Here is a 44767-nt window from a genome sequence, read left to right on the forward strand (position 1 = left end):
TCTTGGTGGCCAGCTCCGGCTTCAGGTCGTGGGCGAGCGCGAAGCCGCTGGTGGGGAAGGGCTCGCTTTCCCAGATGACGCGGAAGTTCTCGCGCTTCACCTGGCCGCGCGCCACCATGCGGGTCCAGACGTCGGAGGCGACGGGCGCGGCATCGTAGTCGCCGGCATTGACGCCCATGACGCTGCGGTCATGCCCGCCGGAATAGACCACCTGGTAGTCCTCGTCCGGCTTCAGGCCGAGGCCGGGGAAGAAGGCGCGCGGCGCCAGGTTGCCGGAGTTGGAGGTGGCGGAGGTGTGCGCCACGCGCTTGCCCTTCAGGTCCGCCAGCGTCTTGTAGGGGCTGTCGGCCCGCACCAGCATGGCGACCTTGTAGCTCTCATAGCCTTCCGCGTTGCCCTTCACGGCGAAAGGCACGGCGCCGGCAAGGTTCACCGCGAAGGCGGTGGGGCCGGTGGAGAAGCCCGCCACATGCAGCCGGCCGGAGCGCATCGCCTCCACCTGCGCCGCGTTCGACGTCACCTGGAAGTACACGGCGCGCTTGCCGGTGCACTTGCCGAGATACTCCAGAAACGGCCGGAACTGGCTGGAATAGAGCGCGGGATCTTCCACCGGCGTGTAGGTGAAGACGATGGTGGAAGGGTCGCGCAGCTTGGACGGGTCGGTCGGCGCGTCGGCCACCATGTCGCGGTTGGCGTCGCAATAGGCCTCGTCGAGCGAGCCGCGGAAGGCGCAGCCTTCCTGCGCGGCGGCGGGCGCCGCGCCGGGGATGGCCCACAGGGTAAGGGCGAGCGCGGTGCTCGCCAGGATCGCGTTCTTCATGCGGCCGTTTCCTCTTGCATCGCGCCGCGCGCCTTGAGCAGCGCATCGGCGAACTCGGCAAAGCCCGCGCCGCCCTCGGCGCGGGTGATGAAGGCCGGCGGCGTCGCCATGCCGGCCAGGAAGGGGGCGACATTGGCCACCCCCACGGAACAGGGTACCGCGCCGAACAGCGGCGCGTCATTGCCGCTGTCGCCCACGAAGGCCACGCTGTCGCGCAGCGCGGCGAAGGGGGCGAAGCGGGCGGCGAACAGCGCCTCGATCCCGGCGCGCTTGTCCCAGCCGCCGATCCAGGCATTGACGTGGATGGAGGAGACCTTCGCCTCGGCGCCGCCGGCATGGAAGATCCCGGCGATGCGCCACGCCGCGTCAAGATCGAGCGGGCCGGCATCCTCGCAGAAATCCACCGCCACATCGAACAGGCGGAAGGGCTGGTCGGCGGCGATGGCGGCGCCCGGCACGGCGGCCAGGGCGGCATCGGCAAGCGCCATCAGCCGCGCGCGGTTGGCCAGGCGCTCGGCCTCGGGCTGGGCCTGCCAGCGCAGCATGCGGCGCGCCCGCCGGTCCAGCGCGAACCACAGCGCGCCGTTCTCGCCGACCACGCCGGCCACCGGCCAGTGGCGGGCGATGGCGTCGCACCATCCCGCCGGGCGGCCGGTGACGGGGATCACCGCGATGCCCGCGGCGTCCAGCGCCTGCAGCGCCGAATAGGCCTCGGCCGGCAGGCGGCCATCGGTGGTCAGGGTGTCGTCGATATCGGTCAGCACATAGCGCAGCCCCGCCAGCTGGGCGGCGGAGGCGGCGGCGAGCGGCCGGGGTGGGACGGATTCTTGTGTCATATACATGTTGCACTTGCCACGTCCCAATGTGGCAGGTCAAACAGCTTTTCAGCCCTCCGGAGCAATTGTGAGACGGATTCCACATCGCCCCAGCGCCGCTTCCAGCGGTGCGGGGGGCGCGGCCTCCGTCACCACCTCGGTGAGGCCGCCCAGGGGGCAGAGCACCTCCAGAAAGGGGCGGCCGAACTTGGAAGAGTCCACAAGAAGCAGGCGCCGCTCCGCGCGCTCCAACATGGCGCGCTTCACCCAGGCGGCGCGGCTTTCCGCCTCGCCAGGGCCTTCCTCGGTCAGGCCCGAGGCGCCGATCACCGCCATGTCCACGTTGAAGCGGCGCAGGAAGGCGCTCGTCTCCGGGCCGTAGAGGCCGCGCTCCACCACGCTGAGCTCGCCCGGTGCCACCAGCACGCGAAGCGCCTCGGAGCTGCCGGCGGCGAGGGCTGCGTCCAGGCTGTTGGTCAGCAGCGTGGCGCGCACGCCGCGCGCCGCCAGGGCGCGGGCGAAATGCGTGGTGGTGCTGCCCGCGTCCAGCATCACCACCGCCCCCTCCTCGACCAGCCCCGCCGCTTCCCGCCCGATGCGCGAGCGCTCGGCCACCAGGACGCGCTCGCGCTCGCCAAGGCCCGGCTGCACGGCAGGGTGGGAGGCGGAGGCGCCGCCATAGGTGCGCCGCACCATGCCGCGGGCGGAAAGCTCCTCCACGTCGCGCCGCACCGTCTCGCCGGAAACGTTGAAGTGCTCCGCGAGCGTGCTGATACGCACCGTCGGATCGGTCGCGAGCGCTTCGAGGATCGCCGCGTGGCGGGCGGCTTTCCCGAGCGCGTTCTTGCTGCGTCTGGCCATGCCGCCAGCCTGCCACAGCGCCGCCCGCCCGCAAGGGCGCCCCGGCCCGGGCGCCAGCTTTGCGCGCCACGGCTTCTCGGCTAAAGGAAGCCCACCGTTACGGAGGAACCACCGGAATGCCGCTCGATCACACCGCCAAAGGCGTCTACCCGATCGCGCCCACCCCGTTTCACGCCGATGGCCAGGTGGACTACGCCTCGATCGACCGGATGACGGATTTCTACCGCGAGGTCGGCAGCACCGGCATGACGGTGCTCGGCGTGATGGGCGAGGCGCCCAAGCTCGAGGCCGCCGAGGCGCTGGAGATCGCCAGCCGCTTCATCCGCCGCGCCGAGGGGCTGCCGGTGATCGTGGGCGTCTCCGCCCCCGGCTTCGCCGCCATGCGCAGCCTGGCGCGCAACGCCATGGACCGTGGCGCGGCCGGCGTGATGATCGCGCCGCCCAACACGCTGCGCACGGACGACCAGATCACCACCTATTACCGCCAGGCCTCCGAGGCGATCGGCGAGGACGTCCCCTTCGTCATCCAGGACTTCCCGCAGACCTTCTCCGTGGTCATGACGAACGCGGTGATCCGCCGCATCGTGCAGGAGAACAAGGCCTGCGTGATGCTGAAGCACGAGGACTGGCCCGGCCTCGAGAAGATCTCCGCGCTGCGCGGCTTCCAGGCGGATGGCTCGATGCGGCCGATCTCGATCCTGTGCGGCAATGGCGGCCTGTTCCTCGACTTCGAGGTGGAGCGCGGCGCCGATGGCGCGATGACCGGCTACGCCTTCCCCGACATGCTGTGCGACGTGGTCCGCCTCCAGGCCGAGGGCCAGCGCGACGCGGCGCACGACCTGTTCGACGCGCACCTGCCGCTGCTCCGCTACGAGCAGCAGCAGGGCCCGACGGGCCTCGCCGTGCGCAAATACGTCATGGCGCGCCGCGGCATCATCGCCTCCGACGCGCAGCGCAAGCCGGGCGCCAGCCTGACCGCCACGGCCAAGGCCGAGGTGGAGTACCTGCTCTCCCGCGTGGCCCGGCACGACCCGCGCGCCGGCACGCTGGGCTGAGGGAAACGGAGGCCGTCCGTTGAAAGTCTTCCTGACCCACACCGAGACGGCCTTCGCCAACTACTATGGCGAGCGCCCGCTGGCGGCGCTGCGCCAGCACGCCGAGGTGGTGCGCAACCCCACCGGCCGCGTGCTGCAGGGCGCTGCCCTGGCCGAGGCGGCGGCGGGGTGCGACGCCATCATCGCCGACCGCGCGACCCCGGGCCTGGCCGAGACCTTCGCCGCCGCGCCCGACCTTGCGGCCTTCCTGCGCTGCGCCGTGGACATCGGCACCATCGACGTGCCGGCCGCCTCGGCGGCGGGCGTGTTGGTGACGCGCGCCACGCCGGGCTTCACCGATTCCGTGGCCGAGCTTGGCATGGGGCTGGTGATCGACCTGGCGCGCGGCGTTTCCGCCGGCGTGCAGGCGGCGCGCGCGGGGCGGGCCATGGTGCCGGCCATGGGCACGCAGCTGCGCGGCGCCACGCTGGGGCTGGTCGGCTATGGGCGCATCGCGCAGCGCATGGCCGCGCTGGCGCGTGCCTTCGGCATGGAGGTGCTGGCCAACGATCCCAGCCCGCCGGCGGCGGCGGAGGGCGTGGCCTTCCTGCCCCTGCGGGATGTGCTGGCCGGAGCCGATTTCGTCGTCTGCCTCGCCCCCGCCACGCCGGACACGCGCGACCTGATGGATGCCGGCGCCTTCGCGGCGATGCGGCGCGGTGCCTTCTTCGTCAATCTCGCGCGCGGCGAGCTGGTGGACGAGGCAGCCCTGGCGGCGGCGCTGGACAGCGGGCATCTCGGCGGCGCCGCGCTCGATGTCGGCCGCGCGCCGGACCAGATGCCGAGCCCCGCTCTCGCCCACCGGCCCGATGTGGTGGCGACCCCTCATATCGGCGGCCTGACCCGCATGGCGACCGAGCACCAGGCGATGGACACGGTGCGGCAGGTGGCCGCCCTGGCCGCCGGCACCCTGCCGGAAGGCGCGGTGAACGCCGAAGCCGCCCACCGCCTGTCCCGCCTCGGCCGCTAGAGCAGATCCCAATCAGATGGAAGCATCTGATCGGGTGAAGATGCTCGCAAGAACAGAAAGCTAGAGTAGCAGACGTGGGCCAAGGCGAACGGAAACTGCTCTAGCCGCCCCCCACCCTCCTCAGTGGCCGGTTTCGGAACGGCCCGTGGCGATGGCGGCGCGCATCCGCGACACCGCGCCCGGCAGCCCCTCGAACACCGAGGCCCCGATCAGGAAGTGGCCGATGCTCACCTCCTCCACCTGCGGAATGGCGGCGATGCCGACGACGCTCCCGTAATCCAGCCCGTGCCCGGCATGGCAGGCGAGACCAAGGCGGGAGGCGTGCTCGGCGGCGGCCCGCAGCCGGGCCAGCAGGGGCGCGCGTGCCTCGGGGGCGGCGTCCGCATAGGTGCCGGTGTGCAGCTCAATCGCCTGGGCGCCCAGCGCCGCCACGGCATCGATCTGCGCCGGGTCCGGCTCCACGAAGAGCGAGACCTCGATGCCGGCGCCGGCGAGCTGGCGCACCGCCTCGGCGAGGTAGGGGCCGGCGCCCTTCACGTCGAGCCCCCCCTCGGTGGTCAGCTCGGCGCGCTTCTCGGGCACCAGGCAGCAGGCGGCGGGGGCGAGGGAGAGCGCGATGCGCACCATCTCCTCGGTGGCCGCCATCTCGAAGTTCAGGCGCAGCCCGGGCTCGGCCGCCATGCGGCGGGCATCCTCGTCGCGGATGTGGCGGCGGTCCTCGCGCAGATGGATGGTGATGCCGTCGGCCCCGGCGGCGAGACAGGCGCGCGCCGCCTCCACCGGGCAGGGGAAGCGGCCGCCGCGGGCGTTCCGCAGCGTCGCGACATGATCGACATTGACCGACAGGCGCAGCGGCGTCACGGACTCTCTCTCCTGCGATGAGCGGCAAGCTCGGCGGCCAGCCGCAGGGCGGCGACCAGGCTGCCCGGATCGGCCCGGCCCTGGCCGGCGATGTCGAGCGCGGTGCCATGATCGGGGCTGGTGCGCACGACGGCGAGGCCCAGGGTGACGTTCACCCCGCCATGCATGTCGAGCGTCTTCACCGGGATCAGCGCCTGGTCGTGATACATGCCAAGCGCCGCGTCATAGCCGGCGCGGGCCTGGGGGGTGAACAGCGTGTCGGCCGGGTAGGGGCCGCGCGCGTCGATCCCCTCCGCGCGCAGCGCGGCGATGGCGGGGGCTATGATGTCCCGCTCCTCGGTGCCCATGGTGCCGTCCTCGCCGGCATGCGGGTTCAGCCCGGCCAGCGCCAGCCGCGGCGCGGCGATGCCGAAATCCCGCCGCAGCCCCTCCGCCGTGGCGCGGCCCGTGGTCACGATCCGCTCCACCGTCAGGCTCTCGATGGCGCTGCGCAGCGACTGGTGGATGGTGACCGGCACGGCGCGCAGCCCGGCGGCCGTCAGCATCATCACCGGAGGCCCCCCGCCGGGCGCCAGGGCGGCGAGGAACTCGGTGTGGCCGGGATGCGGGAAGCCCGTGGCGGTGAGCACCGATTTCTGGATCGGGTTGGTGACCACCGCGCCCACCTCCCCCGCGCGCGCCAGCGCCACGGCGCGCTCGATGGCGGCGATGACGGGGGGCGCGTTGCGCGGGTCCGGCCGGCCGGGCCGCACGGGCGCCGCCAGCGGCAGCGGCAGCACCGGCAGGGCTGCGGGGAAGATGGCCGTGGCCGCGGCCGGGCTTTCCACCACCTGGTGGGGCACGCCGCCCAGAAGGGAGGGATCGCCGAGAAAGAGAAAGGCCGGGCCGGTCTCGCGCAGGGCGGCCCAGGCGCGCGCCGCGATCTCGCCGCCGATCCCGGCGGGTTCGCCCATGGTCAGCGCCAGCGGAGGAGCCGGGGGAAGGGCCGGAAGCGGCGATGCGGTCATGCGGGAGTCGGTGTCCGGCAGGTGGCGTGAGCATGGGCCACCACCTGCCGGCGGGCGTCAAGGCCGCGCGTGTTCAGCGCAGCCCGGCGAAGGTGTCGCAGGCGGCCAGCTCGCCGCGCTCCAGCCCGGTGCGGAACCAGCGCACCCGGTCCTGCGACGAGCCATGGGTGAAGCTTTCCGGCTGCACGCGGCCTTGCGCGCGCCGTTGCAGGCGGTCGTCGCCCACGGCGGCGGCGGCGTTCAGCCCTTCCTCCACGTCGCCCCGCTCCAGGATGGCGCGGGCCTGGTCGGCCTGCTTCGCCCAGAGGCCGGCGAAGCAGTCCGCCTGCAATTCGACCCGCACCTGGATGGCATTGGCCTCGGCCGGATTGCCGGTCTGCCGCTGCAGGGAGCGCGTCAGCTCCAGGACGCCGAGCTGCTGCTGCACATGGTGCCCCACCTCGTGCGCGATGATGTAGGCGGCGGCGAAGTCGCCATTGGCGCCGAGCTGCCGCTGCAGCTGCGCCATGAAGTCGAGGTCGATGTAGATGCGCTGGTCGTTCGGGCAGTAGAACGGGCCGACCTGGGACTGCGCCGCGCCGCAGCCGGACTGCACGGCGCCGTTGAACAGCACCAGCACCGGGTCCTGGTAGGGCCGGCCCAACTGGCGGAACTGCGCCTTCCACACCAGCTCCGTGTCGCCCAGCACCTGCGCGACGAAGCGGCGCTCCGCGTCGCCGCCCGTGATCTCGCTGCCGCCCGAGCCAACGCCGGGGCGGGCCTGCTCCGTCCGCTGCGCCGGCATGCCGCCATCCTCGGTGAGCAGCACGGACGGGTCGATGCCGAGCGCCAGGAGGATCACCACCAGCACCACGCCGCCCAGGCCACCGCCCACCGCGATGCCACGGCCCCCGCCGCGACCACCGCCGCGGCCCCGCCGGTCCTCGACATTCCTGCTTTCCGGGCCATCGAGCCGCATTGTCGTTCATCCTTGTTGCGCCGGCGGCATACTGGCCCTGGCAACGCGCGGCCATGGCCCCGGTTGCTGGGCAGGTCAAGGGCGGCGGTCAGCCGCCCCGCGCGGCCTGCTCCCCGCCGCCCTTTGCGCCGCCCGTTGCGCCGCCCGTCGCGCCGGCCAGCGGGGCGCCCCGCGCGCAGGCCTCGCCCAGCAGCAGCAGGGCCGGCCCATCCTCCACCCAGCCACCCGCCCGGCGCGCCACCTCGGCGAAGCTGCCGCGCAGCACGCGCTGCCGGGGCGTGCCGCCGCGCTCGATGAAGGCGGCCGGCTGCGCGGGGTCGCCGCCCGCCGCGACGATGCCCTCGAACAGCAGGGGCAGGGTGGTGACGCCCATATAGACCGCCACGGTCTGGCCGGGCTGGGCCAGGCTGGCAAAGTTCACATCCAGCCGGCCATCCCGCGTGTGGCCGGTGACGAGGGTCAGGCTGCGGGCCGCGTCGCGGTGCGTCAGGGGGATGCCGGCCTGCGCCGCGCAGGCCAGGGCCGCGGTGATGCCGGGCACCACCTCGCAGGCGATGCCGGCGGCCTCCACCGCCTCCTTCTCCTCGCCGCCCCGGCCGAAGATGAAGGGATCGCCGCCCTTGAGCCGCACCACCTTCAGCCCCTCCCGCGCCAGGCGGACCAGCAGCGCGTTGATCTCGCCCTGCGGCACGCAGTGATGCGCGCGCACCTTGCCGACATAGATGCGCCGCGCGTCGCGCCGCGCCAGCGCCAGCACCTCATCCGGCACCAGCCGGTCATGCACGACGACATCCGCCTCGCCCAGCAGCCGCAGCGCCCGCAGGGTGAGCAGGTCGGCCGCGCCGGGGCCGGCGCCCACCAGATGCACGCTGCCCGCGGGCGCCGCCTCGGCCCGTTCCAGCGCGGCCGCGAAGGCGGCGTGCGCCTCCGCCTCGCGCCCCTCCTCGGCGAGGCGGGCGGCGGGGCCGGAAAGGGCGGCGTCGAGGAAGCGGCGGCGGGCGGCGAGGCCGGGCAGGCGCGCGCGCACGGCCTGCCGGAAGTGCCGCGCCATCGCCGCCACCCGGCCGAGCCCCGGTGCCAGCACGGTTTCGACGCGCTGCCGCGCCATGCGCGCCAGCACCGGCGCCGCGCCCCCCGTGCCGATGGCGATGGTGATGGGGTCGCGGTCGACGATGGCGGGGGTGACGAAGCCGCACAGCTCCGGCCGGTCCACCACGTTCACCGGAATGCCGCGGGCGCGGCAGGCGTCGTGAAGGGCGCGGAGATCCTCCTCCGGCGCGCCGGCGGCGCAGGCCAGCGCGATGCCTTCCAGCAGGTCCGGCGCGAAGCGCGCGGCGCGGCGCGGGCGCGCGCCGGCCTCCTCCAGCAGCGCGGCCTTGGCCTCCAGCGCCTCGCCGCCGCCCAGCAGCAGCACGTCGCGGCCCTGAAGGTCCAGGAAGATGGGGAAGTGGCGCATCGCGTCTGTCCATACGCGCGCTGGACGAGGCGGGGCAACAGGGCGCCGGCCAGCCGGCGGCGGAGACCGGCCTTCGCCGCCCGGCGCTTCCCGCCGCCGCCATTCGGCCGGGCACCAGGCCGGATGCCCGGCCGGGGCCCTGGCTCAGCGCGGGGAGGAGAGCGTTCGCCGCACCGCGTCGCGCCACCCGGCATAGGCCGCCTCCCGGGCCTTGGGCGGCATGCCGGGCTCGAAGCGCCGCTCCAGCTGCCAGCCCGCCGCGAAGCCCTCCGGCTCCGGGCACAGGCCCGATTGCAGCCCCGCCAGATAGGCCGCGCCGAGCGCCGTGGTTTCCCGCACCGCCGGCCGGTCCACCGGCGCGTCGAGCAGGTCCGCCAGGAACCGCATGGCCCAGTCCGAGGCGGCGAGGCCGCCATCGACGCGCAGCACCGGGATCTCGCCGGCCATCGCCCAGTCGGCGTGCATCGCCTCGAGGAGGTCACGCGTCTGGTAGCCGACGCTTTCCAGCGCCGCGCGGGCGAAGTCGGCCGGTCCGGAATCGCGGGTCAGGCCGAAGATGGCGCCGCGCGCCTCGGCATCCCAGTGCGGCGCGCCGAGGCCCACGAAGGCGGGCACCATGTAGAGCCGGCGCGCCGGGTCGGCGCGGGCCGCGAGCGTGCCGCTCTCCTCCGCCGCGCGGATCAGGCCCAGCCCGTCGCGCAGCCACTGCACCGCCGCCCCGGCGACGAAGATGGCCCCCTCCAGCGCATAGGTCCGCCGGCCGCCGAGCTGGTAGGCGATGGTGGTGAGCAGCCGGTTGCGGGAGCGCACGGGCTGGGCGCCCGTGTTGAGCAGGGTGAAGCAGCCGGTGCCGTAGGTGGCCTTCACCATGCCGGGCGCGAAGCAGGCCTGGCCGATGGTGGCCGCCTGCTGGTCGCCGGCGATGCCGCGGATGGGAATGGCGCCGCCGAGCAGGGAAGGCTCGGTGTGGCCGAACTCGGCGGCGCAGTCGCGCACCTCCGGCAGCAGGGCGGCGGGCACGCGGAACAGCGCCAGCATCGCCGGGTCCCAGCGCCCGGCGCGGATGTCGTAGAGCAGGGTGCGGGCGGCGTTGGTCGCGTCCGTCGCATGGACGCGGCCGCCGGTGAGCCGCCAGAGCAGGAAGCTGTCCACCGTGCCGAAGGCGAGGTGGCCCGCCTCGGCGGCGGCGCGCGCCCCTTCCACCTCGTCCAGCAGCCAGGCGATCTTGGTGGCGGAGAAATAGGGGTCGATCAGCAGGCCCGTGCTGGCGGAGACCGCCTCCCCATGGCCCTCGTGGCGGAGATCGGCGCAGCGCCGCGCCGTGCGCCGGTCCTGCCAGACGATGGCGTTGTGGATGGGGCGGCCCGTGGCGCGGTCCCAGATCACCACCGTCTCGCGCTGGTTGGCGATGCCGAGGGCGGCGACGTCGCTCGCCGCCAGCCCCGCCTTCGCCAGCGCGCCGCGCAGGGTCGAGAGGGCGGTGCGCCAGAGATCCTCGGCATCGTGCTCCACCCAGCCGGGGGCGGGATAGTGCTGCGGGAACTCCTCCTGCGCCACGGCCAGCGGCCGCAGCCCGGGCGGCCGGAACAGGATGGCGCGGGTCGAGGTTGTGCCCTGGTCCAGCGCCAGGATCGCGCCCTGCATGGTCATGCGGTGTGGTGTCCTCGCGGAAGCATGGGCGGCCACCATGTCGGCTTCCGGCCGGTTCGTCGAGGCGGGGAGGGCGGGGTCAGCCCGGCAGGCGCCAGCGGCCCAGCACGCTGCTGTCGGCCCGCAGCACCGCCACCTCGCCCGGGGCGGGGAAGATGCCCGTCAGCGCCGTGACGTTCACCTGGTGCGTCACCAGGACGGCGGCGCCGCGCGGCGCCTGGTCCGCGATCCAGCGGCGCAGCGCGGCGGTGGCCGCTTCCCGCTCGCCGCCATTCCCGAAGAAGGAGTTGAGCGCCGGCAGCGGCGCCACCGGGCCGAGGCCGAGCAGGCGGGCCGTTTCCAGGCAGCGGCACCACTGGCTGGAGAACACCGGCAGCGCCGCCAGCCCCGCCGCGCGGAACGCCCCGCCGATGCGCGCCGCCTCCGCCCGCCCGGCATCGGGCAGGTTGCGCTGCGTCCCGCAGGCATCTAGGCGGAAGCCGGGCGGGTCGCCCCCGCCCGGAGCGGTGGCATGGCGCATCAGCGCCACATGACCGCCGCCGCGCAGCGCGCCCCACGGATCGGGCGCCTGGGCCGCCGCCGGTGGGGATGAGGGCAGCGCCACGGCCGGAAGGACCAGAGCTGGGAGGACCAAGCCAGGCAGCAGGGCGCGGCGGCTCACCATCCGCGCGTTTCCGGCGCGCCCTTGAAGGGGCCGACGACACGATCCGTCACCCAGCCGCCATAGAAATCGCCGGGCTGCGGGCGGACCCGCTCCTCGCCCACCCAGCAGGCATCGACGCGCCCGGCATAGAAGGCGAGGCAGCCGGCGATGGCGCGGAAGGCCGGCACGGGATCGGGGTAGCTCCAGGCGGCGTTGGGCGCGATGCGGCCGTCCAGCTCCAGCGTCCAGTAGGCGGCGCGGCCCTTCCATTCGCACCAGGAGCCGCCGGGGGCGGGGCGCAGTGCATCCAGCCGGATATCCTGCGGCGGGATGTAGTAGGCGGGCGGGTGGCTGGTTTCCAGCACGCGCCATCCGGCGCGGCTGTCGGCGATCAGCTGCCCGGCGAAGGCCACGCGCAGGCGCTCGGCCACCGGCTCCAGCCGGGGCGGGCGGGGGTAGTCCCACACGGATTCCTGCCCCGGTCCCGGCTCGGCACGTTGCGGATGGGCCATGATCCCGCTCCCTGGCTGCTCCCATGCGGCATCTGGGGGCGAGGCGCGGCCTGAACAGGGGCGGCGCGCCGCCCTTCAGGGTGCCCGCGGCAGCGCCACGCCGTCGCGCGCCACCACTTGGCCGCGCTTGACCACCAGCCGGCGCGGTGGATGCGCCACCACCGCCTCGGCCAGCGTTTCCGCCTGCACCAGCACCACATCGGCGCAATCGCCGACGCGCAGCCCGTAATGCGGCAGCCGCATCACCGCGGCGCCCCCCTCGGTGCAGACGGAGAGCGCCATCTCCAGCTCGTCGTCGCGGCGGAAGTTGTTGCGCAGGCCGAGCAGCATGGCGCGCTCCAGCATGTCCGCGTCGCCATAGGGGCCCCAGGTGTCGCGGATGCCGTCCGAGCCGGAGCAGACGCGGATGCCGCGGGCGCGCAGCTTCGCCACGGGCGGCACGGGGCGGCTGGCGGAGCCCGTGGTCATGATGCCGATGTCGAGCGCCGCGATCTGGTCGAGCAGCCCGTCCACCATGGCGGTGTCGGCGTCGCCCAGGCAGAAGGCGTGGCTGATCACGACCTGGCCCTGCATGCCGAGCGCCAGGGTGCGCTCGAAGATCAGCTCCATGCTGAAGGCGCCGAGCAGGCCGGGCTCGTGCAGGTGGATGTCCACCGGCCTGCCGAAGCGCTGGGCGAGGCCGAACACGGCATCGAGCTGCCCGGCCGGGTCGCGGTCGATGGCGCAGGGGTCGAGGCCGCCCACCACGTCGGCACCCAGGCGCAACCCCGCCTCCAGCAGCGCCAGCGTGCCCGGCCGCGCCAGCAGGCCGGACTGGGGGAAGGCCACGATCTCGATGTCGATCACGTCGCGGTAGGCGTCGCGCGTGGCCATCACCCCTTCCAGCCCGGACAGGCCGAGCTCGGTGTCGATGTCCACATGGGTGCGGATATGCGTGGTGCCGTGGCCGATCGACTGCACCACCTGCCGGGCCGACTGCCGGCGGGGGTCGATGCCCCATTCCCGCTTCAGCCGCCGCTCGGTGTCGATCTTGTCGATCAGCCGGGGCCCTGCCTGGTGCGGCCGCCAGCCCATGCCGAGCAGGGACTTGTCGAGATGGGTGTGGGCTTCCACGAGGCCCGGGATCAGCAGCGCGCCGCCGCCGGGCTCCACCGGCACGCCGGGCGGCGCCTCGACCTCGGGGCCAAGGCCCGCGATGCGGCCGCGCCGGATCAGCAGGGCGGAGGGCGCGCCGCCCATCGGGCGGATGTCGGTGATCAGCAGGTCCTGGGTCATGGCTGTCTCCCGCGCCGCCGGCGGCCCTGGCGCCCACCCTCGGCGGGATCGGCACGAGACGGTATACAAATCCGCCGGAAGCTGCCAAGCCCAGGCAAGGTGCCCGCGGCCCCTGGCCCGGCTCCTGCCCCGGCCCTTGTCCCGGCCCCTGCGAGGAGGACTTCATGCCCTGGCCTGCCCGATGAGCGGGACGCGCGTGACCGCCCGGCCCGGCGCGAGCGCGGGAGGCGCCGCCGCGCCCGGGCCCCGGCGTCCTCCTGGCCGCCCCCTCCGAGACAGAGTTGCCGAATGACCGAGACGCGAGAGTTCGACTTCGCCACGCTGACGCCGCGCGAGCGCTACAAGCTGCTGATCGGCACGGTGGTGCCGCGCCCCATCGCCTGGGTGGTGACGGTGGATGCCGCCGGCCGCCCGAACGCCGCGCCCTACAGCTTCTTCAACTGCCTCTCGGCGGACCCGGCGATCGTGGCGCTGGGCATCGAGTTCCGCGCCGGCGGCGCGCCCAAGGACACGGGACGCAACATCCGCGAGACCGGCTGCTTCACCGTCAACATCGTCTCCGACGCGCTGGTGGAAGCGATGAATGTCTGCGCCGTGCCCTTCGCGCCGGAGGTGGACGAGCTGGAGCGCGCCGGGCTGGAGCTGCTGCCGGGCACGGCCGTGGCCAGCCCGCGCATCGCCCGCTCGCCGGCGGCGCTGGAATGCCGGCTGCACTCCTTCCTGGAGATCGGCGCCTCCCGGGAGATCGTGCTGGGCGAGGTGGTGCACGCGCATCTGCACGCCGGGCTGGTCAACGACAGCCTGCATGTGGACCCCGTGGCGCTGGACGCAGTGGGCCGCATGGGGGGCCATGGCTATGCCCGGACGCGCGACCGCTTCGACCTGCCGACCATGGACGCGGCGCGCTTCGATTCCGGCGACTGGCCGCGCAGGAGCTGAAACCCGGTCAAAGAAGGAGGACGCGATGGATTTCACCCAGGAACTGAAGGGACGGCGCGTGGTCGTGACCGGCGCCTGCGGCGTGGTCGGCGGCTGGATCGTGGACACCTTCGCGCGGGCCGGCGCCACGCTCTGCCTGACCGATGGGAACGCGCAGGCCCTGGAGGCGCTCGCCGCCACGGTGCCGCTCGGGGCGGAGGGCTTCGCCCGCGCCGTGGACCTGACCAACGCCGCCGCCATCGAGGCGCTGGCCGGCGAGGTGGGCGCGCGCTGGGGAGCGGCCGAGGTGCTGGTGAACAATGCCGGCGTCTATCCGAGCGGCTTCCTGCTCGACATCGACGCGGCGGAATGGGACCGCGTCATGGGCGTCAACCTGCGCGCGCCCTTCCTGCTGACGCGCGCCCTGGCGCGGCAGATGGTGGCGAAGGGCGTGAAGGGCAGCATCATCAACATCTCCTCCGGCGCTTCCCGCCGGATGCGCCGCACCGTGGTGCCCTACTGCGTCTCCAAGACGGCGCTGGACCGGCTGACCAAGGGCTTCGCCATCGAGCTGGCGGAATACGGCATCCGGGTGAACGCGCTGGAGCCTGGCTTCGCTCCCGGCAGCACCGCGAGCCCGCTGCCCGAGGCGCATGTGCGGGCCACGGTCGCGGGCATCCCGCTCGGCCGCGCCAGCTCGCCGCAGGATGTCGGCAACGCGCTGGTCTACCTGGCCAGCAGCGCCTCGGCCTACATGACGGGCGGCACCATGACGGTGGATGGCGGCAACTCCATCGGCTCCCTCGCCGTGCACCAGGACAAGAAGTCGGCGCTGTGAGCGCGCGGGCCCGGCGGGCAGGCGCCGGCCCGGCCCTCGCTGGCGGCAGGGCGGAGGAAGCTGCTATCCTTCGGGGAGCGCCAAGTCCCGGCCGGGCCGGGCCTTCATCCCGAAAGCCATGCCGCATGCGCCTGCCCCGTGCCCTGACCTCCCCCTGGCTGGCCGCCCTGCCGGCGCTGGCGCTGCTGCTTGGCGCTCCCGCCACGCCGCGCGCGGCGGGGCTGGTCTATGTGCTGAACTCGGGCGACGCCACCATCCAGGTGCTGGATGGCGAGACGCGGGCGGAGCTGCGCCGCATTCCCGTGCTGCGGGAGGTCCACCACCTGGCGCTGACGCCCGATGGCCGCACCCTGATGGTGGGCGATTCCGGCGCCAACGAGATGCTGATGATCAATCCCGCCACGGGCGAGCTGATCCGGCGGGAGGCGCTCTCCAACCCCTACCATCTCGGCTTCAGCCCCGATGGGCGCTTCCTGGTCATCACCAGCCTGCGGCGGGACCAGGTGGACCTCTACCGCTGGGACGGCGCCTCGCTCTCCCTCGCCCGGCGGCTGGGCATGCCGGACATGCCGAGCCACCTCGCCTACAGCCCCGATGGCCGCGTGGTCTATGTCACCCTCCAGGGCAGCGGCACGGTCTCCGCCATCAGCCTGGAGACGATGGAGCCGCTCTGGAGCGCGGCGGTGGGGCCGGAGCCGGCGGGCATCATCTGGCATAATGGCAAGCTGCTGGTCGGCATCATGGGCGCCGACCACGTGGCGGTGCTGGACCCCGCCACCCAGGCGGTGGAGCGCACCATCGCGGTCGGGCGCGGCGCGCACGCCCTGTTCCCGAGCCCCGACGGCAAGGCGATCTATGTCACCAGCCGCGTCGACAGCCGCATCACCCTGCTCGATCCCGCCAGCCTGGAGGTGGTGCGGACGCTGAAGGTGCCCGGCGGGCCGGATTGCGTTTCCATCGACCCGCAGGGCCGGCTCTGGGTGACGCTGCGCTGGCAGGGGCGCATCGGCGTGCTGGATGTGGAGACGGGCAAGCTGGAAACCCAGCGCGTCGGCCGCTCGCCGCATGGCATCCTCTACGCGGCGGCCCCGGCGGAAGCCGCCCCCGCATCCGCCTCCGCGCCTGTGCCCGCATCCGCTCCGGCTCCGTCCGCCGGGGCGGCCCCGGCCAGCACCCCGGCCAGCACCCCGGCCAGCGCCCCGGCCAGCGCCCCGGCCAGCGCCCCGGCCAGCGCCCCGAGCGGCACCCCGAGCGGCACCCCGGCCGCGCCTGTCGCCGTTCCCGCCGCCCCGGACCGGGAGGGCGCGGCGCCGCCCGCCCGGCCGGCGCGCTGAGCGCCATGCCGGTGCCGCCGCCCCGGCGTGCCCTGCTGCGCGCGGCGCTGGGCGGGGCCGCCGCCCTGCCGCTCCTGCCGCGGCTGGCGGGGGCCGCGCCTTCTCCGGCTCCCTCCACCCCTCCGCCCGCCATTCCCGTGCCTGCGGCGCAGGCATCTTCCGCGGCGCGCCCTGCCCTGGCGCAATGCCGCGCCGGCACGCTCTACCTCACCATCGACACGGGATGGGGGCGGGAAGCGGAGAGCATCGCCGGGGCGATGCGCGCGCGCGGCGTGCGCGCCACCCTCTTCGTGGCCGACGAGCCGGATTTCCGGGGCGGCCGCACCCTGGGGGAGAGCTGGGCGCCGTTCTGGCGCGCCCGTGCGGCGGAGGGCCACGCCTTCGCCAGCCACACCTTCCGCCACTGGTACTTCGGCGCCGATCCGGGGCCGGGGCGGGTGCGCTACGCCTCGCGCCGGGGCGAGGGGGCGGAGGTGCTGGACGGCGCCGGGCTCTGCGCCGAGCTGGCACGGCCGGTCGAGGCGCTGCGCCGCATGGCGCCGGAAGCCCGGGTGCTGCCGCTGTGGCGCGCCCCGGGCGACCGCACCACGCCCAACGCGCTGCGCCTGGCCGCCGCCTGCGGCCTGCGCCACCAGGGCTGGACCGCCCGCGGCTTCCTGGGGGACGAGCTGGACAGCGCGGCCCATCCCAACGCCACGCTGCTCCGGCGCGCCCTGGGCGGCATCCGGGATGGCGAGGTGCTGGTGATGCACTGGGGTGTGCGCAGCCGGCGCGAGCCGTTCGGGCTGGTCTTCGCGGATCTGCTGGACGGCCTGCTGGCCAGGGGCTTCTGCTTCGCCACCCTGCCGGAGCAGGGCGCATGACCGAAAGGGAGGGCGCGCATGATCGCCGCGCTTGAGGATCTCTGGTTCGCCGGCCAGGGCTGGCTGTTCGAGACGCTGGTGCAGCCCGTGCTCTACGCCCTCGGCCTCATGGAATGGGCCGAGGACGCCTTCGAGTGGATGGACTTCGCGCTATTCGGCGTGCTGCAGGTGGCGGTGATCTACCTGGTGTGCCGGCCGCTGGAAGCCTGGAAGCCGGTGGAGCCGCGCACCGATGCGCGCAGCATCCGCACCGACATCCTCTACACCCTCCTCACCCGCCTCGGCCTGCTGCCGCTGGTGGCCTTCATCGCCTTCGCCTCGATGGAGGCGCGGCTGGCCGGGCTGGTGGCCGATAGCGGCTGGGTGCCGCCGACGCTCGAGACCCTCTTTCCCGTGCTGCGGCAATGGCCGCTGCTGGCGCTGGCCGTCTACATCGTGGTGCTGGATTTCGGCGAATATTGGCGGCACCGCTTCCAGCACACATTCGGCTGGTGGTGGGCGCTGCACTCCATCCACCACACGCAGCGGCAGATGACCTTCTGGACGGATGACCGCAACCACATCCTCGACGATGTCATCGGCGCTGTCTGGTTCGGCGCCATCGCGCTGCTGATCGGCGTGCCGCCGGGGCAGTTCCCCATCGTGGTGCTGGTGCTGCGGCTGGCCGAGGCGCTGAGCCATGCCAATCTGCGCCTTTCCTTCGGCCGGGTGGGGGAGCGGCTGCTGGTCTCGCCGCGCTTCCACCGCCTGCACCACAGCGAGCTGGCGCCGGGCGAGGAGGGCCGCAACTACGGCGTGCTGCTGCCAGTGTGGGACTGGATGTTCGGCACCGCCGATTTCCGCCGCGACCGCTTTCCGCCCACCGGCGAATCCTCGCTGCCGGAGGCGCTGGCCACGGGCGGCTGGTGGCGCCAGCAGGCGCTCGGCCTGCGCCGCATGGGCGCGGCGCTGCTCGGCCGCGGCTGAGGCGCGCCGCTTGACGGCGCCGCGCCGGCGGGGAAGGGGAGGGGGATGAGCGACAATCCCCGCATCTCCTCCCCCGCCGCGCTGCGCAACCGCGAGCCCATCCTGGCCGTGCTGCGCCGGCACCTGCCGCCCACCGGCCTGCTGCTGGAGATCGCCAGCGGCGGCGGCGAGCACGCGGTGCACTTCGCCGCCGGCCTGCCGGGCTGGACGGTGCAGCCCACCGACCCCACCCCCGAGGCGCGCGCCAGCATCGCCGCCTGGGCCGCCGAGGCCGCGCTGCCCAATCTCCGCCCGCCCCTGGCGCTCGACGTGCGCGCGGCGCCCTGGCCGGTCGCGCGGGCCGATGCGGTGCTTTGCGTCAACATGGTCCACATCGCTCCCTGGTCCGCCACGCCGGCCCTGATGGCGGGCGCCGCGCTCTGCCTGCCGCCCGGCGCGCCGCTGCTGCTCTACGGCCCCTTCCGGCGTGGCGGCGCCCACACGGCGCCGGGCAATGCCGCCTTCGACGAGAGCCTGCGCCAGCGGGACCCGCGCTGGGGCGTGCGCGACCTGGAGGCCGTGACGGACGAGGCCGTCGCCGCCGGGTTCCACCCCGGCGCGGTGGAGGAGATGCCGGCCAACAACCTGGTGGTGCTGTTCCGCCGCGCCGGCTGAGCCTCCTGGCTTCACCGCCCCGCAAGCATTCCCGGGCCAGGCTCCGCGGGACGGCAGGAGGTCGAGGAGGAGGATGGGATGCGCGCCGGGCGGATGATGGCGCCGATGTTGGCGTCGATGATGGCATCGATGATGGTGCTGGGGCTGCCGGCCTCCTGGCCCGTGCCGGCCCGGGCCGAGGCGCCCCTGGCGCGCTTCGCGGCGGCGGATCCGGCGGCGCTGGCGGCGGTGGAGCAGGTGCGGGGCCCGCTGCTGCGGCGCGTGCGCGCCAATGGCCTGCCGGTGGAGGTGGCGGCGCTGCGCCTCGACCTCGACGGCGATGGCGAGCCCGAGATCCTGGCCCGGCTGTCCACCCCGCGTGGCTGCGCGCCGCTCGGCCGCCCGGATTGCCCGCTGGTGGTCCTGCAACGCCTGCCGCGGGGCCGGCACATCGAGATCGGCACCTTCCTGGCCGACAGGGTGCGGCTGGGCGGCGGGAGCCACCATGGCTGGCGGGACATCGAGACGCGGCTCGACAACGGCCCATGGCGCCGCGCCGCCTGGAGCGGCACGCTCTACCGCCCGATGCGCCGCTGAGGCCGGGCCACCGCTTCCCCGTCACAACGCGTTGATGGGGGCAGGCCGGCCGGAGCCGGCGCTGGCCATCCTCCCGGCGCATCCGCAGGCTGGGGCGCGGCCCGCGAGAGGCCGCCCATGAAGCGAAGATTGTGGAGGAATGCCATGAAATCCCTGTCCCGCCGGTTCCTGCTCGGCGCGGCCTGCCTCGGCTGCGGCGGCGCGCATCTCGGGCTGCGCGCCACGCCCGCCCAGGCCCAGTCGGCCACGCCCCCGCGGTGGAGCCCGCCACCCGCCGCCGAGCGCTGCCCGTCCCGCTGGGGTCCGCAGGACCGGCGCGGCAGCATGAACCTGATGACGCCCGAGCGCGCCAAGCGCGCCGCCGGGCTGGTGCGCAACGGCACCATGGTGGAGCTGGGCCACACCCTGGCCCAGACCATGCCCTTCTTCGGCACCCGCCGCTTCGACGTGCATCTGAAGCGCACCTTCATGAACCCGCAGGCCAACCGGCGCGGCAGCAACGAGGAGGTGGTGGTGGCCGAGATCGGGCAGGTCGGCACGCAGCTCGATGCCTTCCCCCACCAGACCATCGGCGACGAGGTCTATAACTGCGTCAAATACGAGGACATCGCCGGCCGCGACGGCTTCAGGGAGATGGGGGTGGACCGGATCGGCACCATCTTCACCCGTGGCGTGATGATCGACGTGGCGGGGCTGAAGGGCGTGCCCACCCTGCCGGACGATTACGAGATCACCGTGGCCGACCTGGAGCAGGCCTTGCAGCGGCAGGGCGTGGCGCTGGAGGAGGGCGACGCCGTCATCATCCACACCGGCTGGGGCCTGCTCTGGGGCAAGGAGAATGCCCGTTACGTGGCGGGCTGCCCCGGCATCGGCGTGGCGGCCGCGCAGTGGATCCTGCAACGGAACCCGATGCTGATGGGCTCCGACAACTGGCCGGTGGAATGCGCGCCCTCCAAGACCATGCCGGATGCCAGCCTGCCGGTGCACCAGCTCGCCCTGGTGGTGCATGGCGTGCACCTGCTGGAGAACATGCGGCTGGAGGAGCTGGCGCGGCGCAGCCAGTCGGAGTTCGCCTTCATGTTGCAGCCGCTGAAGGTCGCGGGCGGCACCGGCTCCACCGTGGCGCCCACCGCGATGTTCTGAGTGCCGCCCGTGCCCGTGCCCGTGCCCGTGCCCGTGCCCCGTGCGGTGGGCGCTGGGCCGGGCGGGCGGGCGTCAGGCGGCGGCCTCCCCGGCCGCCTCCACCAGCTTCAGCTCGGCGCGGAGCAGCGCCAGCGCGGCGGCGGCCCGGCTGTGCCCGGCCACGGCCTGCGCCACCCGCTCCGGCATGGTGGCATAGTGCTCGTAGCTGCGGGCGATGAAGGCGGGCAGGTCCATCACGCCGAGCGCGCGGTCGCCCTTGGCGGGGATCGGGCCGCGGAAGTGCAGATGGCCGCGCAGGCCGAGCCGGCGGCCGATCTCGGGGTAGAGCGGCCAGACCGGGTGGTTCAGCAGGCGGTCGCCCAGCGCGCCGCCGAGCTCGCTGTCTCCCTCCGCCAGGCCGAGCCGCCGCAGCACGGCGTGGCAGACATCGGAGATGACATAGGGCTTGGGGTGGATCACGGTGTGCATGAAGAGGCGGCCGCGCCAGCCTTCCAGCAGCGCCGCGCCATCGAGGCCGAAGCCCTCCATGTGCGCGATGAAGGCCCGGCTGGCCAGGGCGAACTCCTGGAAGTAGCCGAGCCGCGCATAGACGAAGCTGTTGAACAGGCGCGCCGCGCGCGCGGGCGGCAGGCCGGCGGCGAAGGCGGCCGCGACCAGGGCGGAACTGGCCGTGCCCATCGGACCCTGGAGGTTGCCCTCGGCATCGCCGAGCGAGATGCAGTCCGGATGGAAGCCGCCAAAGGTGATGCCGGGGATGAAATGCAGGTTGGCGTGCCCCGCCTGCGCCAGAACGGGGCGCCGCAGGGGGCCGAAGCGGGCGGCGCCGATGGGCTGGATGAAGGCGTGGTCGTAACCCGGGATGGCGGCGGCGATGTCCTCGGCCCGGCGCGCCGTGTCCGGGCGGGTTGCGGGAAGGAAGTCGATCTCGGCCTCCGGCAGCCAGATCTGGAGCGCGTCCCGAAAGCTGCCTGCCTGGCAATTGCCGATGAGCAGTATCTTCATCATGTCCTCCGGGCCTCAGCGCAGGCTGCGCTCGATCTCTTCCTCGTCGCAGATGATGTCGAGGTTCCTGGCGTATTCGGCGGCGTAGTCCACCGCGCTGGTCTGCGCCGGCGGGCCGGCCAGGGGAGCCGCCGCCTCCACCGGAGCCTCGGGGGGCGGCGTGAAGAAGGGCCCGGCCGGCGGAGCGGCCTCGCCATCCGCTGGCGCCTGGCGCAGCAGGTGGCGGCTGAACACCTCCATCACCGCCCGCACCCCCTCCGGCGTCACGGAGCGGAGATCCTCCCCGTAATACCGGCCGCGCGACTGCGGCCCGGTGATGATCTCGAAGGAGGGGAAGTAGAGGATGCCTGGCATGGCATCGGCCACTTCCTGCGCCGCCACCCGCAGTACGGACTTGCTGTAGATGGTGGCGGGCAGCACATGCCGCGCCGAATAGGTGGCGATCAGCGGCACGGGCGACACCGTCAGGATCACCCGCACGGCGGGGTTCACCGCGCGCAACCGGTCGATGAACTCCGCGAGGTCCGCGCAGACCTCGGCGGCGGTGAAGTTGTGGAAGGCGTAGTCCCCGGCGGGACGTCCGGCGCCGGCCACGCCGGGCGCCAGCGGATAGGCCGCGCCGTCCAGCCGGCTGGCCCAGCCTTCCGTCAGGCCCAGGGTGAAGACGAAGACGTCGCATTCCTCGAAGGCGCGGCGGATGGCCCGCAGATGCGGCTCGCGCGCTTCCCGCACCGCGGCGGCGCTTTCATGCCCCGCCTCCAGGATGCGGGGGCGGAAGGCGTCGATGAAGCGCCCATCCGGCCTTTGCCAGACATCGTCCTGTGGCTCGAACAGCCCATAGGCGCGGTTGAAGGTCTGCAGCAATTGCCGGCAGGTGTAGATGTTGCCGTAGCGCGCCGAGAAGAGGTCGTAGCCATGCGGATCGGCCGGCCCCTCGGCGCCGGCTTCCGTCCGCAGATAGGTGAAGCCCTGTGCCACGAGGTGGCGCGCGATGTGCTGGGCAAAGCAGCTTCCGGCCGTGGCCACGGCGTCGCGCGGGCCGATGGTGAAGGGGGAACCGGCCAGCGGGTCCACCGCGCCCTCAAGGGCAGGGCGCGACACGGCGCGGGACCAGAAGGCGTGGTCGGGCAGGCCGAGATAGGGATTCCGCATGCGCGCACCCGCCATGGTTGCAGGCGCCCCGGTGCGGCGCCCGCACCCTTTGTGGCGCGGGGCGGGCCTGCGGGTCAATCCGGGCCCGGGCGGCCCTTTCCACCCTCCCGCCCATTGCACCTTGTTTTTCGCGGGCCTTCCGCCGGGTCAGCCGTCCCGCAGGCCCGCGATCCGCAGCGCCTTGCGCAGCAGCCGCGCGGCGAGCGACGGGCGCTCCGTCACTTCCCGCGCCTCCCCGTGCCGGTCCACCACAAAGGCCCGCTGCGGCGCCGGCGCCAGGCCCCAGAAATCCAGGATGGCATGGGTGGAGGAGAGGCCGACATCCAGCATGTAGGGACCGGCCTGGCCAAGCCGGCCCTCGGCGTCCCCTTCCTCGCGCAGGGGGTTCAGCGGCACGCCATGCGCCAGGCGGTCGATGCCATGCGCCTCGACCAGGCGCTGCCCGTCCGTTCCCAGCCACAGCCGGTGCGTCACGCCATCCGCCGAGGCGCTGCCGCTCGGCCTTTCCAGCGCCAGCCCGTGCAGCTCCAGCCACTGCTTCAGGATCTCCTCCGCATTGGCCGGGGCCACCGTGCGGTCGGCGCCGCCCTGCCAGACGGAAAGGCGCGGCCAGCGGCCGGCATGGGCGGAGGCGGCGCGCACCGGCGCCGCCCGCTCGGCGGCGCTGCGAGCCTGCGGATGGAACATCGCCTCGAAGGCCTGCGGCACGCTGGCTGCGGCGCGGTAGGGCAGGCCGGCGATGATGGCGCCGGCCGCGAACACCTCCGGGTAGCAGGCCAGCAGCGCCATGCCCATGCCGCCGCCGGCGGATAGGCCGGTGACGAAGACGCGCCGCGGGTCCAGCCGGTGCCGGCGCAGCATCCATGCCACCATCTGGCGGATCGACGCCACCTCGCCCGCATCCCGCCGCGTGTGCTCCGGCTCGAACCAGTTGAAGCAGCCCTTGGGATTGTTCGCGGAACGCTGCTCCGGCAGCAGCACGGCGAAGCCCAGCCGGTCCGCCATGACCGACCAGCCGCAGCCCCGGTCATACCCGGCGGCCGTCTGGGTGCAGCCATGCAGCGCCACCACCAGCGGCGCGTCCGGGCCGAGGCCGGGGGGCACATGGACCAGCATCCGCAGCCCGCCCGGATTGGCGCCGAAATCGGCGATCTCCTCCAGCCCGCCCTCATCGGCCGGCGCTTCCCTGGCGCCGGCATGGAGATGGCTCCAGCGCTGGCGCAGGCGGATCAACCTGTCCAGTCCATGCAGCGCAGGGGTCACGGTCATCCTTTCCGCATTGTCCGTCCGGCAGGCGGGCCGCCCGCGGGGCCACGCCTGGGAGCGGCGCCGGGCCTCAGCCTCCGTCCGTCCTGGTGTGCAACGCACAAACGCTGCGGTGGATGCTGCGGATCAGCTCCGGCAGGTCCTTGCTGTCCACCGTGGCGGCGGAGACGTAGCGGGAAACCATGTTCGCGGTGAGCACCAGGGAGGCGGGCGCCGCCTTCCGGACCGGCGCCGGCGCGGGGGCCTCGCCCGGTTCATCGCCGCTGGGGGCGGATGCCTGCCCTTCCGAGATCGGCGCTGCTTCCGGGGCGGTGGCAGCGGGGGCTGGCGGGGTGGCGGCGGTTTCCGGCCCGCTCGGCGGCTGTTCGGCGGCCGGCATATCGGCGGGCGTTGCCACGGGTTCAGGAGCGGCAGCGGCCAGGGGCGCTTCCGCCGCCGGGTCCGGCCCCGGCTGTTCCAGCAGGCGCCCCAAAGTGGCGGCCGTCTCGTAGAAACCATCGTTCCGCAGGGCGAGGCAGGGCTTTCCCTCGATCCAGAACACGCGCCGCTGCATCGACAACAGCCCGACCTGCTGTTCGTCGGCCGCCACGAAGCGGCAGCCACGGGCCATGGCGGCCGCGGCCTGTTCAGGCGTCAGGTTCACGAGACGATTGTCCTTTGAAGTCGATCCACGCGGGAGCGGAAAGGCCGGGTCAGGGCGCCGCTGCTTGACAGTAGCATGATCGGGAACTCGAAGTGTTGGCCGCTTTCGCGGAGAGATTGATAAGTCCTGAACTCTTCAATGCGATTTACCGCAACTCGTCCGTTTTTTTCTACAACTCTCTTCAGTTCCCGCATGACGTTGCGGAGAGGCGGCCAAGCCGAGGCTGCGGAGCGCGGAACGGCGATGCCCATGCCGTGTTAACCCGGCATGAAAGCCCTCCTGTTTCACAACGAGCCGGAGCTGGTCATCGTGGCGGGCGGGGACGGCACGGTGGGCCGCATCGCCGCCCGCATGTCCGTCCGGACCCGCCTCGCCATCCTGCCCTTCGGCACGGCCAACAACCGAGCCCGGTCGCTCGGTCCCTGGGCCTCCCATGAGGCGCTGGCCGATTGCTGGCGCCAGGCCCGTCATGTGCGCCTCGACCGTGGCGTTGTCGAGGGGCTGGGCGAGAAGCGGCGCTTTCTGGAGGCGGTGGGCTTCGGTGCCCTCGCGCGCGCGGCGGACCATGCCGACAGGAGCGGGACGGAAGGGGTGGAGGCCGGACGAGCCGCCTTCCGCACCATCCTCTCCCATGCCGAGCCGCAGCGCTTCAGGGCCCGGCTGGATGGCGCGCCCTGGGAAGGGGAAAGCCTGTTCGCCGAGGTGAGGAACATCCCCCTCTTCGGGCCCAACCTGGCCCTTGCCCCGCAGGCGAGCCCCGGAGACGGCTCCACCTCGTCGTGCTGTCGCCGGAGCGGCGGGAGCGCATGATCGACTGGCTGTTCGCGCCTGAGAAGGGGCCGCCGCCCACGGAAAGCCGCGCGGCGCGCGAGATCCTCCTGTCCTGGCCCTGCGGGCCGGTGCGGCGGGACGACCAATGCCAGGATGACCCGCTGCCGGAGGAGATCCGCTTCGGCCTGGAGGCGGAGGCGATCACCGTGCTGGTGCCCCCCCCGCCGGAAGCGCCGGTCCCGCCAGGGAGGGAAGGAGATGAGGGAGGAGGGCATGAAGAGGGCGTTGCCCCAGGGGCTGGGCGCTTCCCTGCTGGCCGAGATCGAGGCCACGGCGCTGGAACTGGCCCGGCTGGCCGGGGAGCAGATGGCGCAGGCGCTCGGCCATGCGCTGGTGGTGGAATACAAGAGCGATGGCGCGGGCCATGTCAGCCTGCGCGATCCGGTTTCCGAGGTGGACCGGGCGGTGGAGGTGCTGATGCGCGCCCGGCTGGCGGAACGCTTCCCCGGCCATGACGTGCTGGGCGAGGAGATGCCCGACCGCCCCGCCTTCGGCAGCCCCTTCGTCTGGGCGGTGGACCCGGTGGACGGTACGGCGAACTTCATCAACGGCTTTCCGCTGTTCTCCGGCTCCGTGGGCGTCCTGCTGGAGGGGCGGCCGGTCGCCGGCGCGGTGTGGTGCGCCTCGAGCCACGCGCTGCGGGCGGCCGTCTACCATGCCGCGCTCGGGGGCGGGCTCTCCTTCGAGGGCGAGCCGGTTATGCGCTCCCACAATCCGGCGATCCGCCGCCGCCTCGCAGGCCTGGCGAACCGCGCGCCGGACATTCCCTCCGCCTGGGAGGTGCGCCGCACCGGCTCGGCGGCGATCGAATGCGCCTGCATCGCCGCGGGGCTGTTGGAGGTGGCGAGGTTCGAGGCGCCGAATGCCTGGGATGTGGCGGGCGGCTTCGCGCTCGTCCAGGCGGCGGGCGGCACCATCCGCAGCCTCGGGCCCCAGGGCTGGGAAGCGTTCGAGGGGTTCGGCGGCGCGGAGGAGCTGGCGGCATGGCGCCGGCCCGTGGTGCTGGGGCGGGCGGAGGCGGTGGAGCTGCTCTGCGCGGCGACAGGCTGATGCCGGGCGGGAGGAGCCTTCCGGCTCCCCCCTTGGCAAACGCGGCCTCAGCCCCAATTGCCGGAACGGATGAGGGCCATCAGCTCGGCGGGGATCTCCTGATCCGCCGCGGCAGGCGCCGGGTGCTCCAGGCAGCCGCGCAGCCAGGTGTCGAGCGCCCGGTCCGGCAGGCTGCGGAGGGTCGGCGGGAAAGGGATCTTCATGGTCTCGGGCCTGTCGTCGGTCACTGGCTTCGCCCTCCCGGGCGCGTGCGTCTCAGCGGCCTTAACAGAGTTGAACAACGTGCGGTTGCGCGGCGCCGTGCGGCAGGCCCGCCTTTGTGGCATTTCGTGTCATGCAGGCGACACGCTTCTGGCCTCCGGGGCCGCTCCCCTCGGCCTCAGGGGCGGAAGGTGGCGGCCAGGCCCTCGCGCAGCGGCCGGGGCGAGACCCCCAGCACCTCGCGCATCTCGGCGATGTCGAAGGCCTTGTCCTCGGTCAGGCGGCGCAGCTCGTCCGGGCCGATACGGGGCAGGCCCGGCACCAGAGCGGCCAGCCGCCCCAGCAGGAACAGGGGCGCCAGCGGCATGGGCAGCACCGGCGGTGCCCGGCGGCCTGCCGCACGCGCCACCTTCGCCAGGAAGTCGCGATAGGCAACCGGCTCAGGCCCCGCCACCACCAGGGTGCGCGGCGCCGCCCAGGGACGGTTGAGCGCCGCCAGTAGGCAGGCGGTCAGGTCGTCCTGATAAATGGGCTGCACCAGCGCATGGCCGCCTCCGGGCAGCGGCGCCACGGGCAGGCGGCGCAGCAGCGCGGCGAGGCGCTGGACGTTGTTCTCGCCCTGCGCGCCATAGATCATGGTGGGGTGCAGCATCACCCCCGGCTGCGGCCCGGCCAGGAAGGCGGCCTCGCCGGCCCGAACCCCGTCGCCATGCGCATCCGGCCAGCGGGAGAAGCGGCGGGTGGAGCCGATCAGCACCAGCGTCGCATCCGCCGCCGCCGCCTGCTGGATGGCGGGTGTCCAGCGCGCATGGGCGGTGGAGACGATGCGCCCCGCGCCCTCCAGCGCCGCCTTCAGCGCCGCCGGGTCGCCCAGCTCGGCGAGGCGGGGCTCGACCGGCAGGCCACGCGCTGCCCAGCGTGCCCGGTCGCGCACCACGGGGATGACGCTGTCGCCGCGGGCGAGAAGGGCGCGGCACAGGGCCGAGCCGGTGCGCCCCGAGGCGCCGAGCACGGTGATGGCGGTGCGGGAAGGGGTCATGGCCCCGTCGCTAGAGCCATCGGCGCGCCGCGGCAAGGGCGCTGGACCGGGGCCGCGCCCTGCCGCATCCTGCGCCCTGAGGAAACCACGGGAAATGTCATGCCGATCTATGAACTGGATGGAATCGCCCCCCGCCTGCCGGAGGCTGGCCGCTACTGGATCGCGCCCGACGCGCATGTGATCGGCGACGTGACGCTGGGCGAGGATGTCGGCATCTGGTTCGGCGCCGTGCTGCGGGGCGACAGGACGCCCATCGCCGTCGGCGCCGGCACCAACATCCAGGAGGGCGCCATGCTGCACGCCGATCCCGGCGCGCCGCTGACCATCGGCGCGGGCGTCACGGTCGGCCACCATGCCATCGTGCATGGCTGCACCATCGGGGACGGCACGCTGGTCGGCATGGGCGCCACGGTGCTGAACAACGCCCGCATCGGTCGCAACTGCCTGATCGGCGCCAACGCGCTGGTGACCGAGGGCAAGGAGTTCCCCGACAACTCGCTGATCATCGGCTCGCCCGCCAAGGCGGCGCGGGAGCTGGACGAGGCGGCCATCGCCGGGCTGCGCGCCTCGGCGCAGAACTATGTGAGGAACTGGCAGCGCTTCGCCAGGGGCCTGCGCCGCATCGATTAGGGCAGGTCCGGCGAACGGAGGATGCCCGGGCGCCGGGCGAGAAGCCCGGGGCGGCGGCTTGTGGCGGGCTGGGCGGCGCCGCAACATGGCCGGGATACCCCGGCCCCGCGCGCCGGGACGCCAGAGGAGTTCCACCCGTGCCGGACAACACCGCGACGGAGCTGGCCGCGCAGGCCGCCGCCGCCCTGGAAAGGCTGCGCCAGGCCGCGCCGCTGGTCCACAACATCACCAATGTCGTCGTCGCCAACGTGACCGCCAACGCGCTGCTGGCGGCCGGCGCCTCGCCCGCCATGGTGCAGGCCGCGGAGGAGGTGGCCGACTTCGCGCCGAGGGCCGCCGCGCTGGTGGTGAACATCGGCACGCTTTCCGTGCCGCAGCTGCGCGCCATGCGGCTCGCCGTGCCGGCGGCGCGGGCGGCCGGGCGGCCCTGGGTCCTCGACCCCGTGGCGGCCGGCGCCACGCCCTTCCGCCTCGCGGCGGCGCGGGAGATGGCGGCGCTGCGCCCCGACGTGCTGCGCGGCAACGCCTCCGAGATCCTGGCTCTGGCGGGCGAGGATGGCGCCGCCTCGCGCGGCGTGGACAGCGCCCACCCCACGGCGGCGGCGCATGCGGCGGCGGCGCGGCTGGCCCGCTCGACCGGCGCGACCGTCGCCGTCACGGGGGCGGTGGACCATGTGACGAATGGCGAGCGGGCCGTGGCGGTGGCCAATGGCCATCCGCTCCTGACCCGCGTGACCGGCATGGGCTGCACGGCGACGGCGCTGATCGGCGCCTTTCTCGGCGCCGGCCTGCCGCCCATGGAGGCGGCCACGGCCGGGCTGGCGCTGCTGGGCGTGGCGGCGGAACGGGCGGCGGCGGAGGCGCGGGGGCCGGGCAGCTTCCAGGTGGCGCTGCTCGACGCGCTGCACGGCCTGCGGGCGGCGGATCTGGCCGGCGCCGCGCGGCTCGCCCCTGTTCCCGCCGGGGGCTGAGCCGGCGGCGCCGGCCTCAGCCCGGGCGGCCCACCAGCCGGATGACGGCGTCGACCACCTCGCTGACGACGAAGGGCTTGTCGAAGATGCAGGCGAAGAGGTGGCCGCTCTGCCGGGCCAGATCCGCATGCGCGCCGCTCATGAGGATGATGGGCATGCCCTCGCCATGGCGTCCGTGGATCGCCTGCGCGAACTCCACCCCGTTCATCACCGGCATCATGTAGTCGGTGATGACGAGGGACGGGCGCTCGCGGTCCAGCACGTCGAGGCCCTTCTTGCCGTTGCTGGCGCGGACGACCATGAAGCCCTCATCCTCCAGGGCGAAGGCAAGCACGTCGGTAATGAGGAATTCGTCGTCCACGACCAGGATCGTTGTCATGATGTGGTACCGTCCTGAACGCTCTCGCGGTCAGCTCCCCGCAATCGTGGCGGCACCGGAAAGCACCGACGCCATCCTCTCGAAGCCGCGCCCGAGATGAATGCCGTCGCCGCGAACGGAGAACTCCCGCAGCGAGGAGTCGTAGTCGCTGTCGCGCACCTTCAGGATGCCCATGACGCGCTTCACATCCGCCTTGGCCTCGACGAAGCGGAGCATCAGCAGGTTGTCCACGAGGCTGGAGAGCTCCGGCGCGGGCGCATGGATCTCGGCGCCGAACAGGCTGTTCATCTCCCAGCTCGCCATCGTGGTGACGTGCCGCTCGCGCAGCTCGTTGGCCAGGGCGGCGTGGAAGTCTATCAGGCGCTCCGGGCGGGCGCTCGCGCGGGCCACGCCGCTCAGGCTGTCGATCATCAGCCGCCGCACCCGGCGGCGCTCCACCGCCTGCAGCAGCTTGTGGCCGAGCCCGTCCAGCGAGCGTTCCGCGGATGTCTGCCACAGGACCTCGACCGCGCCCGAGGCGATGAGGCCGCGCAGGTCGATCCCCAGGCTGGCGGCCTTCATGCAGAGCCGCTCCGGCGTCTCGTAGAAGCCGAACAGCAGGCCCGGCTCCTCCGCGCTGCAGCGGGACAGGAAGTGCAGGCCGAGCGTGGTCTTGCCGCTGCCCGACGGCCCCAGGGCCAGCGTGACGGACGCGGATGGCAGGCCGCCGCCCAGCATCTCGTCCAGCGCCGGCACGCCGCTGCTCTCGCGCCTCGTGCCGATCGCCTCCGGCGAGGCGGTGCGGCCCCAGACGCTTTCCAGCCGCGGATGGACGACCAGGCCGTGGCTGGTGATCTCGAAGTCGTGCAGGCCGGGAATGGCGCCGCTGCCGCGCGTCTTGCGCAGGTGCAGGCGGCGGATGGAACGGCTGCCGATCAGCTCCTCCCCCAGCTCGATCACGCCATCGACCATGGTATGCTCGGGGCTGCCATCGTCCAGCCGGGCGCTGGTGAGGAACAGCACGGTGCAGCCGGCGAAGGCGGCATGGCCTTGCAGCTCGGCGATGAAACGCTTGGTGTCGAGCGAGGTCTCGGCGCGCGAGCGGGCGTTCAGCACGCCATCCACCACCATGACCGAGGCCTTCTGGCGGCTGATCTCGCGCCGGAGCAGCTTCACCACCTCATCCAGCCCCTCGTTCTCCAGCGTGTCGAAGGCGCTGACGAACTGCATCTCGGCGCCGATCCTTTCGCGCCTGAAGAACTCCATCGTGGAGAGGAACTGGAAAAGCCGCTCATGCGTCTCGGAAAGCAGCGTGGCGAACAGCACGCGGCCGCCGCGCGCGGCGTGGTGGAAGGCGATCTGGCTGGCGAAGATGGTCTTTCCGGAGCCCGGCCGCCCCTGGACGATGTAGGACGCCCCGGCGACCAGCCCCCCTTTGAGCAGGATGTCCAGGCCGGCGATCCCACTTTCTATGCGCGGTAGCTGTTCCATGAGGCGTTGCCCTGGCTGAGGATCCGGGAGCGGGTCAGGCACGTGCCAGGCCGGGGGCGAGCCCGGCGGGGCCGGGGTGGCGGGGCTTTCGGGCCAAGCCGGAGAGCCACGCCCAGCCATCGTGCTGACATCCCATCCTTCAAGAGACAATCGCCGGCGCCGTCAAGGCCACGCCTCTCTCCAGCCTGCGCCTCAGGCGGCGGAGGCGCGCCGCCCCAGCCTTGCGGAAATTCTGAGAGGCAGGATCGCGGAACCTGCCCCGGCCTCCGCGCCAGGGCGGCGCCGGGGCGCGGAGGGGCGGCTTCCGGGCGTGGAGCCGCCGCCTCGCGGGGCGCGCGGAACCGTCAGGCCGCGCTGCCCACCGCCTGCTGGTTGACGGCGCTCTCGGCCATGTCGTTCAGCAGCGCGTCGGTCTCCTTCTCCTCGGCGAGGGTGGCCTCGATCAGGCCCAGCACGTTCTTGTCGCCGCGCGTCCGGGCCCAGGCCAGCAGGGTGCCGTAGCGGGCGATCTCGTAGTGCTCGACCGCCTGGGCGGCGGCGATGAGGCCGGCATCCAGCACCGGGCCCGGCCCCTGCGCGCTCTCGATCAGCTCCTCGCCTTCCTCGATCAGGCCGTTGATCGCCTCGCAGGTCACGCCCTGGGCGCGCTTGCCGAGCGCCTCGAACACCTGCTGCAGGCGCTCGATCTGCTCCTGCGTCTGCTCGCGGTGCTTGCGGAAGGCGGCCTTCAGCGACTCATCCTGGGCGGCCTTTGCCATCTTGGGCAGCGTCTTCAGGATCTGCCGCTCGGCGTAGTAGATGTCCTTCAGGGTGTGCAGGAAGAGATCGTCCATCGTCTTGATCGCGGCCATGCCGGGGTCTCCTGGTTGGTTCTGCGTCCCCGCAGGGCGGCGCGGGGTTTCCAGCACCAGAACCGCCGGGCGCGGAGCGGGTTCCATTGTCATGCAACCTCAATGCTTTTGGGGGCTTGCAGGAGAAGCAGGACCAGAAGGAGACCGACGGGATGACCGACACCTCAGGCTACCGTTCCGTGCGCCCCGGCAATGTCGGCCCGCATGACGTGAACAAGGACGAGAAAACCAGAACGACGGAGCGCCAGCAGCCCGAGAAGGCCTACAACACCGAGGTCGGCGAGCAGGCCGCCATCACCGGCGCGAAGCGCCCCGCGGGAAAGCCCAAGGAGGGCTGAGACAGGCCGCCGCTTCCATTTCCTCCGCCGGCCCGGTTGCGCGGCTGCGCGCTTCTCTCCAAGCTCGCCGCCCATAAACGGAGGAAACTTAGAAGTGACGGCTCGACTCTACCTCGGGCGCCGCGGCCTGCTCGCGGCGCCGGCCTTTCTGCTGGCCCGGCCGGCCTTCGCCCAGGCCAGCTGGCCCACAAGGGCTGTCTCGATGGTCACCGGCTACGCCCCGGGCGGGCTGACCGACGTCACCACGCGCGCCATCGCGCAGCGCATGGAGGGCGAACTGGGGCAGCCCATCGTGGTCGAGAACCGGGTGGGCGGAGCCACCTCCGTGGCCTCCACCCATGTCGCCCTGGCCGCGCCCGACGGCTACACGCTGCTGATGGGCGCCTCCTCCCTGGCCATCAACCCCGCCCTGCAACCGGAGCTGACCCCGCGCGAGCCGATGCGGGACCTGCTGCCGCTCGGGCTTGCCTACCGCACCGCCTTCGTCCTGCACGTGCATCCCAGCCTGCCGGTGAGCACCGTGCCGGAGCTGATCGCCTATGCGAAGGCCAATCCGGGCAGGCTGAACTTCGGCAGCAGCGGCACCGGCGCCGTGAACCACCTGGCGCTGGAGCTGCTGCGGCAGCAGGCGGGGATCGACGTCGTGCACGTGCCCTATCGCGGCGGCATGCCGGCACTGACCGACCTGCGCACCAACCGCATCCAGGCCATGTTCCAGGCCGCGCTCGAGGCCGCGCCGGTGGTCCGTGAGGGCATCACCCGCGCCATCGCCGTCAGCAGCCGGGACAGGATGTCCCTCTTTCCGGACGTGCCGCCCGTGTCGGACGCGCTGCCGGGCTTCGAGGCGGTGTTCTGGCAGGGCCTCTTCGCGCCGCCCGGCCTGCCCGCGCCGATCGCCAAGCGCCTGACCGAGGTGCTGCGCATCGCGACCGAGGACAGCGGCCTGCGCAGCCGCATGGCGGCGCAGGGCGTGGCCATCGAGACGGGGGACGGGGAGGCCATGCGCCGGATCCTTGCCGAGGATACGCGGCAATGGGGCGAGCTGATACGCCGCGGCAACATCCGCCCGGAATAAAGCCCCTCCCGCGCGCTTCCGCTGACGCTGCCATGCAACCCACCGGCCGCCTGGCGCTTCTTGACCCATCGGGCCGATCCGGCGCGCCGGGAGGCGCCTGGCGCGGGAAGGCCGAAACCCGAGGGGAACAGGACGCAGCGCATGGGCATCATCTGGACCATCATCATCGGCTTCCTGGCCGGCGTCGTCGCGAAGTGGATCATGCCGGGCCGCAACGAGCCGAGCGGCTTCATCCTGACGACGATCCTGGGCATCGTCGGCGCCTTTGTCGCTTCCTATCTGGGGCAGGCGGTTGGCTGGTACCGGGTGGGAGAGGGTGCCGGCTTCATCGGCGCGGTGGTGGGCGCGCTGATCGTGCTGGCCATCTACGGCATGGTGGCGCGGCGCCGCGCCTGAGGGCGGCGCGCGAATGGCGAAGGCCCGGGGGAAGCGATTCCCCCGGGCCCTTTTCGTGCGCCCCGCCTCAGGCGCGGTGGCCGTCGATCGCCGCCTTCATCGGGCAATAGCCCTGCGTGCCGCGCCAGGCGAGATAGGCGCCCGCGCCGAGCGCCACGATGTTGAGCAGGAAGTTCGGCCGCGGCTTGGTGCCCGCCGCCGCCAGCGCCAGCCCGCCCACGACATACAAGGCCTGCTCGCTGAGGGTGAGGTTGCCGGGCCGCCGCTCGGCGGGGCTGTGGTACTCGCGCGGGGTGGGAACCGGGTTCATGCGCGTTCTCCTTGCGTTGACCGCCACTGAACACCCGGACCGGCGCGGGAGTTCCACCCCGCGCCGGCCGCCGCCTCAGGCGCGCCGCATGTTCCACATGATGGCGAAGCCCGGAACGCGCCCCTGCAGGTTGCGGTTGATGGCCGTCATCGACTTGTAGGCGCCCACGGGGATGTAGGGCACCTCGTCCATCACCACGCGCTGGATCTCCTCGGCGATGGTCTTCTGCGCCGCGAGGTCGGGGGCGAGGAACCAGCGGTCGCGCAGCGCCTCCAGCTTCGGGATGTCCGGCCAGCCCGGCCAGGCCGCGGTGCCGTTGCCGCGCAGCGGGAAATGCGCCGCCGGATCGACGAAGTCGAAGGAGGAGAAGGAGGTGAACAGCATGCTCCAGCCGCCCTTGTCCACCGGCTCGCGCGAGGTGCGGCGCTGCACCACCGTGCCCCAGTCGCCGAACACGATGTCCGCGTTCATCCCGAGACGGCGGACCATGTCGGCGCCGACCTGCGACATGGCGGCGGGCGCCAGGATGTCGGTCGGCCCGATCAGCCGCATCGGCTGGTCGGTGTAGCCGGCCTCCTTCAGCAGCGCCTTGGCGCGGTCGATGCTGCGCGGGCCCATCAGCGGCTCCAGCCCGGCCTTGTTGGCCAGCGGCGTGCCGGGGGTGAAGACGCCCACCTCGTCGAAATACAGCGCCGGGTCGGGGCCGACGATGGCGCTCATGTAGTCCGACTGGTTGACCGCCGGCAGCAGCGCCTGGCGCACCTTCTTGTCGTTGAACGGCGCGTGCAGGTGGTTGACGCGCAGGATGCCCACCAGCGGCAGCGGGTCGATCTCCTCGATGGCGAGCTGCCGGCTGCGCTTCAGCAGCATCTGGATCTCGGGCGGCGGCTGCTCGAACCAGTCGATCTCGCCGGTCTGCAGGGCGGCGGCGGCGGTGGAGGCGTCGGTGATGATGTGCCACTCGACGCGATCGAAATGCACCTGCTTCGGGCCCGCCGTCAGGCTGGGCCGGCCCACCGGCGTCGGGCTGTAATCCGCGTTGCGCTCATAGACCACCATGCTGCCCGAGTTGAACTCGTCCGCCTTGAAGCGGAAGGGGCCGCAGCCGGTGGTGTCGCGGATCTGGGTGAAGGCGTCGGTCTGCGCCAGCCGCTCGGGGATGATGAAGGCCGGGCTGTTGCTGACCTGCGCCAGCGCCGCCTTCAGCATCGGGAAGCGCTGCTTCAGGCGGAACACCACGCGCCGGTCGTCCGCGGCCGAGAGCTCCTCGACGAAGGTGGCGAGCTTCTGGCCGATGGGGCTGCGCTTCATCCAGCGCTGCAGGCTGGCCACCGCGTCCTGCGCGCGCACCTTCTCGCCATCGTGGAAGCGCGGACCGTCGCGCAGCGTGACGGTGACGCGCCTGCCGTCATCCTCCTCCACCAGCCCCTCGGCCAGCTGCGGCTGCGGGCTGAACTGGCCGTCCATGCCGAACAGCGTGTCATGGATCATGTAGGCATGGTTGCGGGTGATGTTGGCCGTGGTCCAGATCGGGTCCAGGCTGGTCAGGTTGGCCTGCGGCACCAGCCGCAGCACGCGGTCGCGCGCCGGCTGCGCGATGGCGAAGCGCGAAAGCGGCGCGGCGGCCAGGCCGGCGGCGGCGCCGGCCAGAAGCCCGCGGCGGTGGAAGGTCATGGCTCGTCTCCTGTGGTCTGCGATCACGCTCGCATGGAACAGGAGGGGCGCGCGCTCCGCAAGCGTGCCCGCTCTCAGCGGGGCGGCTGGTAGGCGGCGGCGCCCAGCAGCCCGGCATGCGGCCGCATCACCTGCCACACGGGGACGGGGGACAGGTATCCCGCGAACCGTCCCTTGGCGAGAAAGGCCTCGGCCAGCGCCTCGCGGTCCAGCAGTGGGCCGAGGTTGCGGCACAGCCCGCCGGTGAGGAAGACGCCACCCTCGGTGAGCAGCGTCAGCGCCAGATCCCCCGCCGCCGCGCCGAGCATGGCGGAGAACAGGCGCAGCGCCTGCCGGCTGGTCTCGCAGTCGCCGCCCGCGGCGCGGCGGCTCACATCGGCCGGCTCGCGCAAGGGAAGATCCTGCCCCGCCATCTCGGCCAGCGTCTGGGCGATGTGCAGCAGGCCGGGGCCGGAAACCAGCCGCTCCACCGAGACGTGCCCGCCATGGCGCGCCCGCAGCCGGCGCAGGATCTCGGCCTGGAGGTCGTCCTGCGGCGAGAAGGAGCAATGGCCGCCCTCGCTGGGCAGGATGCGCGGCGGCCGGCCGGGCTCGCGCAGCACGAAGGCGACGCCGAGGCCGGTGCCGGGGCCCAGCACCGCGAGGGGTGCGCCGGGCCTGGCCTGGCCCGCGCGCAGCACCGCCACATCCTCGCCTTCCAGCACGGTCACGGCGGCGGCCTGCGCCACGAAGTCGTTGATCACCGTGAGCCGCTCCAGCCCCAGCGCCTTCTCCGCGGCGGCGATGGAAAAGCGCCAGGGGCTGTTGGTGAAGGCCACCGCATCGCCCAGCACCGGCGTGGCGACGGCCAGCACCGCCTCCCGCACCGCCGCCCGCTCGGCGGGGGGCAGGGCGTCGAGATAGTGCCGCGCCGCCTCGACCAGCCCGGCATGCTCGGCCACCACCAGCTTGCGCTCGGCGCGCGGCGCGCGGTCAGGTCCGTCGGCGGCACCGCTCAGGGCGAAGCGCGCATGGGTGCCGCCGATGTCGCCGATCAGCCGCAGGCTCACAGCGCGTCTCCCTCCATGGCCACGGCCGTGATGCGCCGGCGCAGCGCCGCCACCTCCTCCCGACGGGGATGCGCCGTGCCGGCGTTCGAGACGGCGGCCGCGCCCGCCGCCACGCCCCAGGCGAAGGCGTCGCGCGGCGAGCGGCCCCGCGCCAGGGCCAGGGTCATCGCCGCCAGGAAGCTGTCGCCGGCGCCAACCGCGCCGCGCACCTCCACATCCAGCGCCGGCAGGCGCAGCGTGCCCTCCGGCGTGGCCAGTAGGGCGCCGTCGCGGCCGAGGGTCAGGGCGACCATCTCCACCTTGCCGCTGCGCGCCAGCTTCAGCGCGGCCTTCTCCTGCGCCTCCGGCTCGGGCAGCTTGTGGCCGAGCAGCGCCTCGAACTCGCCCAGGCTCGGCTTGATCAGCGCCAGGCCGCCGGCCTCCAGCGCATCGCGCAGCGCCTCGCCGGAGGTGTCCAGCACGAAGCGCGTGCCCGCCTCCCCCGCCCGGCGGGCGAGGCGGGCGTAGAAATCCTCCGGCACGCCGGGCGCCAGGCTGCCGCTGGCCACCAGCCAGCCGCCGCGCAGTTCCGCGAGCGCCGCGAGCGCCGCCTGCCACTCGGCCTCCGCCATGCGCGGCCCTTCCGCCACGAAGCGGTATTCCTGGCCCGTCGAGCGGTCCAGCACGGTCTGGCTGATGCGGGTGCGGCCGGCGATCGGCACGGTCTGGCGGGGAATGCCCCCCTCGTCGAGCAGATCCTCCAGGAAGCGGCCGGTGACGCCGCCGGCCAGGATCACCGCCAGCGTCTCGCCGCCCAGCTCCTGCACCACCCGCGCCACGTTCACGCCGCCGCCGCCCGGATCCTGCCGCTCGGCGAAGGTGCGGATCTTGCGGATGGGATGCACCGCCGCCGCCTCGCTCGCCAGATCGATGGTGGGGTTCAGCGTCAGGGTGGTGATGCGGGGCATGAGGCTGGGCACTCCGGCTGGACGAACAGGAACGGGTCGGGCAGGTGGGCGGCGGCGCGGGGCGGAACCCACGGCGCCCCCGAGCGGAACGCCCTGGCCCCCGGAAGCGGTTTCAGCGGCGGCCGTCAGTTCGCGCCCTTGCCGGTGGCAGGCTCGCGCACCAGCATCACGTCGCAAGGGGCGGATTGCAGCAGCCAGCCAGCGGTGCTGCCCAGCAGCATCTCCATCAGCCGGCTGCGCCCATGCGTGCCCAGCACGAGCAGGTCGATCCCCGCATGGGGCACATAGTCCTGCAGCAGCCAGCCGAGATTGCCCGGCTCCACCACCACCTCCACCCGGTCGCGCAGCGCCTGCGGGATGGCGTCGTGCGCCAGAAAGGCGCGGCATTCCCCGGCGGCGGCGGCCATGGCCTCCTCCCGGCTCGCGGCGCGGCCCAGCAGGGCGGGGAAGGGGACCTCATGGGCATGGAACAGCGTCAGCGGCAGGTCCGGGAAGAGGGCGGCGGCCGCGAGCAGGGCATGACGCGAGCAGGGGGAGAAGTCGGTGGCCACCAGCACCTGGGCATAGGGCGCGCGGGCGCGCTGGCGCACGGCCAGCACCGGCACGCTGGCCTGCCGCACCACCTCCTCCACCGTGGCGCCCGTCAGCAGCCGGCCCAGCGGCTCGGCCCGCGCGAGGCCGGTGACGATCAGCCCCGCCGCCCGCTGCCGCGCCGTCTCCAGCACCAGCGTGGCCGGGTCGCCATGGCCCACCACCACCTCGGCGCCGCTGCCGGCCAGCTCGGCCTCCAGCAGGGCGCGCGCCTCCGCGTCCGGGTCGCGCGGGCGGCGCCATTCGGGGGCGGTTCCGTCCGGGGCGCGGGGCAGCACCGTGTCGATGGATTCCAGCGCGTGCACCGCCACCAGCCGGGCGCTCCATTGCCGCGCCAGCTGCACGGCGCGGTCCTGGGCACGGTCGCAGCGCGCGCTCAGATCCGTCGCCAGCAGCATGGTGGCGGGCGCCTGGCTCGGGATGGCCATGCGGAAGTCCTTTCCTTGACGCCGCACGCCCCCCGCGTGCCGCCGCCTGATCAGATGGACATATCGTAAGCCTGTCAACCGGTGGTCCTGGCCGGGGGGGTGATCCGAGGATGTGACCCTTGCCAGCCGCGCCCGGCCGCGCGAAAGGCGGCACCGATCGCGGCGTGGCATCATGAAGGGACTTGGCCATGGATGAGGTGGACCGGCGCATCCTCGCCCTGCTGCAGGAGGACGCGACCCTTTCCGTGGCGCAGCTCGCCGACCGTGTCGGCCTTTCCGCGACACCCTGCTGGAAGCGCGTGCAGAAGCTGGAGGCGCAGGGCGTCATCACCCGCCGCGTGGCGCTGCTGGCGCCGGAGGCGGTGGGCGTCGGCCTCAGCGTCTTTGTTGCCATCGAGGCGGGGGACCACACGCCCGAATGGCTGGCGCGCTTCAGCCAGGCCGTCTCCGCCATGCCGGAGGTGATGGAGGCGTACCGCATGGCCGGCGAGGTGGACTACATGCTGCGCGTGGCGGTGGCCGACATGGCGGCCTTCGACGGCTTCTACAAGCGGCTGATCAGCGCCGTGCCGCTGCGCAACGTCACCTCGCGCTTCGCCATGGAGCGGATCAAGCACACCACCGCCTACCCGCTGAACGGCCCCGCCTTCCGCGACCGCGGCGCCGCACCCGCCGCCGAGGAATAACATTCCCCTCTTCCCGCCTGCGGCGGAACGTCCATCCTCCGCGCCGCGGAAACTTTGGGAAACACAACTCTTTTCCCGCCCCCGCGCGGAGCCTAGCTTTTTGCCCATGACCCCGCGCCCCGCCATTCCGCCGATGCGCCCCGCCCCGCCGGGCCGAATGCCCGGCAGCCGCCGCGCCCCGTGTTGCCGGGGCTGAGCGCGGCGACCTCCGGCACCCCATCCCCTTCTTCCGAACCTGCCCGCCAGCGGCCCAGCCAGGGCCGCGAAGGAGCCAGCATGTCCGATACCCAGGCGGTTCCCGCGCCACATGGCCTGCTGCCCGGCCGCGCCGCCGAGGCCGGCCTTCCCGCCGCCGCATCCCCGCGCCGGCTGACGCTCCCGCCCCGGCTGCGCCGCTTCATCTCGCCGCTGGTGCTGGTGCTGCTGTGGCAGGCCGCCTCCATGGCGGGGCTGATCGCGCCGCGCACCCTGGCCGCGCCCAGCACCGTCCTGGCCAGCGCCTGGGAGCTGACGCTGACGGGCGAGTTGCCTTCCCACCTCCTGGTCTCGCTCGGCCGGGTGCTGAGCGGCCTCGGCATCGGGGTTTCCGCCGGCGTGGCGCTGGCGCTGGTGGCCGGCCTTTCCAGGCGCGGCGAGGAGATCGTGGACGCGCCGATGCAGATGCTGCGCACCCTGCCCTTCCTGGCGCTGGTGCCGCTGTTCATCCTGTGGTTCGGCATCGGCGAGACGCCGAAGATCGCGCTGGTCGCGCTCGGCGCCGCCTTTCCGGTCTATCTGACGCTGTTCTCCGGCATTCGCGGGGTCGATCCCAAGCTGGTGGAGGCCGCGCGCATCTTCGGCCTCGACCGGCGCGGGCTGATCCGCCACGTCATCCTGCCCGGCGCGCTGCCCTCCGCCCTGGTCGGGCTGCGCTACGCGCTGGGCAGCGCCTGGCTGAGCCTGGTGATCGCCGAGCAGATCAACGCGACCGCCGGCATCGGCTTCCTGATCAACGACGCGCGGGAGTTCCTGCGCACCGACGTCATCGTTGTGGGCCTGCTGGTCTACGCGCTGCTCGGCCTCGGCGCCGACGCGCTGGTCCGGCTCGTCGAGCGCCGGGCGCTCGCCTGGCGCCCCAGCCTGGTGAAGGAGTGACCGCCGCCATGGCCCCCGCGAACAACCCCGCGCACAACGCCGCCCCGCTCCGCGTCCGCAACCTGACCCGCCGCTTCGGCGCCAACACGGTGCTGGACGGGCTGGACCTCGACCTCGCCCCCGGCAGCTTCACCGCGCTGCTCGGCCGCAGCGGCTCCGGCAAGAGCACACTGCTGCGGACGCTGGCGGAGCTGGACCCGGTGCCCAAGGGCGCCCGGCTGGACCTGCCGCGCCCGGTGGCCGTGGCCTTCCAGGAGCCGCGCCTGCTGCCCTGGAAGACGGTGTGGCAGAACGTCGCCCTCGGCCTGCCCGGCCGCGAGGCGCGGAGCCGCGCCGAGGCCGCGCTGGAGGAGGTGGGGCTGAGCCACCGGGTGGAGGCCTGGCCCGCCACCCTCTCGGGCGGCGAGGCGCAGCGCACCGCGCTCGCCCGCGCCCTGGTGCGCTCGCCGCGCCTGCTGCTGCTGGACGAGCCTTTCGCGGCGCTGGACGCGCTGACCCGCATCCGCATGCACGCGCTGGTGCTGGAGCTGTGGCGCCACCATGGCCCCACCACCCTGATCGTGACGCATGACGTGGACGAGGCCGTGCTGCTGGCCGACCGCGTGCTGGTGCTGGAGAATGGCCGCATCGCCGAGGATGTGGCGGTGGAGCTGCCCCGGCCGCGCCGCCATGCCGACCCCGGCTTCGCCGCGCTGCGCCGCCAGCTGCTCGGCGCCCTCGGCGTCGCGCTGGAGGAGGCGGCGTGACCGACGGCCTCGCGCAATCCGCGCCGCTGGCCGAGCTGGTGGGCGCCTTCGCGGCCGGCGCCGCCGCGCATGACCGCGACGGCAGCTTCCCGCACGGGAATTTCGCCCGGCTGCGCGAGGCGGGGCTGCTCGGCCTGACCGTGCCGCGCCGCTGGGGTGGCGAGGAGGCGGGGCTGGCGCGCTGCGCCTCCGTCATCGGCGCCATCGCCGAGGGTTGCCCGGCCACCGCCCTGGTGCTGTCGATGCAGTTCATCCAGCTCCGCACGCTGCTGGCCGACCCGGCCTGGCCCGAGGCGCTGCGCGCGCGGCTGGCGCGGGACGCGGTGGAGGAGGGGGCGCTGTTCAACGCGCTGCGGGTGGAGCCGGAGCTCGGCACGCCGGCGCGCGGCGGCCTGCCCGCCACCATCCTGCGCCGCGCGCCGGAAGGCTGGCGGCTGTCGGGGCGCAAGATCTACTCGACCGGCGCGCCGGCGCTGCGCTGGATGCTGGTCTGGGCCCGCACGGACGAAGACAGCCCGCGCACCGGCCTTGCCCTGGTGGAAGCCGGCGCGCCCGGCCTCCGCATCGAGGAAAGCTGGGACCAGGCGGGGCTGCGCGCCTCGGGCAGCCACGACGTGGTGTTCACGGACACGCCCGTGCCGCTGTCGCATGCGCCGGACCTGCGCCCGCCCGCCGACTGGGCGCGCCCCGATGCCGCCATGGCCGCCTGGAACACGCTGCTGATCGCCGCGCTCTACACGGGCGTGGCCCGCGCGGCGCGGGGCTGGCTGGTGCGGTTCCTGCGCGAGCGCGTGCCGGGCAGCCTCGGCGCGCCGCTCGCCACCCTGCCGCGCATGCAGGAGGCGGTGGGGCGGATCGAGGCGCTGCTGCTGGCCAATGAGCGGCTCGTGGCCGCCGCCGCCGCCGCGCAGGATGCGGGGGAGGGGCCCTCCGCCGCCGAGAGCGGCCTGCTCAAGACGCTCGCCGCCGAGAACGCCATCCGGGTGGTGCAGGAGGCCGTGGCGCTCTGCGGCAACCATGCCCTCGCCCGCGCCAACCCGCTGGAGCGCCACCTGCGGGACGTGCTCTGCGCCCGCATCCACACCCCGCAGCCCGATGCCGCCTACACCCTGGCCGGGCGCCTCGCCCTGGGCCAGGCCTGATCCACGGAGGAACGCCATGACCGACCGGCTCGAATTCATCGGCATGATCCAGCCGCGCCAGCAATCGGAGATCCACCCCGCCAGCGGTCCGGCGATCGACCCGGGCTACCTGCGCGCCTCCGCCCAGGCGCATGACCAGGGCGGCTTCGACCGCATCCTGATCGGCTGGTACAGCAACGGGCCGGACGGGCTGCTGCTCGCCACCCATGCCGCGGCGCATACCGAGAAGGTGGGCTTCCTGGTCGCCCACCGCCCCGGCTTCCAGGCGCCCACCACGGCCGCCCGGGCCTTCGCCTCGCTGGACCAGCTCAGCAACGGACGCGCCGCGCTGCACGCCATCTCGGGCGGCGACGACACCGACCAGGCGCGCGACGGCGACTGGCTCGGCAAGGACGACCGCTACGCCCGCACGGACGAGTATCTCACAATCCTGAAGTCCGTCTGGAGCGGCAAGGGGCCGGTGGACCACGAGGGCGAGTATTACCGCATCAAGGGTGCCTCGCCTGAGGTGCGCAGCGTGCAGCAGCCGCGCATCCCGCTGTATTTCGGCGGCGCCTCCGAGGCGGCGCTGCGGGTGGCCGGCAGGCACGCCGACGTCTATGCCCTGTGGGGCGAGACCAAGGCGCAGGTGCGCGACATCGTGGCCCGCGTCCGCGCCGAGGCGGCGAGGCACGGGCGCGAGAACGAGGTGCGCTTCAGCCTGTCCTTCCGCCCGATCCTGGCGGAGACGGAAAGCGCGGCCTGGGAGAAGGCGGAGCGCATCCTGCACCGCATCCGGCAGGTGCGCGGCCAGGCGGCGCTGGGCGCCGGCGGCGCGGCGCCGCAGAATGCCGGCTCGCAGCGCCTGCTGGACGCCGCTGCCCTGGGCGACCGGCCGGAGGGCCGCCTCTACACCGCCATCGCGCGCGAGACGGGCGCGCGCGGCAACACCACCGCCCTGGTCGGCACGCCCGAGCAGGTCGCGGAAGCGTTCCTCGAATATCATGAGCTCGGCGTCACCACCTTCCTGATCCGCGGCTTCGACCCGCTGGAGGACGCGGTGGAATATGGCCGCTCCCTGCTGCCGGCGACCCGCCGCCTGCTGGCCGAGCGGCTGCGCCGGAAGGACCTCGCGGCATGAGCCTGCATCTTCCCCGCCGTTCCCTCCTACTGGGTGCCGCCGCTCTGGCGGCGCCGCTGGCCGCTCCCCGTATCCTGCGCGCCCAGGCGCCGCTCCGCGTGGGCGACCAGCGGGGCAATGCCCGCGCGGTGATGGAGGCCGCCGGCGTGCTGAAGGAGATCGAGGGCCGCATCGCCTGGAGCGAGTTCCCCGCCGCCGCGCCGCTGGTGGAGGCGCTGAACGCCGATGCCATCGACACCGGGCTGGTGGGGGACGCGCCCTTCACCTTCGGCGCCGCCGCCGGCGTGCCGGCCAAGGCCATCGCCGCCACGCGGCAGAGGCAGGACGGCCTCGCCATCCTGGTGCCGAAGGACAGCCCCGCGCGGAGCTTCGCCGACCTCAGGGGCAAGCGCATCGCCACGGGGCGCGGCTCCATCGGCCACCAGCTCGTGCTGGCGGCGCTGGAGGCCGGCAAGCTGCCGCAGGATGCCGTCACCTTCGTGTTCCTGCTGCCCTCCGATGCCAAGGCCGCCTATAGCAGCGGCGCGGTCGATGCCTGGTCCACCTGGGAGCCCTATGTCTCGCAGGAGGAGGTGCTGGCCGGCGCCCGCCGCGTGCAGGACGGCAACGGCATCACCCCGGGCCTCAGCTTCCAGGCGGCGCGGGACGACGCCATCGCCGGCCGCCGGCCGGAGCTCGAGGATTTCGTCCGCCGCCTGGCGCAGGCCCGCGCCTGGGCGAACGAGAACATCCCCGCCTACGCGAAAAGCTGGTCCGAGCTGATGAAGGTGCCGGAGCCGGTGGCCGTGCAATGGTTCGAGCGCGCCCGCACCCGCGTCGTGCCGATCGACGACCAGGTGGCGGCGGACGAGCAGGGGAATATCGATCTTTATACCCGCGCGGGGCTGGTGCGGCGGCGGGTTCGCGCCGAGGATATCCTTGACCGGAGCTTCGCGGCCGCCATCGGCGCCGGCAACACGCCAAGCTGAACGCGGCCGCCTGACCGAGAGGAGCGACACCATGCCGCATGACGGCCATGAGCACAGCCATGAGATCCCCGAGGATGGCTGGAAGCACAGCGGCGTCCGGGTGATCCCGGGGGACAGCCTGGACACCAACACCGCCAGCACCCCGGGGATGAACCGCGCCGCGGCCATCAACGCCGCGCGGGTGGGGGCACAGAAGATCTGGGCTGGCACGGTTCACATCCATGCCAACGCCAAGACCGGCGCGCACCACCACGGGCCGCTGGAGAGCGTGATCTACGTGGTGAAGGGGCGCGCCCGGATGCGCTGGGGCGAGAAGCTGGAGTTCGTGGCCGAGGCCGGCCCTGGCGACTTCATCTATGTGCCGCCCTATGTGCCGCACCAGGAGATCAACGCCTCCACCGACGAGACGCTGGAATGCGTGCTGGTGCGCTCCGACAACGAGGCGGTGGTGGTGAACCTCGACA

General features: G+C 73.5%; 49 protein-coding genes (1 of these 49 cut by a window edge). 24 read left to right on the forward strand and 25 right to left on the reverse strand.

From position 1 onward, the window contains the following. The 3 genes in view from phnD to CR162_RS09110 are tightly spaced (at most 48 nt apart) and all read right to left on the reverse strand, a layout consistent with a single transcriptional unit that may run on beyond the window. Positions 1–820: the 5' portion of a phosphate/phosphite/phosphonate ABC transporter substrate-binding protein gene (gene phnD, locus CR162_RS09100; RefSeq protein ID WP_099095231.1), read on the reverse strand. Its footprint begins 269 nt before the window's first position; the window shows 820 of its 1089 coding nt (coding positions 1–820); it begins with the start codon at positions 818–820; the stop codon falls past the left edge of the window. Continuing rightward, positions 817–1656: an HAD-IIB family hydrolase gene (locus CR162_RS09105; protein ID WP_245870222.1), complete on the reverse strand. Its 840-nt coding sequence runs from the start codon at positions 1654–1656 to the stop codon at positions 817–819. The genes phnD and CR162_RS09105 overlap by 4 nt, the downstream gene beginning before the upstream one ends. Before the next feature lie 48 nt (positions 1657–1704). Beyond that, entirely contained in the window at positions 1705–2496 is a 792-nt protein-coding gene (locus CR162_RS09110) for a DeoR/GlpR family DNA-binding transcription regulator (RefSeq protein ID WP_099095233.1), read from the reverse strand. Between the two features lie 116 nt (positions 2497–2612). Here CR162_RS09110 and CR162_RS09115 point away from each other — a divergent pair, with 116 nt between their 5' ends. Together CR162_RS09115 and CR162_RS09120 are read left to right on the forward strand one after the other, a co-directional pair. Then, positions 2613–3551, forward strand: a complete 939-nt coding sequence (locus tag CR162_RS09115; protein WP_099095234.1) for a dihydrodipicolinate synthase family protein — start codon at positions 2613–2615, stop codon at positions 3549–3551. Positions 3552–3570: 19 nt separating this feature from the next. Next, positions 3571–4560: an NAD(P)-dependent oxidoreductase gene (locus tag CR162_RS09120; protein ID WP_099095235.1), complete on the forward strand. Its 990-nt coding sequence runs from the start codon at positions 3571–3573 to the stop codon at positions 4558–4560. A 120-nt stretch (positions 4561–4680) separates the two neighbouring features. Here the strand turns inward: CR162_RS09120 and CR162_RS09125 are convergent, their stop codons facing one another. The 8 genes from CR162_RS09125 to CR162_RS09160 form a co-directional block, all read right to left on the reverse strand. Beyond that, complete coding sequence (locus tag CR162_RS09125) at positions 4681–5412, reverse strand: pyridoxine 5'-phosphate synthase (RefSeq protein ID WP_099095279.1); 732 nt, start codon at positions 5410–5412, stop codon at positions 4681–4683. Positions 5413–5417: 5 nt separating this feature from the next. Continuing rightward, a complete protein-coding gene (pdxA, locus tag CR162_RS09130) occupies positions 5418–6428 on the reverse strand; it encodes a 4-hydroxythreonine-4-phosphate dehydrogenase PdxA (RefSeq protein ID WP_099095236.1) in 1011 nt (336 codons plus the stop codon). Between the two features lie 73 nt (positions 6429–6501). Further along, positions 6502–7386 carry a KPN_02809 family neutral zinc metallopeptidase gene (gene ypfJ / locus CR162_RS09135; RefSeq protein WP_099095237.1) on the reverse strand — a complete coding sequence of 295 codons (885 nt, stop codon included), beginning with the start codon at positions 7384–7386 and terminating at the stop codon, positions 6502–6504. Positions 7387–7474: 88 nt separating this feature from the next. After that, positions 7475–8842 carry a siroheme synthase CysG gene (gene cysG, locus CR162_RS09140; RefSeq protein WP_099095238.1) on the reverse strand — a complete coding sequence of 456 codons (1368 nt, stop codon included), beginning with the start codon at positions 8840–8842 and terminating at the stop codon, positions 7475–7477. A gap of 144 nt (positions 8843–8986) precedes the next feature. Continuing rightward, on the reverse strand, positions 8987–10492 hold the full coding sequence (gene glpK / locus CR162_RS09145; RefSeq protein WP_218014863.1) for a glycerol kinase GlpK: 1506 nt from the start codon (positions 10490–10492) through the stop codon (positions 8987–8989). 79 nt (positions 10493–10571) lie between these two features. Further along, the gene (locus tag CR162_RS09150; RefSeq protein WP_099095239.1) at positions 10572–11156 is read right to left on the reverse strand and encodes a histidine phosphatase family protein; all 585 of its coding nucleotides are present in this window, start codon (positions 11154–11156) and stop codon (positions 10572–10574) included. Beyond that, entirely contained in the window at positions 11150–11647 is a 498-nt protein-coding gene (locus CR162_RS09155) for a DUF427 domain-containing protein (protein ID WP_099095240.1), read from the reverse strand. The genes CR162_RS09150 and CR162_RS09155 overlap by 7 nt, the downstream gene beginning before the upstream one ends. 75 nt (positions 11648–11722) lie before the next feature. Continuing rightward, complete coding sequence (locus CR162_RS09160; RefSeq protein WP_099095241.1) at positions 11723–12922, reverse strand: amidohydrolase family protein; 1200 nt, start codon at positions 12920–12922, stop codon at positions 11723–11725. Positions 12923–13210: 288 nt separating this feature from the next. On the opposite strand from CR162_RS09160, the gene CR162_RS09165 reads away from it, so the two are divergent. The 8 genes from CR162_RS09165 (at position 13211) to CR162_RS09200 (ending at position 20214) form a co-directional block, all read left to right on the forward strand. Beyond that, complete coding sequence (locus tag CR162_RS09165) at positions 13211–13861, forward strand: flavin reductase family protein (RefSeq protein ID WP_099095242.1); 651 nt, start codon at positions 13211–13213, stop codon at positions 13859–13861. Between the two features lie 25 nt (positions 13862–13886). After that, complete coding sequence (locus CR162_RS09170) at positions 13887–14678, forward strand: SDR family NAD(P)-dependent oxidoreductase (protein WP_099095243.1); 792 nt, start codon at positions 13887–13889, stop codon at positions 14676–14678. 125 nt (positions 14679–14803) lie between these two features. Continuing rightward, a complete protein-coding gene (locus CR162_RS23085; RefSeq protein WP_099095244.1) occupies positions 14804–16012 on the forward strand; it encodes a YncE family protein in 1209 nt (402 codons plus the stop codon). Positions 16013–16017: 5 nt separating this feature from the next. Then, positions 16018–16875, forward strand: a complete 858-nt coding sequence (locus CR162_RS09180; RefSeq protein ID WP_099095245.1) for a polysaccharide deacetylase family protein — start codon at positions 16018–16020, stop codon at positions 16873–16875. Positions 16876–16893: 18 nt separating this feature from the next. Next, on the forward strand, positions 16894–17841 hold the full coding sequence (locus CR162_RS09185) for a sterol desaturase family protein (protein WP_099095246.1): 948 nt from the start codon (positions 16894–16896) through the stop codon (positions 17839–17841). A gap of 45 nt (positions 17842–17886) precedes the next feature. Next, the gene (locus CR162_RS09190; protein ID WP_099095247.1) at positions 17887–18495 is read left to right on the forward strand and encodes a DUF938 domain-containing protein; all 609 of its coding nucleotides are present in this window, start codon (positions 17887–17889) and stop codon (positions 18493–18495) included. Between the two features lie 117 nt (positions 18496–18612). Continuing rightward, positions 18613–19071 carry a hypothetical protein gene (locus CR162_RS09195; protein WP_141563118.1) on the forward strand — a complete coding sequence of 153 codons (459 nt, stop codon included), beginning with the start codon at positions 18613–18615 and terminating at the stop codon, positions 19069–19071. Between the two features lie 144 nt (positions 19072–19215). Further along, positions 19216–20214 carry a cyclase family protein gene (locus CR162_RS09200; RefSeq protein WP_176559788.1) on the forward strand — a complete coding sequence of 333 codons (999 nt, stop codon included), beginning with the start codon at positions 19216–19218 and terminating at the stop codon, positions 20212–20214. A gap of 72 nt (positions 20215–20286) precedes the next feature. On the opposite strand, the gene CR162_RS09205 is transcribed toward CR162_RS09200, so the two are convergent. The 4 genes from CR162_RS09205 to CR162_RS09220 all read right to left on the reverse strand — a co-directional run bounded on the left by CR162_RS09205 (position 20287) and on the right by CR162_RS09220 (position 24277). Further along, positions 20287–21216, reverse strand: coding sequence for a WcbI family polysaccharide biosynthesis putative acetyltransferase (locus CR162_RS09205; protein ID WP_099095250.1), 930 nt, complete (start codon positions 21214–21216; stop codon positions 20287–20289). Between the two features lie 15 nt (positions 21217–21231). Further along, on the reverse strand, positions 21232–22368 hold the full coding sequence (locus CR162_RS09210; protein ID WP_099095281.1) for a GSCFA domain-containing protein: 1137 nt from the start codon (positions 22366–22368) through the stop codon (positions 21232–21234). 147 nt (positions 22369–22515) lie between these two features. Then, the gene (locus CR162_RS09215; RefSeq protein ID WP_245870223.1) at positions 22516–23637 is read right to left on the reverse strand and encodes an extracellular catalytic domain type 1 short-chain-length polyhydroxyalkanoate depolymerase; all 1122 of its coding nucleotides are present in this window, start codon (positions 23635–23637) and stop codon (positions 22516–22518) included. A 67-nt stretch (positions 23638–23704) separates the two neighbouring features. Continuing rightward, the gene (locus CR162_RS09220; RefSeq protein ID WP_099095251.1) at positions 23705–24277 is read right to left on the reverse strand and encodes a hypothetical protein; all 573 of its coding nucleotides are present in this window, start codon (positions 24275–24277) and stop codon (positions 23705–23707) included. 267 nt (positions 24278–24544) lie between these two features. Between CR162_RS09220 and CR162_RS09225 the strand changes: the two genes are divergently transcribed. Together CR162_RS09225 and CR162_RS09230 are read left to right on the forward strand one after the other, a co-directional pair. After that, entirely contained in the window at positions 24545–25087 is a 543-nt protein-coding gene (locus CR162_RS09225; RefSeq protein ID WP_099095252.1) for a diacylglycerol/lipid kinase family protein, read from the forward strand. A gap of 234 nt (positions 25088–25321) precedes the next feature. Then, on the forward strand, positions 25322–26158 hold the full coding sequence (locus CR162_RS09230) for an inositol monophosphatase family protein (protein WP_099095283.1): 837 nt from the start codon (positions 25322–25324) through the stop codon (positions 26156–26158). Between the two features lie 47 nt (positions 26159–26205). On the opposite strand, the gene CR162_RS22340 is transcribed toward CR162_RS09230, so the two are convergent. Both CR162_RS22340 and CR162_RS09240 read right to left on the reverse strand, forming a co-directional pair. Continuing rightward, positions 26206–26361 carry a hypothetical protein gene (locus CR162_RS22340; RefSeq protein ID WP_176559789.1) on the reverse strand — a complete coding sequence of 52 codons (156 nt, stop codon included), beginning with the start codon at positions 26359–26361 and terminating at the stop codon, positions 26206–26208. Between the two features lie 176 nt (positions 26362–26537). Next, positions 26538–27398, reverse strand: a complete 861-nt coding sequence (locus CR162_RS09240) for an NAD(P)H-binding protein (protein WP_099095284.1) — start codon at positions 27396–27398, stop codon at positions 26538–26540. 99 nt (positions 27399–27497) lie between these two features. On the opposite strand from CR162_RS09240, the gene CR162_RS09245 reads away from it, so the two are divergent. Next, a complete protein-coding gene (locus tag CR162_RS09245; protein WP_099095254.1) occupies positions 27498–28028 on the forward strand; it encodes a gamma carbonic anhydrase family protein in 531 nt (176 codons plus the stop codon). A 137-nt stretch (positions 28029–28165) separates the two neighbouring features. Further along, positions 28166–28999 (forward strand): hydroxyethylthiazole kinase, encoded by an 834-nt coding sequence (gene thiM, locus CR162_RS09250; RefSeq protein WP_245870224.1) that lies wholly within the window; start codon positions 28166–28168, stop codon positions 28997–28999. A gap of 16 nt (positions 29000–29015) precedes the next feature. Here the strand turns inward: thiM and CR162_RS09255 are convergent, their stop codons facing one another. The 3 genes from CR162_RS09255 to CR162_RS09265 all read right to left on the reverse strand — a co-directional run bounded on the left by CR162_RS09255 (position 29016) and on the right by CR162_RS09265 (position 31699). Further along, complete coding sequence (locus CR162_RS09255; RefSeq protein WP_099095255.1) at positions 29016–29378, reverse strand: response regulator; 363 nt, start codon at positions 29376–29378, stop codon at positions 29016–29018. A gap of 30 nt (positions 29379–29408) precedes the next feature. Then, a complete protein-coding gene (locus tag CR162_RS09260; RefSeq protein ID WP_099095256.1) occupies positions 29409–30848 on the reverse strand; it encodes an ATPase domain-containing protein in 1440 nt (479 codons plus the stop codon). Positions 30849–31192: 344 nt separating this feature from the next. Continuing rightward, a complete protein-coding gene (locus CR162_RS09265; protein ID WP_099095257.1) occupies positions 31193–31699 on the reverse strand; it encodes a YciE/YciF ferroxidase family protein in 507 nt (168 codons plus the stop codon). A gap of 152 nt (positions 31700–31851) precedes the next feature. Here CR162_RS09265 and CR162_RS09270 point away from each other — a divergent pair, with 152 nt between their 5' ends. The 3 genes from CR162_RS09270 to CR162_RS09280 all read left to right on the forward strand — a co-directional run bounded on the left by CR162_RS09270 (position 31852) and on the right by CR162_RS09280 (position 33508). Further along, positions 31852–32037, forward strand: coding sequence for a hypothetical protein (locus tag CR162_RS09270; RefSeq protein WP_141563119.1), 186 nt, complete (start codon positions 31852–31854; stop codon positions 32035–32037). 94 nt (positions 32038–32131) lie between these two features. After that, entirely contained in the window at positions 32132–33112 is a 981-nt protein-coding gene (locus CR162_RS09275) for a Bug family tripartite tricarboxylate transporter substrate binding protein (protein ID WP_245870225.1), read from the forward strand. Positions 33113–33253: 141 nt separating this feature from the next. Then, on the forward strand, positions 33254–33508 hold the full coding sequence (locus CR162_RS09280; protein ID WP_099095259.1) for a GlsB/YeaQ/YmgE family stress response membrane protein: 255 nt from the start codon (positions 33254–33256) through the stop codon (positions 33506–33508). Between the two features lie 67 nt (positions 33509–33575). Here the strand turns inward: CR162_RS09280 and CR162_RS09285 are convergent, their stop codons facing one another. The 5 genes from CR162_RS09285 to CR162_RS09305 form a co-directional block, all read right to left on the reverse strand. Then, positions 33576–33818 (reverse strand): hypothetical protein, encoded by a 243-nt coding sequence (locus CR162_RS09285; RefSeq protein WP_099095260.1) that lies wholly within the window; start codon positions 33816–33818, stop codon positions 33576–33578. Positions 33819–33893: 75 nt separating this feature from the next. After that, positions 33894–35492, reverse strand: coding sequence for an ABC transporter substrate-binding protein (locus CR162_RS09290; protein ID WP_099095261.1), 1599 nt, complete (start codon positions 35490–35492; stop codon positions 33894–33896). Between the two features lie 74 nt (positions 35493–35566). Beyond that, positions 35567–36541, reverse strand: a complete 975-nt coding sequence (gene glk / locus CR162_RS09295; protein WP_099095262.1) for a glucokinase — start codon at positions 36539–36541, stop codon at positions 35567–35569. Further along, positions 36538–37488: a 1-phosphofructokinase family hexose kinase gene (locus tag CR162_RS09300; RefSeq protein WP_099095263.1), complete on the reverse strand. Its 951-nt coding sequence runs from the start codon at positions 37486–37488 to the stop codon at positions 36538–36540. Before CR162_RS09300 ends, glk begins: the two co-directional genes overlap by 4 nt. 125 nt (positions 37489–37613) lie before the next feature. Next, positions 37614–38507 carry a universal stress protein gene (locus tag CR162_RS09305; RefSeq protein WP_176559790.1) on the reverse strand — a complete coding sequence of 298 codons (894 nt, stop codon included), beginning with the start codon at positions 38505–38507 and terminating at the stop codon, positions 37614–37616. A 188-nt stretch (positions 38508–38695) separates the two neighbouring features. Here CR162_RS09305 and CR162_RS09310 point away from each other — a divergent pair, with 188 nt between their 5' ends. From CR162_RS09310 to CR162_RS09340, 7 genes are all read left to right on the forward strand, one after another. Then, positions 38696–39193 (forward strand): Lrp/AsnC family transcriptional regulator, encoded by a 498-nt coding sequence (locus CR162_RS09310; RefSeq protein WP_099095265.1) that lies wholly within the window; start codon positions 38696–38698, stop codon positions 39191–39193. Between the two features lie 276 nt (positions 39194–39469). Further along, on the forward strand, positions 39470–40327 hold the full coding sequence (locus CR162_RS09315; RefSeq protein WP_099095266.1) for an ABC transporter permease: 858 nt from the start codon (positions 39470–39472) through the stop codon (positions 40325–40327). Between the two features lie 8 nt (positions 40328–40335). Beyond that, positions 40336–41073: an ABC transporter ATP-binding protein gene (locus CR162_RS09320; protein WP_099095267.1), complete on the forward strand. Its 738-nt coding sequence runs from the start codon at positions 40336–40338 to the stop codon at positions 41071–41073. Further along, positions 41070–42215: an acyl-CoA dehydrogenase family protein gene (locus CR162_RS09325; RefSeq protein ID WP_099095268.1), complete on the forward strand. Its 1146-nt coding sequence runs from the start codon at positions 41070–41072 to the stop codon at positions 42213–42215. The genes CR162_RS09320 and CR162_RS09325 overlap by 4 nt, the downstream gene beginning before the upstream one ends. Before the next feature lie 16 nt (positions 42216–42231). After that, on the forward strand, positions 42232–43335 hold the full coding sequence (locus tag CR162_RS09330; protein ID WP_099095269.1) for an LLM class flavin-dependent oxidoreductase: 1104 nt from the start codon (positions 42232–42234) through the stop codon (positions 43333–43335). Further along, a complete protein-coding gene (locus tag CR162_RS09335; RefSeq protein WP_099095270.1) occupies positions 43332–44303 on the forward strand; it encodes an ABC transporter substrate-binding protein in 972 nt (323 codons plus the stop codon). Before CR162_RS09330 ends, CR162_RS09335 begins: the two co-directional genes overlap by 4 nt. Before the next feature lie 31 nt (positions 44304–44334). Then, a partial coding sequence (locus tag CR162_RS09340) for a cupin domain-containing protein (RefSeq protein WP_099095271.1) occupies positions 44335–44767 on the forward strand: 433 nt, incomplete at its 3' end.

Origin of the sequence: Teichococcus rhizosphaerae (assembly GCF_002631185.1) — a bacterium.
Classification (GTDB): domain Bacteria; phylum Pseudomonadota; class Alphaproteobacteria; order Acetobacterales; family Acetobacteraceae; genus Pseudoroseomonas; species Pseudoroseomonas rhizosphaerae.

Bases quoted from the DNA above. Each gene is read 5' to 3' on its own strand.
- CR162_RS09285 (WP_099095260.1), bottom strand. From the start codon at position 33,818: ATGAACCCGGTTCCCACCCCGCGCGAGTACCACAGCCCCGCCGAGCGG.
- CR162_RS09160 (WP_099095241.1), bottom strand. From the start codon at position 12,922: ATGACCCAGGACCTGCTGATCACCGACATCCGCCCGATGGGCGGCGCG.
- CR162_RS09170 (WP_099095243.1), top strand. From the start codon at position 13,887: ATGGATTTCACCCAGGAACTGAAGGGACGGCGCGTGGTCGTGACCGGC.
- CR162_RS09320 (WP_099095267.1), top strand. From the start codon at position 40,336: ATGGCCCCCGCGAACAACCCCGCGCACAACGCCGCCCCGCTCCGCGTC.
- CR162_RS09205 (WP_099095250.1), bottom strand. From the start codon at position 21,216: ATGAAGATACTGCTCATCGGCAATTGCCAGGCAGGCAGCTTTCGGGAC.
- CR162_RS09310 (WP_099095265.1), top strand. From the start codon at position 38,696: ATGGATGAGGTGGACCGGCGCATCCTCGCCCTGCTGCAGGAGGACGCG.
- CR162_RS09245 (WP_099095254.1), top strand. From the start codon at position 27,498: ATGCCGATCTATGAACTGGATGGAATCGCCCCCCGCCTGCCGGAGGCT.
- CR162_RS09255 (WP_099095255.1), bottom strand. From the start codon at position 29,378: ATGACAACGATCCTGGTCGTGGACGACGAATTCCTCATTACCGACGTG.
- CR162_RS09300 (WP_099095263.1), bottom strand. From the start codon at position 37,488: ATGCCCCGCATCACCACCCTGACGCTGAACCCCACCATCGATCTGGCG.
- CR162_RS09225 (WP_099095252.1), top strand. From the start codon at position 24,545: ATGAAAGCCCTCCTGTTTCACAACGAGCCGGAGCTGGTCATCGTGGCG.
- CR162_RS09115 (WP_099095234.1), top strand. From the start codon at position 2,613: ATGCCGCTCGATCACACCGCCAAAGGCGTCTACCCGATCGCGCCCACC.
- CR162_RS09150 (WP_099095239.1), bottom strand. From the start codon at position 11,156: ATGGTGAGCCGCCGCGCCCTGCTGCCTGGCTTGGTCCTCCCAGCTCTG.
- CR162_RS09335 (WP_099095270.1), top strand. From the start codon at position 43,332: ATGAGCCTGCATCTTCCCCGCCGTTCCCTCCTACTGGGTGCCGCCGCT.
- CR162_RS09185 (WP_099095246.1), top strand. From the start codon at position 16,894: ATGATCGCCGCGCTTGAGGATCTCTGGTTCGCCGGCCAGGGCTGGCTG.
- CR162_RS09315 (WP_099095266.1), top strand. From the start codon at position 39,470: ATGTCCGATACCCAGGCGGTTCCCGCGCCACATGGCCTGCTGCCCGGC.
- CR162_RS23085 (WP_099095244.1), top strand. From the start codon at position 14,804: ATGCGCCTGCCCCGTGCCCTGACCTCCCCCTGGCTGGCCGCCCTGCCG.
- CR162_RS09240 (WP_099095284.1), bottom strand. From the start codon at position 27,398: ATGACCCCTTCCCGCACCGCCATCACCGTGCTCGGCGCCTCGGGGCGC.
- pdxA (WP_099095236.1), bottom strand. From the start codon at position 6,428: ATGACCGCATCGCCGCTTCCGGCCCTTCCCCCGGCTCCTCCGCTGGCG.
- CR162_RS09195 (WP_141563118.1), top strand. From the start codon at position 18,613: ATGATGGCATCGATGATGGTGCTGGGGCTGCCGGCCTCCTGGCCCGTG.
- CR162_RS22340 (WP_176559789.1), bottom strand. From the start codon at position 26,361: ATGAAGATCCCTTTCCCGCCGACCCTCCGCAGCCTGCCGGACCGGGCG.
- CR162_RS09280 (WP_099095259.1), top strand. From the start codon at position 33,254: ATGGGCATCATCTGGACCATCATCATCGGCTTCCTGGCCGGCGTCGTC.
- CR162_RS09190 (WP_099095247.1), top strand. From the start codon at position 17,887: ATGAGCGACAATCCCCGCATCTCCTCCCCCGCCGCGCTGCGCAACCGC.
- CR162_RS09290 (WP_099095261.1), bottom strand. From the start codon at position 35,492: ATGACCTTCCACCGCCGCGGGCTTCTGGCCGGCGCCGCCGCCGGCCTG.
- ypfJ (WP_099095237.1), bottom strand. From the start codon at position 7,386: ATGCGGCTCGATGGCCCGGAAAGCAGGAATGTCGAGGACCGGCGGGGC.
- CR162_RS09330 (WP_099095269.1), top strand. From the start codon at position 42,232: ATGACCGACCGGCTCGAATTCATCGGCATGATCCAGCCGCGCCAGCAA.
- glpK (WP_218014863.1), bottom strand. From the start codon at position 10,492: ATGACCATGCAGGGCGCGATCCTGGCGCTGGACCAGGGCACAACCTCG.
- CR162_RS09155 (WP_099095240.1), bottom strand. From the start codon at position 11,647: ATGGCCCATCCGCAACGTGCCGAGCCGGGACCGGGGCAGGAATCCGTG.
- CR162_RS09305 (WP_176559790.1), bottom strand. From the start codon at position 38,507: ATGGCCATCCCGAGCCAGGCGCCCGCCACCATGCTGCTGGCGACGGAT.
- CR162_RS09215 (WP_245870223.1), bottom strand. From the start codon at position 23,637: ATGACCGTGACCCCTGCGCTGCATGGACTGGACAGGTTGATCCGCCTG.
- CR162_RS09165 (WP_099095242.1), top strand. From the start codon at position 13,211: ATGACCGAGACGCGAGAGTTCGACTTCGCCACGCTGACGCCGCGCGAG.
- CR162_RS09200 (WP_176559788.1), top strand. From the start codon at position 19,216: ATGAAATCCCTGTCCCGCCGGTTCCTGCTCGGCGCGGCCTGCCTCGGC.
- CR162_RS09265 (WP_099095257.1), bottom strand. From the start codon at position 31,699: ATGGCCGCGATCAAGACGATGGACGATCTCTTCCTGCACACCCTGAAG.
- CR162_RS09180 (WP_099095245.1), top strand. From the start codon at position 16,018: ATGCCGGTGCCGCCGCCCCGGCGTGCCCTGCTGCGCGCGGCGCTGGGC.
- CR162_RS09270 (WP_141563119.1), top strand. From the start codon at position 31,852: ATGACCGACACCTCAGGCTACCGTTCCGTGCGCCCCGGCAATGTCGGC.
- CR162_RS09210 (WP_099095281.1), bottom strand. From the start codon at position 22,368: ATGCGGAATCCCTATCTCGGCCTGCCCGACCACGCCTTCTGGTCCCGC.
- CR162_RS09260 (WP_099095256.1), bottom strand. From the start codon at position 30,848: ATGGAACAGCTACCGCGCATAGAAAGTGGGATCGCCGGCCTGGACATC.
- cysG (WP_099095238.1), bottom strand. From the start codon at position 8,842: ATGCGCCACTTCCCCATCTTCCTGGACCTTCAGGGCCGCGACGTGCTG.
- CR162_RS09230 (WP_099095283.1), top strand. From the start codon at position 25,322: ATGAAGAGGGCGTTGCCCCAGGGGCTGGGCGCTTCCCTGCTGGCCGAG.
- CR162_RS09110 (WP_099095233.1), bottom strand. From the start codon at position 2,496: ATGGCCAGACGCAGCAAGAACGCGCTCGGGAAAGCCGCCCGCCACGCG.
- CR162_RS09105 (WP_245870222.1), bottom strand. From the start codon at position 1,656: ATGACACAAGAATCCGTCCCACCCCGGCCGCTCGCCGCCGCCTCCGCC.